The sequence below is a fragment of the Paraburkholderia sp. GV068 genome, assembly GCF_003058125.1.
In the GTDB taxonomy this organism is placed as follows: domain Bacteria; phylum Pseudomonadota; class Gammaproteobacteria; order Burkholderiales; family Burkholderiaceae; genus Paraburkholderia; species Paraburkholderia graminis.
Window position 1 is genome coordinate 113,291 of record NZ_QBUB01000003.1, and the last position, 56,303, is coordinate 169,593.

Genomic DNA, 56,303 nt, shown 5'->3' on the forward strand with positions numbered 1-56,303 from the left:
TCAGACCGAACGAGATGTTCTCGCGCACCGTCATCGACGGATACAGCGCGTACGACTGGAACACCATCGCGATATCGCGATCTTTCGGCGACAGGTTGTTCACCGTCTTGCCGTCGATCTGGATCTCGCCCTTGGTCACCGTTTCGAGGCCGGCGATCATATTGAGCAGCGTCGATTTACCGCAGCCCGAGCCGCCGACCAGAATCAGGAACTGACCGTCTTCGATGTCGATGTTGACACCCTTCAGAACCGGCACCCCGTTCGGGTAGGTCTTGTACACGTCACGGATGGAAAGGCTTGCCATGCTGTGAATCCTCTAGTCTCTGGTACTGCTTGAAAACGTCTTGTTTATGCGCCGGGACACGCCGCCGCGCTCGGATGGTTTGCGAGGCGTTAGCCCTTCACCGCGCCGGCCGTCAGCCCGCGCACGAAATAGCGTCCGGCGATGATGTAGACGAGCAAGGTCGGCAATGCGGCGATGATCGCGCCGGCCATGTCGACGTTGTATTCCTTCACGCCCGTCGACGTATTCACGAGGTTGTTCAGCGCCACCGTGATCGGCATCGAATCGACGCCGGAGAACACGATACCGAACAGGAAGTCATTCCAGATCTGCGTGAATTGCCAAATCAGACACACCATGAAAATCGGCAGCGACACGGGCAGCAAAATCTTCGTGAAGATCGTGAAGAAACCCGCGCCGTCGATACGCGCAGCCTTCACGAGTTCAGCCGGAATGCTCACGTAGAAGTTGCGGAAGAACATCGTCGTGAACGCGATACCGTAGATCACGTGCACCACCACCAGACCGGTCGTGGTGTTCGACAGGCCGAGAAAGCCTTCGAAGCGCGCCATCGGCAGCAGGATCGCCTGGAACGGAATGAAGCAGCCGACCAGCAGCATCGTGAAGATCGGATCGGCGCCGCGAAAACGCCAGTGCGTGAGCACATAGCCGTTGAACGCGCCGATGATCGACGAGATCAGCACCGCCGGAATCACCATCCGCACCGAGTTCATGAAGAACGGCTGCATGCCGTCGCAACGCACACCCGTACACGCGCCGCTCCATGCCTTGATCCAGGGATCGACGGTCCAGTGCGTAGGCGGCGTCAGCAGATTGCCGGTGCGCAACTGGTCGATGTCCTTGAACGACGTGGACAGCATCACGTACAGCGGAAACAGGAAGTACAGGGCAAACAGGACCAAGGCCGCGTAAATGACGGCACGGCTGATCGTCATCTTAGGCTGCATTGCGGGTGCTCCTCGATTCCAGATACATGAGCGGCACGAGCACGGCCACGACGGTTGCGAGCATCATCATCGACGATGCCGCGCCGACGCCGAGCTGCCCGCGATTGAACGAAAACGTGTACATGAAGATAGCCGGCAGCGACGACGACGTACCCGGACCGCCCGCCGTCAACGCGACGACGAGGTCGAAGGTCTTGATCGTGATGTGGCAAAGAATCAGCAGCACCGAGAAGAACACCGGACGCATGCTCGGAATCACGATCTTGCGATAGATGGTGGGCAGATTCGCGCCGTCCATCTGCGCGGCCTTGAAGATTTCGCCGTCCACGCCGCGCAGGCCCGCAAGAAAGAGCGCCATCACGAAGCCGGTGGATTGCCATACCGCCGCGATCACTACGCAGAAAATCGCCTTGTCCGGGTCGCCGAGCCAGCTAAACGAAAAGCTCGTCCAGCCCCAGTCGTGGAAAACTTTTTCGAGGCCGATGCTCGGCGTCATGATCCATTGCCACGCCGTGCCGGTCACGATGAACGACAGCGCCATCGGATACAGAAACACCGCGCGCAATGCGCCTTCGTTGCGGATCTGCTGATCGAGCAGGATCGCGAGAAAGAGACCCAGGCCGATGCAAATGCCGATGAACGGAATGCCGAACCAGCCGAGGTTCGCAGCCGAGGTCCAGAACACGTCGTTATCGAACAGTTCGCGATAACGGTCCAGACCGACGAAATCATAACGAGGCATCAGTCGCGAATTGGACAGCGACAGATAGCCGGTGATGGCGATAAAGCCATAGACGAAGATCAGGCTGATCACGACGCTGGGTGCGAGCACCAGCTTCGGAATCCAGCGATCGGCAAGGGCCGCCATGGGCGACGTGCGGCGGGCGACGCTAGCCGTTTTCCCGTTTCCGCTGATAGAAGCAGTCACTACTCGACTCCTGCTGAAACTGTCAGGTGAAGCCGCGTGCATGCGAGGCGCAGTGCAAACAGCGCACACCGCATTGCGCGAATTCACGCGATCAACGGCGCGAAGGGCGCGCCCGCTTAATACATTCGACGGACGCGCCCTTCGCTACTTCACTTACTTGGTCTTCGCTGCCTTCGCGAGCGCGGTCACTGCGCTCTTCGAATCCTGCTGCGAGTTCATGAACTTCGTGACGACGTCGGAGATCGCGCCGGCTGCCGCATCCGGCTGAGCCATGCCGTGAGCGAGCGACGGCACATAGCCGCCCGACTTGATCGCCGTTTGTTCATCCGCGTACGACTTCTTCGCGCAGTCGTCGAACTTCGCCATCGAGACGCCCAGACGAACCGGAATCGAGCCCTTGTTCAGGCTGAACTGCTCCTGGAACTCCGGCGTCATGATCGTCTTCGCGAGCGCAAGCTGACCCGGCGTTGCCGCCTTCTGGCCTTTCTGCTGGAAGAACACGAACGAGTCGACGTTGAACGTGTACGACTTTTCGGTGCCCGGCACGGCGGCGCAAACGTAGTCCGCGCCCGACTTCTTGCCGGCGTTGGCGAATTCGCCCTTCGCCCAGTCGCCCATGAACTGCATGCCGGCCTTGCCGTTGATGACCATCGCCGTTGCCAGGTTCCAGTCACGGCCCGTGCGGCCCGCGTCGAAGTAACCCTGGATCTTGCGGACCGTGTCGAACACGCCGACCATCTTGTCCGACGTCAGCGTCTTTTCGTCGAGGTCGACCAGCGCCTTCTTGTAGAAGTCCGCGCCTTGCGACAGCACAACGTCTTCCCACAGCGTCAGGTCTTGCCACGGCTGACCGCCCATCGCGATCGGCTGGATGCCCGCGGCCTTCATCTTGTCGGCCACCGCGAAGAATTCAGGCCACGTGGTCGGCACCTTGCCGCCTGCCTTGTCGAGCGCAGCCTTGTTGATGTACAGCCAGTTCACGCGATGCACCGAGAACGGCGCCGCGACATAGTGGCCGTCCGCGTGCATGATCTTGTCGATTTCCGGCGGCAGGTTCTTCTTCCAGTCGCCCGCGACGGAGTCGATCGGCACCAGCACGCCTTGCGAAGCCCAGTCCTGAATCAGCGGACCCTTGATCTGCGCGGCGCTCGGTGCATTGCCCGAGATCACCTGCGTCTTCAGTGCCGTCATGGCAGCCGCGCCCGCGCCACCCGCAACCGCAAAGTCCTTCCACGTGTAACCCTGCTTCGTCATGTCGTCCTTGAGGACGCCGACGGCTTTCGATTCGCCGCCCGAAGTCCACCAGTGCAACACTTCGACCGACTCGGCAGCCTGCACGGCCGAGACGCCACACATCAGACCCGCGGCGCACAGAGCGCCCATGATCGCGCGAAATTTCATTGCTTATCTCCTCCAGACACCTGAACAAAAAACAAATGGCCCCTGATGTCGCCAGGGTGCTGTGGTTGGTTCAAACAGGCAAAACACTGGGCGATCGAGCACGGTCGGGCGCATGCGTTAAGGCATGTGCCGGCGGACCGATGTCCGGCCGCTGGAAGCTCAAGAGATGAGTGATTCGGGATGCAACTGACTGTCTCCTCTTTTGATTTTTGCCCGCCCGCGTCGCGCGGCAGACTCGAGGCTGGCCCATGCCGGCAATGCAATGTCCGTTTGCAATGTCCGTTAACATGCAGGGGACGTTGGCCGATTCGCGAAACGTGCAACTGACATGCAGCGCACGCTTTTTTCATCGAATTAGCGCTACCTCTTGATTTGGATTGTAGTTAAACTACAATTCAGTGTCAAAAAATATTTTATCGGACTACGGTCGCCTGTTCGCGAGGAGCGAGCGGTTGGCGCGGCGGCCCCAGGACATCGACGGAGACTCATGCAAACCGATTCAAGTTTCACCTTCGTTCTCTTCGGCGGAACCGGCGATCTGTCGATGCGCAAGATTCTCCCCGCACTGTTTGAAGCACACCGTGCGGGCGGCATGCTGGCCGACAGCGGCAAGATCGTCGCAGTGGCGCGCCACGCAGCGGATCGCGGCGAATATCTTCAGTGGGTCAACGAGCACGTCAAGCCGCATGTATCGAAGAACGGTGTCGACGAAACGGCATGGGCGAGTTTTCTCGAACGCATCGAGTTCGTGAAGATCGACCTGGGCAATCCCGAAGACTTCACGTTGCTGCGCGATGCGGTGAAGGACTTGCCCGGCATCCGCGTGTTTTACCTGGCCACCGGTCCGTCGCTCTTCGTGCCGATCTGCCGCGCGCTCGCGTCGGTGGGGCTCAATGAAAACGCGCGCATCGTGCTCGAAAAGCCGCTCGGCTACGACCTCAAGTCGTCGAATGCGATCAACGACGCGGTCGGCGAAATCTTCGCGGAAGAACAGATCTACCGTATCGACCACTACCTCGGCAAAGAGCCCGTGCAGAACCTGCTCGCGCTGCGCTTTGGCAATGCTTTGTTCGAGCCGCTGTGGCGCCGCGAGTGGGTCGAGAGCATCCAGATCACGATCGCGGAAGAACTCGGTGTCGAAGCGCGCGGCGATTTCTACGACAATACCGGCGCGCTTCGCGACATGGTGCAGAACCATTTGCTGCAACTGCTTTCGATCGTCGCGATGGAGCCGCCGCATTCGATGGACTCCGACTCGGTGCGCGACGAAAAGCTGCGCGTGCTGCGCGCGCTCAAGCCCATCAATCAGCTCGACATCGGCAAGGTTGCGGTGCGCGGCCAGTATCATTCGGGCGTGATTCGCGGCAACGCCGTGCCCGCCTACGCGACCGAACCCGGCGTGAAGCAGAACAGCACGACCGAAACCTTCGTCGCGCTGAAGGTCGAGATAGAAAACTGGCGCTGGGCGGGCGTGCCGTTTTTCCTGCGCACCGGCAAACGGCTTGCCGATCGCGTCGCGGAAATCGTCGTGAATTTCCGCTCGGTGCCGCATTCGGCATTGGGCGCATCGGCGTTGCGCGCGGGCGCGAATCGTCTGGTGATCCGCTTGCAGCCGAACGAGACCATCCGTCTTTACTGTCTCGCGAAGCAGCCGGGCGAAGGCATGAACCTCGCCAGCGTTCACCTCGATCTCGCGTTCGACCAGTTCTTCCGCGAAGGGCAGATGGAAGCGTATCAACGTCTTCTGCTCGACGTGATCAACGGGCGTCTCGCCCTCTTCGTGCGGCGCGACGAACAGGAAGCCGCGTGGCGCTGGGTCGAACCGATTCTGAACGAATGGAAGGCTTCGAACAAACCGCCGAAGCCGTATGCGTCGGGCACATGGGGTCCTGCCGCGGCGAGCGCGATGCTCGCGCAGCACGGCACCTGCTGGCTCGAAGAAGAGAATTGATTCGCGGCGGCTGGTCGCCGCGCTAACAAAAAAGCAGCACGGAGGAGAAGTGATCGAGCTTCACGCTTTCGACGATCAACGCGCGCAATCCGACGCGTTGGCGAAGGCAGTCGGCGACGCGCTACATGCATCGCTGGCCGCCCAGGCGGCAACGTCGGACGCCGGTATTGCCGGCGCGTCCACGGCCGGTACGTCCACCACGACATCTGCGGCCCGCCCGGCGCTGCTCGCCGTTTCGGGCGGCAGCAGTCCGCGCCCGTTCCTGCAGACGTTATCCACGCAAAGTTTCGACTGGGCGCGCATCGCCGTGACCCTCGTCGACGACCGCTGGGTGCCCGAGACGGACAGCGCGAGCAACGCGCAGCTCGCGCACGCGACGCTGCTGCAAAGCGCCGCGCAGAACGCGACCTTCTGGCCGCTCGCCGACACGTCGCAGGACCTGCATTCGCACGTCGCCGCGCTGAACGCCGACGCGCGTTTTGCCAATGCGCCCGACGTCGCGATTCTCGGCATGGGCGAAGACGGCCACACCGCGTCGATCTTCGCCGACGCACCCGAGTGGGATCACGCGATCACCACGCGCGAGCGCTTCGTCGCCGTGCATCCCGGCAGCGCGCCGCATGCGCGCGTGAGCTGGTCGCTTTCCGCGTTGAAGGAAGTGAAGCACCTGTTTTTGCTGATCGCAGGACCGCGCAAGATGGACGTGCTGAACGCCGCCGCCTCTTCGCTACAAAAAAATGCCATCTCGCAGTTGGCGAACGACAAGGGAGTGAGACTCGATGTCTACTGGTGTGCAAACTAAGGCTGCTCCGGGCGCGGGCCAGCACGCCGATGGACCGAGGCTTCTCGCCGACATCGGCGGCACGAACGCGCGCTTCGCGCTCGAAACCGGGCCGGGCGAAATCGGCTCGGTGCAGGTCTATCCGTGCGCGGAGTATCCCGGTGTTGCCGAGGTCATCAAGAAGTATCTGAAGGACATGAAGATCGGCCGCGTGAATCATGCGGCCATTGCGATTGCGAACCCGGTCGACGGCGATCAGGTCAGCATGACGAATCACGACTGGACCTTCTCGATCGAAGCCACGCGCCGCGCGCTCGGCTTCGACACGCTGCTGGTCGTGAACGACTTCACCGCGCTGGCGATGGCCTTGCCGGGCCTCACCGACGCGCAGCGCGTGCAGGTCGGCGGCGGCACGCGCCGCCCGAATAGCGTGATCGGCCTGCTCGGTCCGGGCACCGGCATGGGCGTGTCCGGCCTGATTCCCGCCGACGACCGCTGGATCGCGCTCGGCAGCGAAGGCGGCCACGCGACCTTCGCGCCCGCCGACGAGCGCGAGGACATCGTGCTGCACTATGCGCGCAAGAAGTGGTCGCATGTGTCGTTCGAGCGCGTGGCCGCGGGCCCCGGCATGGAAGTGATTTATCGTGCGCTCGCGGGCCGCGACAAGAAGCGCGTGGCGGCCAACGTCGACACGCGCGAGATCGTCAAGCGCGCGCTCGAAGGCGAGCCGCTCGCCGCCGAATCCGCCGATGTGTTCTGCGGCATTCTCGGCACCTTCGCGGGCAATATCGCGGTGACGCTGGGCGCGCTCGGCGGCATTTACATCGGCGGCGGCGTGGTGCCGCGGCTCGGCGATTTCTTCGCGCGCTCGTCGTTTCGCAAGCGCTTCGAGGCGAAGGGCCGCTTCGAGGCGTACTTGCAGAACGTGCCGACGTATGTGATCACCGCGGAATATCCGGCCTTTCTCGGCGTGTCCGCGATTCTCGCCGAGCAGTTGTCGAATCGCGCGGGCGGCAGTTCGTCGGCGGTATTCGAGCGGATTCGCCAGATGCGCGACGCGTTGACGCCGGCCGAGCGCCGCGTCGCCGATCTCGCGTTGAACCACCCGCGCTCGATCATCAACGATCCGATCGTCGACATCGCGCGCAAGGCCGACGTGAGTCAGCCGACCGTGATCCGCTTCTGCCGTTCGCTCGGCTGCCAGGGACTGTCGGATTTCAAGCTGAAGCTCGCCACCGGTTTGACCGGCACGATTCCGGTGAGCCATAGCCAGGTGCATCTCGGCGATACCGCGACCGACTTCGGCGCGAAGGTGCTCGACAACACCGTGTCGGCGATTCTGCAATTGCGCGAGCATCTGAACTTCGAGCAGGTGGAACGCGCAATCGATCTGTTGAACGGCGCGCGTCGTATCGAGTTCTATGGCCTCGGCAATTCGAACATCGTCGCGCAGGACGCGCACTACAAGTTCTTCCGCTTCGGCATTCCGACCATTGCTTACGGCGATCTGTACATGCAGGCGGCTTCCGCTGCGTTGCTCGGCAAGGGCGACGTGATCGTCGCGGTGTCGAAGTCGGGCCGCGCGCCCGAGTTGCTGCGCGTGCTCGATGTCGCGATGCAGGCCGGCGCGAAAGTGATCGCGATCACGTCGAGCAACACGCCGTTGGCCAAGCGCGCTACCGTCGCGCTCGAAACCGATCACATCGAGATTCGCGAGTCGCAGCTTTCGATGATCTCGCGCATCCTGCATCTGGTGATGATCGATATTCTCGCGGTCGGCGTGGCGATTCGTCGCGCGGTGCCGAGCGCGGACGTTGCGGAAACGGTGGCGAAAGCGCGTCAAGGCGCGGACGACGACGCAACCGCCGTACTCGACTGGCTCAGTCACGGCGCGGCTTCATCGGCGCGCGATTGACGTTTGCAGATTGAGGCTTGCATGAAGGCCACGCTACGGCGTGGCCTTCATGCTTTCTGCTGAAGCATTGCCCGTGCGAGCCTGCGCTTCAATCGCGCGGCTCGCACAACAAGCGATAATAGAAACTCCATCGCTCATGGCACAGCACACCGATGATCATCCGTCCGCATCTCCATTGGTTCCGCATGCTGCTTGCGTGGCGCGGCTCGGTGCTTCCGCAGTTGCTTCCCCGGCTCTTCCTCATTTTCGCGATCTCGATTGTTGCGGTCGCGGCGCACGATCATCTGCTGCCCATCTCGCTGAACCTCAACACGACTGCGCCGTTCTCGCTCGTCGGCATCGCTCTCGCGGTGTTTCTCGGCTTTCGCAACAACGCCAGTTATGACCGCTGGTGGGAAGCGCGCAAGCTCTGGGGTCAACTGCTGAACGACGCGCGTTCGCTCATTCGTCAGGCGCTGACCTTGCGAACGACGCCGTTGCCCAAAGAAGACGCGGCCGAATTTTGCGCGGCATTGGGCGCGTTGCCGCATGCGCTGCGGCATCAGCTTCGCAAAAGCGATCCGCGCGAAGACCTCGCCGCGCGCCTGCCGCCTGCGCTGTTCGAACGCGTGATGGCGTCGCGCTACCAACCGGCGACATTGATGCTGGTTCTCGGCGAATGGGTGCAGCGCCAGGCGCAAAAAGGCTCAATCGATCCGATGGCCGTACTCGCGTTCGACCGGAATCTGAATGGCTTGTCGGATGTGATCGGCGGATGCGAGCGCATTGCCTCCACGCCGCTGCCGTTTGCCTACTCGGTGATGATTCACCGCACGGTCTACTTCTTCTGCGCGTCGCTGCCGTTCGGACTCGTCGACAGCATCGGCATTTTTACGCCGGTGTTCGCGGTGTTCGTCGCGTACACGTTCATGGCGCACGAAGCGATCGCGTCGCAAATCGAAGAGCCGTTCGGCACCGACGACAACGACCTCGCGCTGCACACCATGTCGCTCACCATTGAAGACGCGCTGCGCGATCTGCGCGGCGAACCCGCGGTCGCGCTGCCCGATCTGCAAGCCGACAGCTACGCGTTGACCTGAAGCTCTCGTCTCGATGAGGCGGCGTCTGCGCGCGCAGAAGCCTAGTCGTTGCCGACCGTTTCCGACAAGCGCTTGAGCGTCGCCACACGCGCACCGATGATGTCGATGCGGCCCCGCTCGTCGACCAAAGGCGTGCTTGCGTTCAGATAAGCGGTCCACGCCTTTTGTGCGCGCGTCAGCGTGGAACGCGAACGCGCCGGCATTTTCGCTTGCAGACGACGGTAGTAGCGGTTCATGTCGAACATCGCGTGTTCGCAGCGCGCGTCGGCGGCACAGGCGCGCACACGGCCGCTCCGCGAACGACCGGCCTTAGGTTGCCCACCTGAGCTCGCATCTGCCGCCGCGCTGCGCAGCACGAGCGCGCGGTCGCGCACCGGCTGCAATTGCATATCGGCGGCGGCAAGCACATACATCGTGCCGCGCGTGGTGGCGAACACCGCCGCGAGCAGTTGCGTGTCGGCATCGCGCCAGGCCTGCCAGCTCGCCTGACTCTTCTGCCACTGCTTGCGGCGCGTCTGCGGCGACTCGCCCTGCAACTGCTGCCATGCGTTATCCAACGCGCTCTTCCAGCCGATGCGCGCCGTCTCCATGCACTGCACCTGCCCGGCCGTCGACGACATATCGCTGCGCGCAAGACAGGTGCGCATGGCCGCGTCAATCGGATCGGCGGCCGCGACTTCGGCGCGCGCCGCGAGCGGCGCGGCGCCAAGCAGCAGCGCACAGATGACAGCCCGCGCGAGCAACGTCGATCGCATCGTCAGACGCGCACGCAATCGACGAAATATTCGATGCGCCCGTTGATCATTTCGCCGACGAGTCCGTGGATGTCCGTGTGGAAACCCGGGAACCGCTCGTTGAATTCGCGCGCGAAGCGCAGATAGTTGACGATGGTCTTATTGAAGCGCTCGCCCGGAATCAGCAGCGGAATGCCCGGCGGATACGGCGTCAACAGAATGGACGTCACGCGCCCTTCGAGTTCGTCGATAGGCACGCGGTCGATCTCGCGATGCGCGAGCTTCGCGAATGCGTCGGACGGCTTCATCGCCGGTTCCATGCTCGACAGGTACATCTCGGTGGTCAGGCGCGCAATGTCGTTCGCACGGTAGACGCTGTGAATCTGCTGACACAAATCGCGCAAACCGACACGCTCATACGTCGGATGCAACGCGACGAAGTCCGGCAGCACGCGCCACAACGGCTGGTTGTTGTCGTAGTCGTCCTTGAACTGCTGAAGCTCGGTCACCATCGAGTTCCAGCGGCCCTTCGTGATGCCGATCGTGAACATGATGAAGAACGAGTACAAGCCGGTCTTCTCGACGATAATGCCGTGCTCGGCCAGATACTTCGTGACGATCGCGGCCGGAATGCCGGTCTCGCCGAAATCGCCGTTCATGTCGAGACCCGGCGTGACGATGGTCGCCTTGATCGGGTCCAGCATGTTGAAGCCTTCGGCGAGCGGGCCGAAGCCGTGCCACGAATCGTCGGGGCGCAGCATCCAGTCCTCGCGCGAGCCGATGCCCTCTTCCGCGAACTGGTCGGGACCCCACACCTTGAAGAACCAGTCGTCGCCGTATTCGGCGTCGACCTTGCTCATCGCGCGGCGGAAGTCGAGCGCCTCGGCAATCGACTCTTCGACCAAAGCGGTGCCGCCTGGCGCTTCCATCATCGCCGCGGCCACGTCGCACGACGCGATGATGGCGTACTGCGGGCTCGTCGACGTATGCATCAGATACGCTTCATTGAAGCGATGCTTGTCGAAGCGGCTGTTCTTCGAATCCTGCACGACGATTTGCGAAGCCTGCGAAATGCCGGCGAGCAGCTTGTGCGTGGAGTGCGTCGCGTAGATCATCGCGCCGATACGCGGACGGCCCGCGCCGATCGCATGCATGTCCTGATAGAACTCGTGGAACTCGGCGTGCGGCAGCCAGGCTTCGTCGAAATGCAGCGTGTCGAGCCATTCGCCCAACATCTCCTTGATCATCTCGACGTTGTAGATCACGCCGTCGTACGTGCTTTGCGTGATGGTGAGAATGCGCGGCTTCAGGTTCGGATTATTCGCAAGCGCTTCGCGCGCGAACGGATTCGCCGCGATCTTCTTGCGGATGTTTTCCGGCTCGAATTCGCTGCGCGGAATCGGACCGATGATGCCGAAGTTGTTGCGCGTCGGCGTGAGGAACACCGGAATCGCGCCGGTCATCGTGATCGCGTGCAGGATCGACTTGTGGCAGTTGCGGTCCACCAGCACGATGTCGCCCGGCGCGACCGTGCCGTGCCAGACGATCTTGTTCGATGTCGACGTGCCGTTGGTCACGAAGAACACGTGATCCGCGCTGAAAATGCGCGCGGCGTTGCGCTCGGAAGCCGCAACGGGGCCCGTGTGATCTAGCAATTGACCGAGTTCGTCGACCGCATTGCAGACGTCGGCGCGCAGCATGTTCTCGCCGAAGAACTGATGGAACATCTGCCCAAGCGGGCTCTTCAGAAACGCGACGCCGCCCGAATGGCCCGGACAGTGCCACGAGTACGAGCCTTCTTCCGCGTAGTGCACCAGTTCCTTGAAGAACGGCGGCGCGAGCGAATCGAGGTACACCTTGGCTTCGCGGATGATGTGGCGCGCGACGAACTCCGGCGTGTCCTCGAACATGTGGATGAAGCCATGCAGTTCGCGCAGGATGTCGTTCGGCAAATGGCGCGACGTGCGCGTCTCGCCGTACAGGAAAATCGGAATGTCCGCGTTGCGGCGGCGCACTTCGGTCACGAACGCGCGCAGTGCGACGATGGCCGCCGCGAGTTCCGGCGTCTCGCCTTCGACCACGACGTTTTCGACGTACGGCAGCAGCTCGTCGTCGTCGATGGAAAGGATGAAGCACGACGCGCGGCTCGACTGCTGCGCGAACGAAGTCAGATCGCCGTAGCTCGTCAACCCGAGCACTTCCGCGCCTTCTTTCTCGATTGCTTCGGCCAAAGCCCGGATGCCGGAACCCGAGATGTTCTCGGAGCGGAAATCTTCGTCGATGATGACGACGGGAAAACGGAACTTCATGGGCGATTCTCCAAAAAGAACGACCGCTGCATTCGATAAATTGCAGCGGTCACCCTGTGTACCTGGTGGGTCGATGCGCTGCCGGCGTCAGGTCTTCGGCAACGTGACGCCGTGCTGACCTTGATATTTGCCGCCGCGATCCGCGTACGACGTTTCACAAATCTCGTCGCTTTCGAAAAACAGCACTTGGGCGACGCCTTCGTTCGCGTAGATTTTCGCAGGCAAAGGTGTCGTATTCGAGAATTCGAGCGTGACGTGGCCTTCCCATTCCGGCTCGAACGGCGTCACGTTCACGATGATCCCGCAGCGCGCGTAAGTGGACTTGCCGAGGCACACGGTCAGCACCGAGCGCGGAATGCGGAAATACTCGACCGTGCGCGCGAGCGCGAACGAATTCGGCGGAATGATGCAGACGTCGCCCTTGAAGTCCACGAACGATTTCTCGTCGAAATTCTTCGGATCGACAATGGTCGAGTTGATGTTCGTGAAGATCTTGAATTCGTCGGCGCAGCGAATGTCGTAGCCGTAGCTCGAGGTGCCGTAGCTGACAATCTTCCGGCCGTCTTCGGAGACGCGAACCTGATCGGGCACGAACGGCTCGATCATTTTGTGCGACTCGGCCATGCGCCGGATCCACTTGTCGGATTTGATGGTCATAGGTGAACGCTGCTCGACGTGAATAACAGAGGTGTGACGGATAACCGCCCGGTGCGCGCCGGGCGCCTCGCGGCCGGTTTCGCGCATTGCCGTGACGGCGGGAAGGCTGCTAGCGCGCCGGACGAAGCCGCCCGCGAGTCCTGTTGACGATAACGCCAGCCGGACGCCGCGACGAAAGGCGCTTATTTTACGCGATCACGAAGATGCTGCCGCGGATGCGGGCCACGAATGCGGACCACGAAGGCGCCGCGAATGGACAAGCGCGCGGCAACTGCCGACAAGCGCGCGGCCCGTCATGCGATCGTTCATTGCCGGATCGCGCCGCACGCGAGCGCCGGACCGGCGCCATGCTGCGGATACGCGTAAGGATCGGTGGGATCGCGATGCAGCAGAACCGCGCGTTGCAGGACCGAACGGATACCGTCGAGCGAAACGTCCGGCGCGACGATGAAGCCGGTTGCCACGCCGTTCGCATCCGCATGAATGTTGCCGAGATCGCCTTCCACGCGCGCGCCTGCTTTCAGACGTTCGGCGGCCGGCGAAAATATCTGGCCGGCGCTCGAGCCGTCGGTCGCATTGCAGTCGCCGCGCTCGTGGACTTGCAGCGCGTGATCGCTATTGGGCGGCAAGCCCGAGAGGTTGTAGGTCACCTGCACGCCGTCCGAGCGCTCGATGAACGTCACGAGGCCGCGCGCCTGATTGCCCACGGTGGGCAGCAACTGCGCGTCGGCGCGCTTTTCCTGTGGTCTCAGGAACGCGCTGCAGCCGCATAACAGCACACTGCAGGCAGTCAGGACGATGAACGCATGCACCGCCTGCCCGTCGATTCGTTTTCCCATGCGATCCTCTTGCCGGCCTGGTGGCCGCCCCTGCGGCCGCCGAGCCGAACTTGTGAAGTCGACATGATACCGCGAGAGAAGGCGCAAATAGAGCGTTGCGCCCGCCGCCGCTCGGGCGCGTCAGGTGTTCTGGACCACGATGTTCGGAAACTTCGAGGTCATGTCGCGCGCCCGTTCCGCGATGTGCACTGCCATCTTCCGCGCAATCGTGCGATAGATGTCCGCGATGCGTCCCTGCGGATCGGCCACGACCGTCGGCCGGCCGGAGTCGGTCTGCTCGCGGATCGCAATGTCGAGCGGCAGGCTGCCGAGCACGTCGACGCCGTATTCCTTGCCCATGCGCTCGCCGCCTCCGGCGCCGAAGATATGTTCTTCGTGGCCGCAATTCGAGCAGATATGCATGGCCATGTTCTCGACGATGCCGAGAATCGGAATGCCCACTTTTTCGAACATTTTCAGGCCCTTGCGCGCGTCGAGCAGCGCGATGTCCTGCGGCGTCGTGACGATCACGGCGCCGGTCACGGGCACGCGTTGCGAGAGCGTCAACTGGATGTCGCCGGTGCCCGGCGGCATGTCGACGATCAGATAGTCGAGATCGCGCCAATTGGTCTGCCGCAGCAACTGTTCGAGCGCGGAGGTGGCCATCGGGCCGCGCCAGACCATCGGATTGTCCTGTTCGATCAGGAAGCCGATGGAGTTGGCCTGCAGACCGTGACCCGTCATCGGATTCATGGTCTTTTCGTCCGGCGATTCCGGGCGCCCCTCGATGCCGAGCATCAACGGCAGCGACGGCCCGTAGATGTCCGCGTCGAGTATGCCCACCGACGCGCCTTCGCTTGCCAGCGCGAGCGCCAGGTTGACCGCGGTCGTGCTCTTGCCGACACCGCCCTTGCCCGACGCCACCGCCACGATGTTTTTAACGTTCGGCAAGAGTTTCACGCCGCGCTGCACCGTATGCGCGGCAATTTCCTGCGATACCTCGACGCGCGTCCCGGCCACGCCCGGCACGGCCTTGAGCGCGTCGTCGAACTGCTTGCGGATCGCGTCGAATTGGCGCATGGCCGGATAGCCGAGTACCACCGCGACGCTAACCGTGTCACCCTCCACGGTTACGTTTTTGATGTTCCTGGCAGCGGCATACGGCCGGCCGGTGTTAGGGTCAGCGACGGCTGCGAGCGCAGCGTCGACCAAAGCCCGATCGATACTCATTGACACTCCGAGGGAACACTCGCGGCGCGGCGGAATCGAAGTCCCGTCCACGCGCCGGAATTTGCAAGAAATTGTTAGGCAGCATTGCGAAAACCGGGCCTGCCGGGCACCCTTCGGGCAGGCGGACGGCCGTGGGGCCGCATCGCTGCGCGCCAGGCTTTATTGTAGTGGCTCGCGTCGTGCGCTGCCGGAAGACCCTTCTTCACTGTCGGACCGGGACTGAAGAGCGGCCCTGGGTTGACGCCCAGGTTCCGTCTCGATGAGCAGTCTGCTTGGCTCCCGCCGCGTTCGCCGTCCAGGCTTGATCCAGACGCAACGCTGCGGAGTGCTTTACCTGCGCGCTTCATGCGCGTCATTCGCTTCACTCAAGAGGACTTAAAAATGAATGCAAGAATCATGACTCGCCTGGCTGTTTTCGCGGTTGCCGGCTCCTTGCTGGCAGGCTGCGCTAGCCAGCAAGGCACCAACACGGCCGTCGGCACGGGCGTGGGCGCCGGCACCGGCGCGGCGCTGGGCGCGATTTTCGGCGGCGGCAAGGGCGCGGCAATCGGCGCCGGCGTCGGCGCTGCGGTGGGCGGCATTACCGGCTACAACTGGCAATCCATTCACAACAAGCTGTCGGGCGCCACCAAGGGCACCGGCACGCAGATCACCGAGCAGCCGGACGGCTCGCTCAAGCTGAACATTCCGAGCTCGGTCACGTTCGACACGAACAGCTACGCGATCAAGCCGTCGTTCGCGCCGGTTCTGGACCAGCTCACGCAAACGCTGCAGCAGAATCCTGAAGTGATCGCGCAAGTGGTCGGCCACACGGACAGCACCGGCCAGCCGGCGTACAACCAGACGCTGTCGGTCAACCGCGCGCAAAGCGTGACGGGCTATCTGGCGCAACGCGGCGTCGCGCCGCAACGCCTGTCGGCAGAAGGCATGGGCCAGAACCAGCCGATCGCCGACAACAACACCGAAGCCGGCCGTGCCGCTAACCGTCGCGTGGAAATCTATCTGCGCGCCACGGCTCAGCACACGACGCAATAAGGACAGCGCGCGAAAGCGCAGGAGAAATGGGCGGGCGAGGGCCGGCCGCAGGGTGGGCCCCGCGCGCCTGGCGTCGACGTGCGCCGCGCCATGATCCAGCCGTAAAAGATGCATCGCGGGAAATCTCGCACGAGGACGAAAAAAATTTCGAACTCTCGCGAAAATCCGCTGTCTGTCTTTACGGTACGTGGCTGGCGAAGCCGCCGCGTCACCATTCTCCTCTTGTCGTTGTTGCTCCGGGGTTAATCGCCCCGGTTTTTTTTGGCGCTCGCTTTTCGCATCGCCCGGTGCAGCGCGGCATGACTCCGGCTTCGCATCCGGCTCCGCGCGAGCCCGCGCCCGGTGGGCGTCCGCCTGCTAGAATCGACCTTTCGTCCCACCGCAGGCTCCCACCATCCTTATGTCAGCACCCGCTACCGATCTCATCGCAGGCGCGCCGTCGGGCCGCCGCCAGATTCTCGTCACGTCGGCCCTTCCTTACGCGAACGGGCAAATCCATATTGGCCATCTGGTCGAATATATCCAGACGGACATCTGGGTCCGCGCGCTGCGAATGCACGGTCACGAGGTCTACTACGTGGGCGCCGACGACACGCACGGCACGCCGGTCATGCTGCGCGCGGAAAAAGAAGGCATAACGCCGAAGCAACTGATCGACCGCGTGTGGCAGGAGCACAAGCGCGACTTCGACAGCTTCGGCATTTCGTTCGACAACTACTATTCGACCGATTCCGAAGAGACCCGCGTCCTGAGCGAGAACATCTACCTCGCGCTGAAGGAGGCGGGCCTGATCGACGCGCGCGACATCGAACAGGCGTACGACCCGGTCAAGGAAATGTTCCTGCCCGACCGCTTCATCAAGGGCGAGTGCCCGAAATGCGGCGCGAAAGACCAGTACGGCGACAGTTGCGAAGTCTGCGGCTCGACTTATCAGCCGACCGAGCTCGTCAATCCGTATTCGGTCGTGTCGGGCGCCACGCCGATCCGCAAGACGTCGACGCACTACTTCTTCCGCCTGTCCGACCCGCGCTGCGAGAATTTTCTGCGCGCGTGGGTGGGCGGCCTTGCGCAACCCGAAGCGACCAACAAGATGCGCGAATGGCTCGGCGACGCCGGCGAAGCCAAGCTCGCCGACTGGGACATCTCGCGCGACGCACCCTATTTCGGCTTCGAAATTCCGGGCGCGCCGGGCAAGTATTTCTACGTGTGGCTCGATGCGCCGGTCGGCTACTACGCGAGCTTCAAGAATCTCGCGCAAAAGCGCGGGCTCGACTTCGACGCGTGGGTCCGCAAGGGTTCGACGGCCGAGCAGTATCACTTCATCGGCAAAGACATTCTGTATTTCCACACGCTGTTCTGGCCGGCCATGCTCGAATTTTCGGGCCATCGCACGCCGACCAACGTGTTCGCGCACGGCTTTCTGACCGTCGACGGCGCGAAGATGTCAAAGTCGCGCGGCACCTTCATCACCGCGCAAAGCGTGATCGACACGGGGCTGAATCCGGAATGGCTGCGCTACTACTTCGCCGCCAAGCTGAACAGCACGATGGAAGACCTCGACCTGAACCTCGACGACTTCCAGGCGCGCGTGAACAGCGATCTGGTCGGCAAGTACGTGAATATCGCGAGCCGCGCCGCGGGCTTCCTGATCAAGCGCTTCGACGGCCGTGTGCAGGACAGCGCGATGCAGCATCCGCTGCTCGCTTCGCTGCGCGCCGCGGTCCCGCAAATTGCCGCGCACTACGAGGCGCGCGAGTACAGCCGCGCGCTGCGTCAGACCATGGAACTGGCCGACGCGGTGAACGCCTACGTCGATACCGCCAAGCCGTGGGACCAGGCGAAAGACCCGGCCAACGCCGTCGCGCTGCACGAAACCTGCAGCGTGAGCATCGAGGCGTTCCGCCTGTTGTCGCTTGCGCTCAAGCCGGTGCTGCCGAAGCTCGCCGAAGCCGTCGAAGGCTTTCTCGGTATCGAGCCGCTGGTGTGGGCCGACGCCAACGTGCCGCTCAGTTCCGCGCGTCCGATCAACGCCTACAAGCATCTGATGACGCGCGTCGATCCGAAGCAGATCGAAGCGCTGATCGCGGCCAATCGCGATTCGCTGCAGGCCACGCCGGAAACGGCTGGGTCCGCCGCCGACGCGAAGGCAAAGTCGAAGGCTGCCAAAGCAGCCGCTGCTGCGTCTGCGGCGAGCGACGAAACGCCAGGCATCATCTCGATCGACGACTTCGCGAAGATCGACCTGCGCGTCGCGAAGATCGTCGACTGCAAGGTGGTGGAAGGCTCGGACAAACTGCTGCAACTCACGCTGGATGTCGGCGAAGAGAAAACGCGCAACGTGTTCTCCGGCATCAAGTCCGCGTATCAGCCGGAGCAGTTGATCGGCAAGCTGACGGTGATGGTCGCGAACCTCGCGCCGCGCAAGATGAAGTTCGGTTTGTCTGAAGGCATGGTGCTGGCGGCATCGGCGGCGGACGAGAAAGCCGAACCGGGCCTCTACGTGCTCGAGCCGCACAGCGGCGCGAAGCCGGGCATGCGGGTGAAGTAAAACCGGCAGCGGGCTTTCCGCACCACGCTTTCGCCCGGCAAACAAAAACGGCACGTCCTCAAAAGACGTGCCGTTTTTTTACGCCTGCGAAAAAGTCACCACTTGATCCGGTCGTAGCGCCGCGTGTAGAGCAACGTGAGTCCGTCGAACGTGCCGCCATAAGCCGCGACCGACCAGTAGCGCGTCAGATTGACCGTCGCCTTGATCGCGTTGCTCGCCGACTGCAAGCCCTGCTCATAGCCGATCACGAGCCATTCGTTGATCGCCTTCGACACCATCACCACCTGCGGATCGGTGAGCCCCACTTCGCTGTGTCCAATCGAAAACTCGTCGAGCCCGAAGGTCTGCGCAATCCGCTTGCCGCTCGCGCTGCCGAGCAACGCGAGCGCCGTCGTCATCGTGCTCTGCTGGCCGAGGTTATTGCCCTGGTCCGTACCGTGGCCGAACAGCAGCCACGAGAGCTTTTCGTTGTCCGGCACGTTCGGCTCGGACACGAGCTTCGCGACCGGGAACTGAACTGTGCCCGTCACCTGCACGCCCGCCTCGACCTGCTGATTGCGGCGCATGGCCAGAATGTTGAGGCCCGGATTCGCCACCGGTCCGTTGAACGTGAAGAAGCCGTTTTCGATGTTGAGCTTGCGGCCGAACGCGGTATAGGTTGAGCCCGGCGTCACGCGGACGTTGCCGACCGCGCGCAGCGGCAGATTCGGCGCGCTCATCGCGGTGATGGTGCCGGTCAAACCAAGATCCGCGCCTTGTCCGCGAAAACGGAAGCTGTTGCCGAGACTGATGTCGATGTTCGCGCGCGGCGCGAACGGCCCGATCGGCTTGTTGCTGCCGGGCACCGGCCGCGGCCGCTCGCCGGCCACGGTGCCGTCCGGGCGCACCACGACCACGTCGTCGCCGAGTTTGGGCGCCGACTGCTCCGGCATGTCGAACAGCGCGTGATCGACGACAAACTTGCCGTTGATCGCCATGCCGCCCTGCGCACCCGCGTTCGCGACGGTCGCGCTGCCCGTCAGCGACAGATTGCGGTCCGGCGCGGCAAACAACTCCAGTTTGTCGGCGACGATGCTCGCCGTCAGATCCGGCTCCGCGCCGTCGAGGCGCACCCGGCCCGTGGCCCGCAGGGTGCCGCTCGCGCCGTGGAACTCGACCTGCTGGAAGTCCACGAGATTGTGCGACAGCGCGATCCGCACAATGCCGTCCTTCAACTGCACACCCTGATCGACGAGCGTGGCCGACAACTCGTCGCCGAGCAGCGAGCCGGTCAGATTGGGCTTGGCCACCGTGCCGCCGAGCGCGAGCTTCAGCGCGAGATGGCCGTCGAGCAGATAACTCGGGCCGAACAGCCCGCCGGTGGTTTTCAGCGACGGCACATTGGCGCTCACATTGCCGCTGAGCGCGCTCTCTTCGTCGACGGTCAAGAAGCCGTCGCGCGCGACGAGCGTGGTGTGCGCATCCGCGTCGATCACGCCGATGCGGCTCGCCTGCGCGTGCAGCGTGGCATTCAGACGATTGCCGCCGCTGAACTCGGCGCGCGCGGCCATATCGGTAATGCCGAGCGATGCCAGCCCGCGGCCGATTTCAACCGTGACGTCGCCGCTGCGGCGCTTCAGTTGGATATGGCCGCTTGCGGTGCTGCCGAGCGCGAAGTCCCAGTCGCCGTCGAAGATCAGATCGGTCCTCACCGCCGGCGGCGCGCCGGTGATCTCGCGCCGCAAGTCCTGCAGACGCGCGAGCGAAATGCCGGTCAGCGTGCCCGCCGATTGCGCGCGGCCGTGATCGAACGCGAACGACTTCAGGCTCAGCACCGCGCCTTCGAGCGTGAGCCGCGTCGCGCCGAGCGTGAGGTGGCGCGGCCCGGCGCTCACGGCAAGCGGCGACTCGAGATTCAACGCGGGCGTGCCGCGGTTTTGCAGACGCGTCACGGTGCCGTCCCAGCGCGTGCCGTCGCGTGCTTCGGTGAGCTTGCCGTTGGCCGCGAGCGTCAGATCGAGCGGCCGATCCTGCAGCTTGCCGGTCGCGGCTGCTTCGAGCGAATGATTGGCGCGCGTGCCGGTCAGGCGCGCGGTGAGCGTGGCGAGATCGACGCCGCCGGCGCTCACGTTGCGCGCATCCGTCGTGAAGACGAGCGCGCCGTTCGCGCCGTCGCGCACTTCGGCGTGGCCTTCCGCGTGGCCGATGCGGTTGCTGCTCAACACGACGCTGTCGGCCTTGTAGTTCAGCACGACGTTCGGATGGTCGAACGAGCCGGTGAGATCGCCGTCGGCGGCAATCATTCCGGCGAGGCCGAAGCCGAGGCGCTCGAGCGCGGGCGCGTCGATATGAAAACGCAAGCGGTCGCCGCGCGCGCCGAAGCTGCCTTGCAAGTCCACCTGATTGCCCGCCACCGACAGGTTCGCGCGGCTCGGCAGGATTCGCGAGCCGGCCAGTTGGATCGTGCCGCCGCCCGTCAGCGGCAGGCCGTCGTAGACGCTCGGGCCCAGTTTGAATTCGGCCTTGGTGGTGAAGCCCGGAGCCAGGACGCCGGTCGCGGACAAGGTGCCGTTGACCTTCGCCTCGATCTTGCGCGCGGGCGGCGCGGCCCGTTTCGGCGCGGACGTCTTGCGCTGCATGACCTCACTTTTGACGACGGCCTTGCCGGTGTTCTTCACGGCGGCAGCCGCCTTGTCGGCCGGAGCCGCGCTTTTTGCGCCAGCCGTGCTGCCGGCTTGTGCGGCAGCTTCGCTGGAAGCTTCAGCGGCCCGCTTGCCTTTGGCTGCGCGCTGCGGTCCAGAGGACGCGGCGACCGGCGTGCGCGACGGCATCTGCGAGGTCAGCGTCAACGGGTCGAAGTCGGTCAGTTGCGCTTTCAGGTTGTAGCTGGAATTGGCGTCGTGCTTGAGCGCGCCGGACAGTTCGATGCGGCCCTTGCCCGACGTGATGCGCACGTCGTTGAAGCTGAGCCGCGCCGGGTCCATCGTGAGCTTGCCTTGCGCCCGCAACGCCGCTTTCGGGTCGGCGAGATCGAGCGTCACGCTCTGAATGTCGTCATTCAGACGGATGGCGATGGGCCCGGAAAGCTGCGTCGGCCGCACGGTCGCCTGGAGTGCGTTGAGGTCGAGGCCGGCGACCTGCAGGTCGAACTGCCCGCGCTTGCCGGTGAGCGCGCCGCCGCCTGTGAGCGTCGCGTTCTTCACGAGCCGGACGGCGAGGTTCGAGATGCGCTGCGCGTCGGCGTCGAGGCGCACGTCGGCGTTGGCGTCGATGAGCGGCAGCAGGTTCTGATCGATCGCGCCGGGACGCGCGTTGACGATCGAGATATGGCCCGCGACGGCGAACGGGCTCGGCGTTTTGCTGGCGCTTGGGCGATGGGGGGAGCCTGGGGCATGCACAGCGCCGTCACGGCCCGCTCCGCTGTTTGCGCTGTTTGCGCTGGTTGCGCTGTTCGCGCTGTCGCCGGCCTTTCCGCTTGTCGCGCCCTTGCCGCTGGTCGCGCCGTTCACACTGCTCGCGCCGTTTGCGCCGCTCGCGCCCGCCTCCGCCCCCACCGGCTGCAACTCCGCCCTCACGGCCAGATCGGCGAGCGGCGCGCCCGGCGCGAACGCCTGCGGATTGACGTGATCGAACGTCAGCGTCGCGCGCTTGAGCGGCACCTCGGCGAACGGCGTGGCTTCGATTTGCGCGTGCCCGGCGAGCTTCATCCCGCTTGCGTCGAGTTCGGCGAGCACATTCTCCAGCGACCCGCTCAGATGCCCGCCCACCTGCACCGCCTCGTCGTTGACCTTGCCCGAGTAACCGACATCGCCCGTCAGCGGAAACGGTTTGACGCCGTCCAGTCTCGCCGACGCCGTCACCCCGCCGAACGGCGTATCCAGGCGCTCGACCGCGGCCTCGTGATGACGTCCGTCGCTGCGGCCATGAAAAGCGAAGTGCGAAAACTCGCTCGTCGACGTGCCCCGGCGCAGCAGCAGGCTGTCCACTTGCACATCGCGGATCTCGAGCTGCATCGGCAAGCGCAGGTCCTGCGGCAGCTTCAGCGGTTCATTGCTGCTCGGCGACGATGCGCCGATGCGCGCGTCGATGGTGCCGACATGCAGATAGTCGATCGTGAAGCGCCACGGTTCGCGCGTCAGCCCCCAGCGGCCCGACACGCGGTCGATCTGAATGTCGGTGCCGCTGCCGTCCAGCGCTCGCCAGCGCACTGCGCGCAGCCGCACGCCGTTGGCCAGCGCGCCGCCTTCGAGCGTGCCGCTCAGCTTGCCGCCCAGCAGCCGGACCGCCGCCTGCCACGCGTACGCGGTGCCGCGCTCGGTGGTGAGCGCGCCGTACACGAGACCCAGCGCCAGAACGAGCAGCAACACCAGCACCGCGACGGTCCAGCCGAGCGTCTTCAGCAGTAGACGGCCAGCGCCGCGGCGCTTCCGAGGCGGCTGCGGCGCGCCGGGTTGTCCGGCGGCGCCGGCCGGCTCGTTGCCGGGCGGCGGCGCGGGAGGTTGGGCGGAAACGTCCGTGGTCATGCGCGGTTCGGGTAAAAGGAGGTTTCCATCAGAAGGCGATCCCAAGCGTCAGATAAGGCCGCACGCTTCGGTTGCGGATGCCGTAGGCCACGTCGACGTTGACGGGGCCGACCGGGCTGCGCCAGCGCGCGCCGACGCCCACGCCCGGATAAAACACTCTTTCGCCCCAGGTGTCGGTGGCGGTGCCGACGTCGAAGAACGCGGCCGCGCCCCAGTCGTGCGTGAACCAGTGCTGATATTCCGCCGACCCCGTCAGCAGATATTTGGTCGGCAGCACGGAACCCTGAACGTTGTTACCGATGCTCTGGTAACTATAGCCACGCACCGAATTCGAGCCGCCCGCGCGAAACAGCAGCGAGGCCGGAATGCCGCTCGAACTGCCGCTCGTGAACACGCCGCCCAGTTCCGCGCGAAATACCACGAGGTCCTGCTTGCCGATCGGCAGGTACTGCTGGCCGCGCGCGTAGCCGCGGATAAACGTCTGGTCGGTCAGCACGCCCTTCACCGCGAAACCGGCCTCGACGTGGATCAGATTGCCTTTGCGCGGAAACAGCGGGTCGTCGGTATTGCGCCGGGTCCACGACCAGGTCGGCACCAGCGCGCGGCTCGTGGTCGGCGGCCCGACGTTCTGATCGAGCCGATCCTGGTAGAACAGGATCGCGTAGTTGTAGTCGATGAATTGCGACGTGCGCGTGCGCTGCACACCGCCGCGGATACTGTAGATGCGCGTGTCGGAAACATCTGTCGTCGTGTAGGAAGCGAGCACGCTATTGGTCCATGCGCGCGGGCCCGGCGGCATCGCAAGCTGGATCTGGCCGTATTGCTGCACTTGATCGACCCGGCCGTCGATGGTGAACGGCCACGCCTTGCCGAACGTATTCAGATACGAGTACGCGCCCTGCACGAGCGCGCCGTTATCGGTCGAATAGCCGACGCCGCCGCGAATACTGTTGTACGGATATTCCGACACCTTCACATGCAGCGGCGTTTCGGCGGGCTTGGCCGGGTCGCTGTCCACGTCGATCGCGACGCTCGCGTAGTACGGCGTGTTCTGCAACTGCCGCTGCAATTCGGTGATGCGCTGGACGTCGTAAATATCGCCGACCGAAATCGGATTGACGTTGTCGACGATCTGCTCCGGATAGCGCCGCGTGCCCGACACGTCGAGCTTGCCCATCGTGAAGGTCGGCCCGCTTTCATAGGCGACGGAGAGCTTGGCCTCGTGCGTGCGCGGATCGACGCGCGCCTCCGAGTGGTAAATCTTCGCGCCGAGATAGCGGCGCGCCTGCAACGCCTTTAGCGATGCGTTCTTCGCGTCGTCCCAGTCGCCCTGCGAAAACGGATCGCCTTCGTGCAGCGAAAACGCGAAGCGCGCGGTGTTTTCCTGCTCCGGGTCCTCGGTCAGCACCGGGCCGCGAAACGACAGCGAGATCGAACTGATGGTGGTTTGCGGGCCTGGATCGACGCTCACGGTGACGCGCTTCGCGTTGTCGACCGTGCGCACGTCGGTGCGCACAATCGGCGTGAAATAGCCCTGCGTCGCGGCCAGATCGCGTACTTGCTGCGGCGTCGCGGTGATCAGAAATTCGAACTGATCCTCGCTGATGTCGGGACGCTTCGCGAAGCGCGCAATATCCAGATGCTCTTCGAGGAGTTTGCGCAGCGAGCGCGGCGAGGCTTCCACGTCGACCTTGTAGCTCGCCGCCGCGCGCGCCGCGTAAGCGGGCCCGCCGGCGAGCGTCAGCAGCAGCACGGCGGCGGCAAGCCACGCGCGCAGCCAGCGCCGCAGCGCCGCGTTGCCGGCTAACGCGCGCCGCTGCGCTGCGCCCCGCGCGCCGCGTTCACCGCGCCGCTCTAGCGGCTTTTCGATCGCACACCCCGCCAAGCAGGACCTCCGGCCATGGTTGATGAATTTTTCGTTCGGGCGCGCAGTGCCGCCGAAGCTCGCTATTTGACCACATCGGCGGAAGCGCGCTATCTCTAAACGCACGCTCGAACACAAGCTCGAACGCGCTGCCGATCCCGCCGCAGACGCATCCAGCGAGGCGGACGCGCCCGCCTTTGACGCGTCATACGGCGCGCGGTTCCAGCCACGCATGCAGCGCGCAACATCGGCCACGATGCGTGCGCCGTCGACGGGGTTTTTCGACCGCGCGCGGCGCATGCGCTAAAATTGCGAAATAGATGCGGCATCCGCACGAAGACCAGCGAAGCCGCCGTTTCCCCAACCACGGACGTCGAGCCATGTATCAGTCGGACATCACCCAGTTCCTCAATCAGCTCAAGGAGCAGAAGCCCACGCTGGAAGCCGAGCAGCGCCGCGGCCGGGCGCTCTTGTGGGACAAGCAGCCGATCGACCTGGAAGAGCGCGCCGAGCAGAAGGCTTCGCGCGTCGAACAGACGCCTTACCAGTACTATCAGAACTTCTAAGCGCCCGGCGCAACCGATGAGTCACGCCGACGAGGCACACGGCGCGCCGCCGGATTCGTCCGACGCCGCGCTTGCCGCGCCCGCCACCGATTCGACGCCGGACACCGTCGACGGCATTGCTTTCGCGCGCCTGTACGGCGAGCCGCTCTTCAAGCTGCCCACCGACCTGTACATCCCGCCGGACGCGCTCGAGGTGTTTCTCGAAACGTTCGAGGGACCGCTGGATCTGTTGCTCTACCTGATCCGCAAGCAGAACTTCAACGTGCTCGACATTCCGATGGCGGATGTCACGGTGCAATACCTCGGCTACGTCGACCAGTTGCGCCAGACCAATCTCGAACTCGCATCCGAATATCTGCTGATGGCGGCCATGCTGATCGAGATCAAGTCGCGCATGCTGCTGCCCGTCAAGAAGGTGGACAGCGGCGAGGAAGCCGAAGACCCGCGCGCCGAACTCGTGCGGCGCCTGCTCGAATACGAGCAGATGAAGCTCGCCGCGCAGCGCATCGACCAGTTGCCGCAACTGGGGCGCGACTTCCTGCGCGCCGAGGTCTATATCGAGCAAAGCATCACGCCGCGCTTTCCCGACGTGAACAGCGAAGACCTGCGCGCCGCGTGGGCCGACGTCATCAAGCGCGCGAAGCTCGTCCAGCATCACAAGATTTCGCGCGAGGAACTGTCCGTGCGCGAGCACATGAGCTCGATCCTGCGGCAATTGCAAAGCGCACGCTTCATGGAGTTCGCCGAGCTGTTCGATACCGGCAAGGGCGTGCCCGTCGTGGTGGTGAACTTCATCGCGGTGCTCGAACTGTGCCGGGAATCGCTCGTCGAAATTACCCAGGCGGAGCCGTTCGCACCGATCTATGTGCGCCTCGCCTATTTGCCGGCCTGAGCGTCGCTTTCGGGCGGAAGCGCGGCCGTTAGGCCGGCCATTCGCCAGGCCGTTAGCGAAGTCATTCGCCGAGCCGCCAGCCAGGTCATTCGCCGCCGGGGCCAGCATGGAAACCGCGGCGCCGCACCTCCCCATTTCGAGTGGCCGATCAGGCCTCATTTCGGTGCGTCGCGCCGGCAAATCCACTACAATCCCGCGCTTCGAACCTGTCATTACCAGTGAGGCCGCGGGCCGCGCAACCGGCCAGGCCGTTGCGTCAACCCAGTCTCGCGCCGCGCGAGGAATCCCTGTCCGATCATGAAAGTCATCAGCTCGATCCATGAATTGCGCGACCAGTTGCGCGGCCAGAATCGCACGGCCTTCGTGCCCACCATGGGCAATCTGCACGAGGGCCATCTGTCGCTGATGCGCCTCGCGCGCCAGCACGGCGATCCGGTGGTGGCGAGCATCTTCGTCAATCGTCTGCAGTTCGGACCGAACGAGGATTTCGACAAATATCCGCGCACGCTCGAAGCCGACATCGAGAAGCTGCAGAAGGAAAACGTCTACGTGCTGTTCGCGCCGACCGAGCGCGATCTGTATCCCGAGCCGCAGGAGTATCGCGTGCATCCGCCGCACGATCTGGGCGACATCCTCGAGGGCGAATTCCGGCCGGGCTTTTTCCAGGGCGTGTGCACCGTCGTGATGAAGCTGATGTCGTGCGTGCAGCCGCGCGTCGCGGTGTTCGGCAAGAAGGACTATCAGCAGTTGATGATCGTGCGCCGCATGTGCCACCAGTTCGCGCTGCCGACCGACATCATCGCCGCCGAAACCGTGCGCGATGCCGACGGCCTCGCGCTCAGCTCGCGCAACCGCTTTCTGCAGGCAGCCGAGCGCGCCGAGGCGCCGATGCTGGCGGCCGAGCTCAATCGCGTGCGCGACGCGGTGCTCGCCGGCGAACACGACTTCGCGGCGCTCGAGCGCGCGGCGATGGCCGCGCTGAGCGCGCGCGGCTGGCAACCGGATTACGTCGCGGTGCGCAAGCGCTCGAATCTGCTGCCGCCGGGTCCGCAAGACGCGAACGCCGAACTGGTCGTGCTGGCGGCCGCCAAGCTTGGGTCGACCCGTCTTATCGACAACCTCGAAATCTGAAATTGCCTTAGGCGATTTCACTGCGCCTACGAGTCACAAGGGATTGACTAGCCATGCAACGCAACATGCTGAAGTCGAAGATTCACCGCGTCGCGGTCACGCATTGCGAGCTGCATTACGAAGGTTCGTGCGCGATCGACGAAGATCTGCTCGAAGCGGCGAATATCGTGGAAAACGAGCGGATCGACATCTGGAACATCAATAACGGCGAGCGTTTCTCGACGTACGCGATCAAGGGCGAGCGCGGCAGCGGCATGATTTCGCTGAACGGCTCGGCGGCGCGGCGCGCGCAACTGGGCGACCTCGTGATCATCGCGGCCTTCGCCGTGGTCGACGAAGCGGAACTGAAGGCGGGCTGGAAGCCGGACCTGGTTTTCGTCGACGAAAACAACAAGGTCAAGGGTAGCCGCGACCACGTGCCTACGCAGAACTGGACCTGAGAAAGCCGCGGGCGGCGTCGGCCGGCCTAAGATTGCCACGCCGCCCAGCCCCGCAATCGCTCAACCCTTCCTCGCGGCGCCGTTCGTCCACTCGATGATCGGCTCCCACTGCTCCAGGTCCTTCTCCACGCGGCTTTTCGCGACGTCCCACAGCGTCAGGCCGTGCGCCGCGAGCTGCACGTAATTCTGCGTGTCGCGCAAATAGCCGAGCACCGGCAGCTTCAATCCCTCGACGAAACGGTGCAATTGCTCCGCCGAGCGCGTGCGCGCGTCCACCCGCATGCCGACCACGCCGATCTCGATCGCGCCTTTCCTGACGGCCTTCTCCTTGGCCAAGCGCTCCAGAAAATCCTGCGTGGCGAGGATGTCGAACATGGATGGCTGCAGCGGCACGATTACCTTGTCCGCCAGTTCCAGCGCGACGTTCATGCGATTGCCGTGCAGGCCGGCGGGCGTGTCGACGATCGCGTGCTCGAGCCCCTTCGGCGGCCTGGCGGGCGTCTCCGGGTTGACTTCCCACGTTTCGATGGCGGGCAACGTGTCGGGCCGCAACGACAGCCACGCGTGCGCCGACTGCTGCTTGTCCAGATCCGCGAGCGCCACCCACTCGCCGTTTGCGGCGAAATAGCCGGCCAGATTCGTCGACAGCGTGCTTTTGCCCACGCCGCCCTTCGGATTCGCCACCACGATTACCGTCATGAATACTCCCGGAAAGAAGGCTGGGCGCTGCCAGCCGGTTTGCCGCTGTGTGTCTTCAACTGTATGCGTCGGATTTTGCCCTGCTGCACTGCTGCCACGCCGATGTGCCAATGCGCCGATTTGCCCAGGCTTCAGTCCGCGCGCCGATCCAGCCGTTGATAATATCGACAAATGCAGCGAGGCCGAAGCCCCCGAATGGCTAATCGGCGTCGTCCGTCAGCGAATCCATCCTTCGAGGAAGCCACCGCCATGAGCAAGCTCCGTCCGGAATACACCGTCGAACGCCTGCACGAACGCCAGCAGGGCAAGCTGCCCGGCTTGCTGGGCGTGCGTGTGCTGTCGCTGGATCAAGGCATGTTGAGCGCGGAGTTGACCGTGCGCCAGGAACTGCTCGCGCCGAACGGCTTTCTGCACGCGGCCACGGTGATCGGACTCGCGGACACCGCCTGCGGCTACGCGTGCCTCGCGCATCTGCCGGAAACGGCGCGCAATTTCACGACGGTCGAGCTAAAAAGCAACTTCCTCGGCACGGCCACAGAGGGCATCATCCGCGCGGTGGCGAAAGGCGCGCACCTCGGCCGCAGCACGCAGGTGTGGGATGCGACGGTCAGCGATGCGAACGGCAAGACGATTGCGTTGTTTCGCTGCACGCAGATCGTGTTGTATTGAGGGGTTGGAGAAGGAGCAGGCACGCGACTGTCGCGCTTGCGATGCAAAAAAGCACGCGACCTGACGGTGCGTGCTTTTTGAAATGCTGCCTGGATGGGTTCAAGGGGCGCCGGCTAAAGGCGGCCCCGCCCACGCCCCGCCGCACCTCAGGCAACCACCGCCCGCGGCGCCTTCACGCCGCCCAGCGCGAACGCGCCACTGCCGAGCAACGACTGCACGACGAGCGTCACCGCCCAGAACGCCGGATATTCCCAGCCGCCGTGCGGCGAGCCGAATCCCCAGCCGTTGTGCCAATGCGCGGAGACTGCGCCGAGCATGAACGGCAGCAGCACGAGCGCGACCCAGCGCACCTGCACGCCCAGCAACAGCGCGATCCCGCCGATCAGTTCGACGAATGTCGTCACGTAAGCCAGCCATCCCGGCAAGCCGAGCGAGACGAAGAACTGCGCGGTGCCGGGCAGGGTGAACACGAAAATCTTTTGCAGGCTGTGCGCGAGGTACAGCACGCCGAGGGTGACGCGCAAGATCAAAGCCGCCAGATCGGCGGAGCGGTTCGGGTTCATGTCGGGATCCTTCGTGAGAGGTGGGAGACGGCCTGGACGAAGCCGGTCGATGTCCGCCACTCTATTCGAACCACCACGCACGAAAAACCGTCGTTTTCGCTTTGATTATTTCCTGCCGCGATGCAATCGGCGGCCGCGTCCTTTCAAGCGCAACTGCCGTCAAGCCATCGCAGCCATCAATTTCCCGAGATCCAGGTGCTCCGCGAGCGTGTCGGCCAGCCGATCCAGCGACGCTTCGCGCAACGCCGGATAATCGATCGCCTCGGCATCGCTCAGTCCGGCCCACGCCAGGAGCGCCGCGCACGCGGCCGGCGTGTCGAACAGGCCGTGCACGTAGGTCGCGAGAATCTGGCCATCCACGGACAGCGCGCCGTCGGGACGCGACTCGCCCGCTTGCCCGAGACGCAGCGCCGGCGAGTCGAGCGCAGGACCGCGCGTCTCGCCCATATGTATCTCATAGCCCGCGACTTCCGGCGAACCAGGCAGCGCCAGGCGGCCGCTAACATTCTTGAGCGTCTTCTCGCGCGTCAGCACCGTCGAGTAATCGAGCCAGCCCAGCCCCGCCGACGTCCCCGGCGCGCCCTCCACGCCATGCGGGTCCGCCACCTCGCGCCCCAGCATCTGCATGCCGCCGCAGATGCCGATCACCCGGCCGCCATAGCGCAAGTGCCGCTCGAGCACCGCGTCCCAGCCTTGCGCGCGCAGGAACGCGAGATCGCCGGGCACGTTCTTCGAACCCGGCAGAATGATCAGATCGGCGGGCGGCGGCGCCATGCCGCTTCGCACGTAATGAAAATCGACCTGCGGATGCGCGCGCAGCGCGTCGAAATCGGTGTGATTGCTGATATGCGGCAGCACCGGCACGACGACCCGCAACGTGCGCGTGGCGTCGCCGCGCTGCGCCGCGCGCAACTCGGGCGGCAGCATGTCCTCGGCGTCGAGCGTGAGGCCGTGCAGATACGGGAGCACGCCGAGCACCGGCTTGCCGGTCTTCGCTTCGAGCCAGTCGAGCCCCGGCTTCAGCAGTCCGATATCGCCGCGAAAGCGGTTGATGATGAAACCGCGCACGCGCGCCTGCTCGCTCGCCGACAGGCACGCGAGCGTCCCCGTGAGATGCGCGAACACCCCGCCCCGGTCGATGTCGGCCACCAGCACGACCGGACAGTCGACCGCTTCCGCAAAACCCATGTTGGCGATGTCGCGATCGCGCAGATTGATCTCGGCCGGACTGCCCGCGCCTTCGACGAAGATCGTGTCGTAGGCCGCTTGCAGCCGCGCATATGACTCGAGCACCGCCTCGAACGCGACCGGCTTGTAGTCGTGATACGCGCGGGCGTCGAGATTCATGCGCGCCTTGCCGTGGATGATCACCTGCGCGCCGCGATCGCTCGTCGGCTTGAGCAGCACGGGGTTCAGATCGGTGTGCGCGGCGATGCCGGCGGCCACCGCCTGCAGCGCCTGCGCGCGCCCGATTTCGCCGCCGTCGACGGTCACCGCGCTGTTCAGCGCCATGTTCTGCGGCTTGAACGGCGCGACGCGCACGCCCGCGCGCCGCGCGAGCCGGCACAGGCCGGCGACGAGCGTGCTCTTGCCCGCATCGGACGTGGTGCCCTGAATCATCAGCGTGCCGCGCGGCATGAAGACGGCGTCATGCGGGATCGAATGAATGCTCACGGGAAGGTTGGATTCGGTGGGGAAACGCATTATCCCATCGCGCCGACCCGCGCTGCACGCCGGTACAATCACGCGATGATTTCCCGCGACCTCACCTTCGTCATCGGCGGCGCGCGCTCCGGCAAGAGCGTGCACGCGGAACAGCTCGCCAGTCAAAGCGCGCTGCCCGTCACCTACATCGCGACGGCGCGCGTCACCGGCGACGCCGAATTCAGCGCGCGCATCGCGCATCATCGCGCGCGGCGTCCCGCGCACTGGCGCCTGCTCGAAGCGGACGTCGACCTCGCGGGCGCGGTGTGGAAGGCGGACGCGCCCGGGCATTGCACGCTGATCGACTGCCTGACGCTGTGGCTCGCCAACCTGCTATGTCCCGCCGACGGCGACGCGCTGCCGCCCGCTCAAACTCAAGCCCGCATCGAAGCGCTCGAGGCCGCGCTCGCCAACGCTCGCGGCAAGATCATCGCGGTCAGCAACGAAATTGGTCTCGGCGTCGTGCCGCTCGGCGCGGCCACGCGTCTATACGTCGATGAACTCGGGCGGCTCAATCAACGTATCGCGGCCCTCTCCACGCAGGCCACGATGATGGTCGCCGGCCTGCCGCTGTCGCTCAAAACCGCGGGCGGCGCGTGATGCTGTCGCTTCCTCTCATCGTGACGCTCGCCACCGCGGGCGTGGCCGTCGACCGTTGGATCGGCGAGCCGAGCGGCGCGCATCCGCTGGTCGGCTTCGGCAAATGGGCGGCGCGCCTCGAAACGCACTACAACCGTGGCCGGCGCTTGCGGCTCAAGGGCTTGCTCGCGTGGTCGCTGGCTGTGTTGCCGCCGGTGCTGGTCGCCTGGTGGCTTGTCGCGGTGCTGCCGTTTTTTGCGGCGTGCGCCGTGCACGTCGCGCTGCTGTGGTTCGCGCTCGGCGCGCGCAGCCTGCACGATCACATCGAACCGATCGCGCGGGCGCTCGCGCAGCGCGACCTCAGCGAGGCGCGCCTGCTGACCGCGCGGATCGTCTCGCGCGAAACCGCCAATGCGGACGAAGCCGCGCTATCGCGCGCCGCCGTCGAATCGGCGCTGGAAAACGGCAACGACGCGATTTTCGGCGCGCTCTTCTGGTTCGCGATCGCGGGCGGCCCTGGCGCGCTCGGCTTTCGCCTCGCCAACACGCTCGACGCCATGTGGGGTTATCGCACGCCGCGCTATTTGCGCTTTGGCTGGGCCGCCGCGCGCCTCGACGACGTGCTCAACTGGATTCCCGCGCGCCTCACCGCCGCGAGCTACGCGCTGCTCGGCGACACGCGCACCGCGTGGCGCTGCTGGCGCGAGCAGGCGCCGCGCTGGGACAGTCCGAACGCCGGCCCGGTGATGGCCTCGGGCGCGGGCAGCCTGAATGTGCTGATCGGCGGTCCCGCGGTTTATAACGGCATGCTCGAACATCGGCCGATGCTCGGCTTCGGTCATCCCGCGAAGGCCGCTCACATCACGGCCGCGCTGATGCTGGTCGAGCGCACGGTGATCCTGTGGCTCGCGGTGCTGATCGTGCTGGCCTTGCTGAGCGTGCCCCTGCATGTCTGAGCGAAGCGCCGAATCCTGCATGCGTCATGACGCGTCGCCCGACACGGCTTCTCATGCGTCGGCTGGCGCGCTCATCGTGCATGGCGGCAATCTGCACGAAGCGGCCGAGCGCTATTGCATTCCGTACGATCAGTGGCTGGATTTGTCGACGGGCATCAATCCGCACGGCTATCCGGTGCCGCCCGTTCCCGCCGACGCATGGCGCCGCCTGCCCGACGATGGCGACGATCTCGCCGCCTGCGCCGCGCGCTACTACGGCGCGCCCGACGCGGCGCACGTGTTGCCGGTGGCGGGAAGCCAGGCGGCGATTCGCACACTGCCGGCCTTGCTGCCGCGCGCGCAAGCCGGCGTCGCGGCGCTCACGTACAGCGAATACGCACCCGCGTTCGAGCGGGCCGGGCATCGCGTCATGTCGCTCGATATTTCCTGCGACGTGCTGCCCGACACGCTCACGCATGCAATCGTTGTGAATCCGAACAATCCGACGGCCGAGCATTTGAGCGCTGCGAGGCTGCTTGCCTGGCATGCTCAACTGAGCGCGCGCGGCGGCACACTACTCGTCGACGAAGCGTTCGCCGATACGATGCCCGCCGCTTCGCTCGCAGCGCACGCGAATCGCGAAGGGTTGATCGTGTTGCGCTCGCCTGGCAAGTTCTTCGGCCTCGCGGGCGTGCGCGCCGGTTTTGTGCTCGCCGCGCCCGCGCTGCTCGACAGCCTGCGCCGCACGCTCGGCGCGTGGACGGTCAGCGGCCCCGCGCGTCATGCCGTGAAAGCGGCGTTCGCGGACCGCGCGTGGCAACAGCAGATGCGCTCACGGCTCGCCGCGGACAGCGCACGTCTCGTCGACATGTTGCAAGCCCACGGCATTCGCACGCGCGCCACGCCGCTCTTCGCATGGACCGACGACGCACGCGCCGCGGCCTTGCATCAGGCATTGGCCACGCGCGGCGTGTGGACGCGGCTCTTTGCATCGTCAGGTAGCGTGCGGTTCGGCTTGCCTGCAACCGAAGCGGAATGGGCGCGGCTGCAAGAGAGCCTGCGCGCGGCGATCGATACGATTGACGCTGCGGGCGCTGCCTGATTCCTGGTGCTTTGCCATGCCGACGCGCCACCGAACCCGATCTCTCAACCGATGACTCAATCAGTGCGCCGTGCCCGCCTCACCCTCACCGCCGCGTTGATCGCCGCGACCTTGCCGGCGCGGGCCAGCATCACCGTGACCGACGACACCGGCGCCGTCGTTACCCTGCCCGCCGCAGCGCAACGCGTGATCAGCGTCGCGCCGCACGTCACCGAACTTTTGTATGCGGCCGGCGGCGGCTCGAAAATCGTGGGCGCGGTGTCGTACAGCGACTATCCGCCCGAGGCAAAGCAACTGCCGCGCGTCGGCGATAACAAGTCGCTCGATCTCGAACGCATCGTCGCGTTGAAGCCCGATCTGATCGTGGTGTGGCGGCACGGCAATGCGCAACGTCAGCTCGACCGTTTGCGCGAATTGCACATACCGTTGTTCTTCAGCGAGCCGCATCGCCTGGACGATATTGCCGTTTCGCTGACGAAGCTCGGCCAGTTGCTCGGCACCTCGTCCACTGCGGATGCAGCCGCGGCCGCATATCGGCGCGACATCGCGAACCTGCGCGCGCAGTACGCGAAACGGCCGGCTGTGAGTGTGTTCTATCAGGTGTGGGATCAACCGTTGATGACGCTCAACGGCGAACACATGGTCAGCGACGTGATCGCGCTATGCGGCGGGCGCAACGTGTTCGCGGCGCTTCAACCGCTCGTGCCCACGGTGTCGACGGAAGCCGTGCTCGCCGCCAATCCCGAAGCGATCGTCACGGCCGCGCCCGGCGCGACGAAACCGGACACCGCGTTGCCGCAATTGAGCGCATGGCGCGCGTGGCCGCGTCTATCGGCGGTGGCGCACGACAACCTGTTCGCCATCGACGGTGATGTGATCAATCGGCCCACGCCGCGCATCGTGCAGGGCGCGACGCGGATGTGCGAGGACCTTGAACTCGCGCGCTCGCGCAGAAAGCAGAACGCGCAGTAACGCTCGATGCGGGAAGCGCGGCAAAGCGTGAACAAAGCATCAGCAAGCAAACATCGCCAAGCGCTCACGCATTCCACTTCACGAGCGACCACGGCTCGCCGTCACCGCCGCGGCGCAGCCAGACGATGGCGCCGGTTTCAAGCGACCATCGCAAGCAGCGTTCGAGCGGCACGTCGAGCGCCAGCGACGCAATCGCGCGCATGACGCCGGCATGCGTGACCACATACGCAGGCGAGAGCTCGCGCGTTTGCGCGTACGCGTCGAACCACGCACGCACTCGAACGACGAATTGCGCGACGCTTTCGCCGCCATGCGCTCGCGCGTGTTCAAAGTTCGAAGCCCAGTCGTCGAGCAATTCGCGATCGATCGAGTCCCAGCGGCGCTCTTCCCACGCGCCAAAATTCATTTCCTTCAGCCGGTCGTCGTGGCTCAGCACGCAGCCGAAATCGTTGGCCATTTCGACGGCGAGCGCCGAGCAGCGCGTCAACGGACTCGACATCACGACGCGCGGCGCGGGCACCTGCAAACCGGCAAGCCTGAGCGCAAGCGCGGCCGACGACACATCAGCCGCCTCGGCGAGCGCCACATCGCTGTGGCCGTAGCACACGCCCGCGTCGAGCGCGACTGCGGGGTGACGGATCAGAACGAGGTCCATGCGAGCCCCACCAGATAGATGCTCAGTTCAAAGATCTGCTGCGCGAAGCCGAGGCAATCGCCGGTATAGCCGCCGATGCGCCGCACGAAGTAGCGGCCCATCGCAAAGCGCAGCACTAGCAGCACGGCAAGCGTCGCGCCGGCAAAGCGCCAATCGGGCATGAGCAGTCCGTGCGGACCATCGGGCCACAGCAGCCACGGCAATCCGAACACCGCCGCGCACAGCAGCGCCATGCCACTCAGGCGTTGCGCGACCGGTTTTGCCTTGCCCTCCGCGCGCACGTAGTCGAGCGTCGCCAGATAGCTGATCGCGCATGCGCGGCTTGCCGCATGGGCCGCGATCATCAGACTGGCGGCGCGCATCGGCGGCAACGCGGCGAGCGTCTGCCACTTGAGCGCGAGCGCGATCACCAGCGCGATTGCGCCAAATGCGCCGATGCGCGAGTCATGCATGATGCGCAAAACATCGTCGCGCGCATAGGCGCCACCGAACGCATCGACGCAATCGGCGAGACCGTCCTCGTGAAATGCGCCGGTAACCAGCAACGTCGACGCCATCGACAGCAACACCGCGACGCCCGCCGGAAACACACGCAGCGCAGCGAGATAGACGAGCGCGCCGACGCCGCCGATCAGCGCGCCGACGAGCGGAAAGTAACGCGCCGCCGCATTCAGATAATGCGGTTCATAGCCGACCCATCGCGGCACGGGCACGCGCGTGAAATAGCCGAGCGCGGTGAAGAAGTAGCGCAATTCCGCCAGCGGGTTCATGGGTGCGTCGTCGCGTGCATGGGTTTGAAAAGCATGCCGAGGATCGCTCAGGCTTCGCGATTCGCGACGCCGGCCGATTCGAAGCTCGCCATCTCGTTGATGAACGCGCAGGCCGCGCGCAGCAGCGGCACGGCGAGCGCGGCACCCGTGCCTTCGCCGAGCCGCATGTCGAGCGCGAGCAAGGGCGTGGCGCCGAAATGATCGAGCATACGCCGGTGCCCCGCTTCGTTCGACGCATGGGCGAACACGCAGTACTCGCGCACGTTCGGCGCAATGGCGTTTGCAACCAGCAGCGCCGAACTCGCAATGAAGCCGTCGACCAGAATCGTCATGCGCGCCTGCGCTGCCGCCAGATAGGCGCCCGCCATCATCGCGATTTCGAAGCCGCCGAAGGTGGCGAGCACATCGAGCGGATTGTGCCGATTGTGCCGATCGTGCGGATCATGCGAGGCACCGTGATGCGCGAGCGCCGCGGCCAGCACGTTGCGCTTTTTCGCGAGCCCCGCGTCGTCGAGACCGGTGCCGCGGCCCACGCACTCGTCGATCGGCACGCCGCACAAACGGCTCATCAGACACGCCGCCGCCGACGTGTTCGCAATGCCCATTTCGCCAAAGCCGATCACATTGCTGCCGAGCGCCGCGTGATGCCGCACGCGCGCGGCGCCGGCCTGCATTGCGGCGAGCGCCTGGTCACGCGTCATCGCCGGTTCGTGCGCGAAGTTGCGCGTGCCCGCTGCAATCGGAATGTCGATGAGGCCGTCTGTGTGCTGCAGCGGTGTTGCAATGCCGGCGTTCACGACTTCGAGTTCGACGGCGGCCACGCGGCTCAACGCATTGACCGCCGCGCCGCCCGCGAGAAAATTCGCGACCATCTGCGCGGTCACCGCTTGCGGATAAGGGCTGACGCCTTCGGCGGCAATGCCATGATCGCCGGCGAAGACGATCAACGCGGGTCGCTGTACGTTGGGACGCGTGCTGCGCTGGATCAAACCCATCTGACGCGCGAGCGTTTCAAGCTGGCCGAGACTGCCGGGCGGCTTCGTCTTCGTATCGATGATGTGCTGAAGCTCGGCGCGCAACGTCTCATCGAGCGGTTCAACTTCGGACAATGCGGACAAGCCTGGCGTGGAAGTCATGAGTTCGTGAAGATAGATGATGTTGTGGTCTGGCTACCGGCTTGCCGATGTGTCATGAACCGAAGACGATTCATGACGTGAACGCGGCGCGGGAATCAGTGCTTCGTGCTCGCCATCGCGGATCAGTATCAGCGGATAGCCGAATACGCGGCTCGTCAACGCGGGCGTCAGTACATCGTGGGCGGGACCCGCATAGGCAGCGCCCGCGCCGTCCAGAAGCAGCGCGTGCGTCGCAAACCGGCGCGCGAGATTCAGGTCGTGACAGGAAAACAGAACCGTGCGTCCCGGCTCGCGTGTCCATTCGCTTAGCGCTTCCAGGCACTCTATCTGATGATGCAAGTCCAGATGCGACAGCGGTTCATCGAGCAGCAACAGCGGCGCTTGCTGGCACAGCACCCCGGCGAGCGAGACACGCTGACGTTCGCCGCCTGAGAGCGACAGCACGTCGCGCGCGGCGAATTCGGTGAGGCCGAGCACATCGAGCGCGGCGTGCGCCGCCTCGCGATCGGCCTCGCGCTCCCAGCCCCAGCCGGTCAGATGCGGAAAGCGGTTGAGCATGACGATGTCGAGCACGCTTGCGCTGAAAGCGTCGGGCGCGCTTTGCGGCATCAACGCGCGACGTTGCGCAAGCTGTTGACCCTGCCAGTGCGCAAGCGGCACGCCGTCGAGTTCGACCTGTCCCGCCGACGGTTGCTTCAAGCCGGCTAACGTCGATAGAAGCGTCGTCTTGCCCGCGCCGTTCGGTCCAGCCACGCACCAGATCTCGCCGGGATAGAACGTATGCGTGAAGGCGTCGAGCAAGGTGCGTGCGCCCGCACGCAACGTCACGCGTTGCGCGCTGAGCGCGGGCTGAGCCTGGTTGGAGGTGTGATGGGAGGCGTGCATCATCGGCGGGCGCGCAGCAGCATCCACAGAAACACCGGCACGCCGATGATCGACGTAATCACGCCGACCGGCAATTGCGCCGGCGCGATCACGAGGCGTGCGATCAGGTCCGCGCCCATCACCGCGACGCCGCCGCCGAGCGCCGCGGCGGGCAGCAGCATGCGCTGGTCGTTGCCGAACGCGAGCCGCAGCACATGCGGCACGACGAGCCCGACGAAGCCGATGGTGCCCGCCGTCGTCACCGCTGCGGCCGCCGCGAGCGAGGCCGCGAGATAGACGCGCAAGCGCAGCGGCATCACCGCCACGCCGAGCGCTTCTGCGACGGCGTCGCCTCGCAAAAGCACGTTCAGACGCGGCGCAACCGGCACGATGACAACTACAACGACCACGAGCGCCGCAAGCGCCGTCCACGGCATCGCATTGCCGTTGAGGTCGCCGGTGAGCCAGAACAGCATGCCGCGCAGACGATTGTCGGGCGCGAGGTTCAGCAGCAACGTGATCAACGCGCCCCAACCCGCCGCGATGACCGCGCCGGTCAACAGCAAACGCGGCGACGTGTCCTGCGGCTCGCCGCGCCACAACTCGCGGCGCGCGAGACCGAGCACGAGCAGAATCGACACGAATGCGCCTGCGAACGCGGACGCATCGACGAGCCACCACGCGCTGCCGGCGATCATCGCGATCAGCGCGAAGCTCGCGGCCCCGCCCGATACGCCCAACACGTAGGGCTCCGCGAGCGGATTGCGCAACAGCACTTGCAAGAGCGCACCGGCCATTGCGAGCAATGCGCCGCACGCGAAACCGGCCAATGCGCGCGGCAAGCGCAGCGTGCGCACGATTTCGCCGGCGAGATCGTCGGAGGCGCTGGCAGAGCCGGACGCGGACGCCGACGCATGCAGCGGCGACAGCGCCTCGATCAAGCGCGCGGGCGCGAGCGAGACGCTGCCCAACGCGAGCGACGCCATCAGCACGACCAGCGCGGCGAGCGCGAGCACGAGCCAGATCGCGGCGGCGCGCTTCGCGGTCATCGCGTGCAATGCGGCGGGCAGGGAACCTGGATGACGGCTCATCGGCGCGCTCTCAACATGGCGCGCGCATCACTGCTGCTGCCAGCCGAGCGTGACATACGCACCGCGCCCCGGCGAGTTATACGAGTAGGCCGTTTCATAGTCCTTGTTCAACAGATTCTGGATTTGCGCGGCCACGTACCAGGCTTTCGTGATGTTGTAGCGCGCGGACAGATTCACGATGCCGTAGCCGCCGAGCTTGCCGCTGCTGTCCTCGCGCGGGCCGCTCACGATCCACTCGCCGCCCACGCGCCACCCCGCGATGCTGCGGTTCACCGTCAAGGACGCGAAGCGCCGCGCGCGCCGCACGAGGTCCACGTCGTTGTCGAGATCGACGGGATTTTGCAGCGTGACCGATGCGCGCACATCGGTCTTGCCCACATGTCCGCTCCACGATCCCTCGAGCCCCTGCACTTTTGCATGCCCCACGTTCTCCGCCAGATAGATGCCCGGCGTGACCTGCTGATAGTCGATCAGATTCGAATAACGCGTCTGGAAAGCACTCAAACGCATCACGCCCAACGCATTCGACGCGTACTGCAGCGCCGCTTCGAGCGAATGGCTGCGCTCGGGCTGAATCGACGGATTGCCGCTTAGCGGATAGTACAGATCGTCGAAGCTCGGCGCGCGAAACGAATCCGAATAGCTTGCGCTCAGCTTCCAATGCGGCGTGATGTCGAACCCATAGCCGAGATAGTAACTGTTCGCTCCGCCGAAATCGGAGTACTGGTCGCGCCGCACGTTGGCCTGGATTTGGTTGCGTCCGAAGCGCGCCGTGTAGCCCGCGAAGACGGAATCGACATGCCGCGTGGGCGCGGCGAACGTATCGGAGTCGAGGCTCTGATCGAGATGCTCGTAGCCCACGCGCAGTTTTTGCTGCGCGGCCAGCGCGAAATCGTTCTGCCACGTGTATTGCCGGTTGTCGGTATCGAAGCGTCCGTTGTAGAGGCCGTTGGTCTTCGATACGCTGCGGTCGTCGCCTTCGGACACGATGAAGTGCGTGGTCCACCAGTCGGTCAGCTTGCCGTTGGCGAACGCGGACACCTGCCGCACTTTCGTGTAGAGGTTGTTCAGATCGGTCGGCGCGCCGTACGCGTTGTCGTAGCTGTTGTTGCCGTTCGACTGCAGATAGCGGACGCCCGCGTCCCATTGGTCGTTGAACTTGTGGCGCAGCGACGCCGAAATGCTCTCGTTCAGATAGCCGTTCGCGTTCGGATTCGCGTTGGGCGCCTCGCTTGGATTCAGCGCTGAAAAGCCGTCGTCTTTCGAGCGCGCGAGCGAAATGCTGAAGGTCGTGCGGCCGTCTTTATCCAATGCGCCGTTCGCGCCCACCTGCTGCGTCTGCGTGTGATAGCTGCCGTAGCCCACAGAGAAATTGAAACGCGGCGGATGCGCGCCGCCGTCTTTCGTGAACACCTGTACCACGCCGCCGATCGCGCCCGAGCCGTATAACGCGGACACGTTGCCGTTCACGACCTCGACGTGATCGATCTGATCGAGCGGAATCTGCGCGATTTGCGCGGTGCCGAGACTCACGGAATCGACGCGCACGCCGTCGATGAGAATCAGCGATTGCGTCGACGACGCGCCGCGCAAATAAAGGCTCGCCGTCGAACCGGGCCCGCCTGTACGCGAGATTTGCGCGCCGGGCGCGAGTTGCAGCAGGCCGGGCAGATCCGTTGCGGTGGTGTCGGCCAGGTCCTGCTGATCGAATAGCGACGTCTGCGGGATCGTATCGGCAAGCGCTTGCGGTCCGCGCTCGGCGGTCACCACGACGGGCGATAAAACAGTGGACGATGCAGTGGACGAAGCGGTGGACGAAGCGTCGGCGTTTGCAGGCGCGGCGGCCTGCGCATGCGCGAGATGGGGCAGCCCGGCAAAAGCGAGCAGCACCGCGCGGGCGATGGGGGACAGCATGAAGTGAGATTTCCCGTGGATGGCGTGCGCGGCCCGCTTCCCCGCAGGCCGTCGCGTAACGAGGCGCGTGCGCTTTTGACAATTCGCGCCGCGCGCCCCTCCCTCTGGCCGGTATCCGGGCTAACGACTTTCGATCCCGCCTTCCCACGCGTGACGCGCAGTGGCACACTCGCGAGTTGAACCGGAACACGCGATGGGGATCGAACTGCAAAAGCGCGAACTGCTGTTCGAAATACGATTCGTACCGCAGCACTGAACTGCGATGAGCAGCGATGAACTGCAGCGAATGCGACGAACTGCAATGCACGCGAAATGCGGTCGCTTACCGTTGCGGGGGCAGCGCAGGTTGGCGCGTTCGGGTAGAACGGCGCGGCCTGCTTCCCGTTTAACTGCGCGCACAATGAAATGCGCGCGGGCACCAGAGTGCGGCCAGTGTATGAGCGCCCTCTGAGTCAGTCAAGAACGCGGGCCGCGAGAGCGATTCATTCGGACAGGGTCGAGCTATTGTCCGACGCGATCTCCGGCACGCGCGTAGTTTCTCTTCTTCAGTCGAAAAAAGGCTGCAAAAAGCGGGGTTGTTACGTCTCGAAACGAGACAAATGTCGGAACGTGCGACATTCCGCGCTAAAATGCGATGTCTTTAGAGGACGCAGCACATGCTCACCGAACTCGAAACACTTTCACAGAATATCGGCAAGCTGATCGCGATCAGCCAGCGCCACAATGAAGCGCGCCTCGCGCTCGAAGAGCAACTCGCGCAGTCGCGCGCCGAAGCCGAAGCTACGCGCACGGAACTTGCGCTGCTGCGCGAGGAACGCGACGCACTGCAAGCGGAGCGCGACGCGCTGTCGGCCAAGATCGACGACGCGCAGGTGCGTCTGAACGCGATCCTCGAAAAATTGCCGCGTGCGCGTGCGCACAACGAGCCGGACAACCAGCTCGATCTGCTCGAGCCCGCTCCGCACGAGGTCGAAACAGAGAGCGACGCCACTCGCCACGGAGAAAATGCATGACGACCAAGCAGATCGAAGTATCGATTCTCGGCGTGCCCTATCGCCTCGCCTGCTCGCCGGAAACGGAAGGCGCGCTGCTTGAAGCAGTCGCGCGAGTCGACGCCGAAATGTCGAAGATCCGCAATAACAGCAACGTGCGCGGCACGGATCGCATTGCAGTCATGGCTGCGCTGTCGCTGGCATCCGAACTGCTTAAGCTGCAAACAAGCGTGCGTCACGGAGAAGCATTTCCCGCTGAAGAAATCCGGCGTACAATGCATCAAATGAACGAGCAACTGGGTACTGTCATCGAGCAGTACAGCGTGCAGTAAGTTGCAAGTAGCATGTTGAGAGCAGTGCGGCCGGTGCTGATACCGGCTGCGGATTCAAACGGAAAGTAAGCAGGCAAGGTTCGTGAAGCATGCACGAACTGCGCGAGGCGAACAGGTCCCCAACGTTTGAGTCAATCGTTTCAGTGTCATCGGTTTTGCTTCATCGGTTTAGCTTCCCTGCCTGGTTCGCCAAGGTCATATATTCCTTGAACCAATGCCATGTGCACGGTTGCGGAAATTTGTAGCACGGGCGTGCGCGTCACTCTGTCTGATGTACCCGAAGTGCTGCTAACTGCGACCAATTCTGAACCCCCGGTTCAGGATGCCGGCCTAGCGGCTAAGGCGGGGACCTTATTTGGAACGGCATCGGACTTGCGTCCGGTGCCGTTTTTGTTTGGGCGCCGTGCTTCTTCAAACCCCTAACGTTCAATTCGATTCATGCGCTACTGGCTAATGAAGTCCGAACCGGACGAAGCAAGCATCGACCATCTCGCCAACGCCGCGCACCGCACGCTGCCGTGGACGGGCGTGCGCAACTATCAGGCTCGCAACTTCATGCGCGATGGCATGCAGATCGGCGACGGCGTGCTGTTCTATCACTCGAGCTGCCCCGAGCCGGGCATCGCGGGGCTTGCTGAAGTTGCGTCCACGGCCTATCCGGACCCCACGCAGTTCGATAGCAAGAGCCCGTATTACGACCCGAAGTCGTCGCAGGAAACGCCGCGCTGGCTGCTCGTCGACGTCGTGTTCAAGAAGAAGATTCCGTTGATTCCGCTCGCGGCCTTGCGCGAGCATGAAGAACTGAAGGACATGCGCGTGCTCGCGAGAGGCAACCGTCTGTCGATCACGCCAGTGACCGAAGCGGAGTGGCGCTTCATCACGACGCGGCTCGTTTGACGTCGCGCGGCCCACGTTGCCGCAACGCTGCAGCAACGTTGAAGCAAAGTTAAATTAGGGAACCAAGCTCAGGTTACGAGCGCCTAACGGACTCGCAAACGGCTTCGGCAAGCGTCGTGCCGTTGCGTCGCGCTCGCCTCGTCGCGCGCAACCCTGTTCAAGCATGGAGTCCAATAATGACGAAACACACCGCACGTGCACTCGCTTTCGCGCTGGTCTGCGCGGCGCCCGCTGCACTCGCGCTCACGCCCGCCGTTGCGCGCGCGCAGAGCGTCGTGCCCTATCAACCGGCCGGCGTGCTGTCGCTGAATGCACAAGCGAGCGCGGACGTACCGCAAGACGTGGTCGACATCACGCTCTTTTACGAGCAGGAAGCGAGCGATCCGTCGGCGCTCACGTCAACGCTGAATCAGCGTGCCGATTCCGCGTTGCAAAAAGCAAAGGGTGTGAGCGGCGTGACCGCGCGCACCGGTTCGTTCTCGATTTATCCGTCGACCGATCGTGACGGGCGCATCTCCGCATGGCGCGGCCGCACGGAGATCGTGCTCGAGTCGCACGACTTCACCGCGGCGTCGAAGCTCGCGGGGCAAATGGCTTCCATCATGCAGGTCGGCAACGTGCAGTTCTCGCTGTCGCCCGCGGCGCAGCGCGTGGCCGAACAGAAGCTCACCGGCGAGGCGATCAAGTCGTTCCGCGAGCAGGCGGCATCGTCCGCGCAGGCGTTCGGCTACAGCGGCTATTCGATCCGCGAGGTCAACGTCGGGCACAACGGCTCGATGCCGCGGCCGGTCATGATGATGAGCGCGCGCGCGATGGGCGCGGACGCGAAAATGGCTGCGCCGGTGCCGATAGAAGGCGGCACGTCGACGGTGACGGTGAATGTGTCAGGCTCGGTGCAGATGAAGTAATACGCTGGCACTTCGCTGGATATTCGGCCAAACAAAAACGCCACGGGCATGCATTGCATCCCGTGGCGTTTTGCTGTCCATCGCGCGCCGAAAAAAACGCGCGCCGCGCGTTACGGCAACGCGTGAGCCGCTTCGCTGCGGCCGCGCCGATACGACCATACCAGCATCGCGATGCCCGCGAGAATCATCGGCAGCGAAAGCCATTGGCCCATCGAGAGACCCATCGCGAGAAGACCGAGGAAGTCGTCGGGCTCGCGTGCGAATTCCACCGTGAAGCGCGCGAGGCCATAGCCGATCAGGAACACGGCGGAAATCGCGCCCATCGGCTTCGGCTTGCGCGAGAAGAAGAACATGACGAAGAACAGCGCGATGCCTTCGAGCGCGATCTCGTACAGCTCCGACGGATGACGCGGCAGCATGTGATATTGCGCGAACACTTCGTTCAGATGCCATTGCGCGGCGAGTTGCGGATGCGCGGCGAGCCACGCGGCGTCGTCGGGCGCGGCGCCGGGAAAGAGCATCGCCCACGGCGCGGACGGGTCGGTCACGCGCCCCCACAACTCGCCGTTGATGAAGTTGCCGAGCCGCCCCGCGGCGAGCCCGGTCGGCACCATCGGCGCGACGAAGTCGGTGACCTGCAGCCACGAGCGTTTGCGCTGATACGCGAACAGCACCATCGCGAACGTCACGCCGAGAAAGCCGCCGTGAAACGACATGCCGCCTTCCCACACCTTGAAGATGTCGAGCGGATGCGCGAGGTAAAAGCTCGCCTTGTAGAACAGCACGTAGCCGAGCCGGCCGCCGAGAATCGTGCCGAGCACGCCGTAAAACAGCATGTCGTCGATGTCTTTCGGCGTCCAGCCTTGCGCGGCGACGTACGGCAAGCGCAGCCGCAGCCGGCCGACGACGATCGCCGCGATGAACGCGACGAGGTACATCAGTCCATACCAGCGCACGGCGAGCGGCCCCAGGTGAATGGCGACGGGGTCGAAGTTCGGGTGAATGAGCATCGTGTTGTTATGGGCAGTTCGGGTTCAGAAGCGGGTTGGTAGGGATGACGGACGGCTCACGCCGCCCGCATTGGACGGCTTTGCGCGCAATGCGTTCGCCGCCGTGGCGCTAGATGCGTGACGTGGCCGGCTGCGTGTCAGCAGCGGCGGCATGCGCCCGCGCGATGTCGATAAAGCCCGCGAGCACCGGACTCACCTCGGCGCTGCGCCAGACGAGGCCTGTCTCGATGGCGGGCACGGACTCGCGCAACGGCCGGTACACGACGCCGGTGCGGCGCAGGTTACGCAGCGATTGCGGCACCAGTGCGACACCCATGCCGGCCGACACGAGGCTCACGATGGTCTGCATCTGTATCGCCTCCTGGCCGATGCGCGGCGCGAGCCCCGCGACGCCGTAGCAATCCATAATGATGTCATAAAAGCCCGGCGCCAAACGTCTTGGGAAGATGACGAGCGGCGCGTCGGCGACCTCGCGCAGACTGACCGGCGCGTCGAGCCATTCGGCGTGCGGCTCGCCGGCGCTGTCCGTGGCCGCCGCGGCATGCGCCCCATGCGCCCCACCATGCGCGACCCGCGCCGCCATCTCCGTCGACATCGCGATGACAAGCGGCTCGCGCTCGATCGGCAGCCACGAAAGCTGCATCGCATGACGCGACGGCAGCGGCGCGATCACGAGGCCGGCGTCGATGCGGCCGGCCACGAGTTCATCCACCTGCACGTCGCTCGTGGCTTCGGTCAGTTCGAGCCGCACGCGCGGATAACGCGCGCCGAACTCGCGCAAGAGCCGCGGCAGCAAACCGTAATCCGCCGTCGATACGAACGCCAGCGAGAGCACGCCCGCCTCCCCGCGCCCGAGGCTTTGCGCAAGCGGCCGCAATCCTTCGGCGCCCGCCAGCAGACGCTGAACTTCGGGCAACAGATCGGCGCCGACGCGCGTCAGCTCCACCGAGCGCTTGGTGCGCGCGAACAGCTCGACGCCGAGCGTCTCCTCGAGCGCGCGAATTGCCTGCGACAACGGCGGCTGCGTCATCGACAGGCGCGCGGCGGCGCGGCCGAAGTGCATTTCTTCGGCCACGGTCACGAAATAGCGCAATTGACGCAGGTCGGGAACGGCTGGCAGCATGATTAAGACATTTTACGACCTAATAAGCCGTCAATAATATATTGGACACGCATCTCGCAAAATTGCATTCTTGCCCGACGCGTCCGAACTACACTGGACCGACCAGCAAAACAAACAGACTGGAGCTCCCCATGCCATACAACCGTCGTTCGAAGAACATCACGCAAGGCGTGGCCCGTTCGCCGAACCGCTCGATGTACTACGCACTCGGCTATCAGAAGGAAGACTTCGACAAGCCGATGATCGGCATCGCGAACGGCCATTCGACGATCACGCCATGCAACGCCGGCCTGCAGCGTCTTGCCGACGCCGCCGTCGCCGCGGTCAAGGGCGCGGACGCGAATCCGCAGATCTTCGGCACGCCGACCATCTCGGACGGCATGTCGATGGGCACCGAAGGCATGAAGTACTCGCTCGTCTCACGCGAAGTGATCGCCGACTGCATCGAGACCTGCGTACAAGGTCAGTGGATGGACGGCGTGGTCGTGATCGGCGGCTGCGACAAGAACATGCCGGGCGGCATGATCGGCCTCGCGCGCATGAACGTGCCGGGCATCTACGTGTATGGCGGCACGATCCGTCCGGGCAACTGGAAGGGCACCGATCTGACCATCGTGTCGTCGTTCGAGGCGGTCGGCGAATTCACGGCGGGCCGCATGTCGGAAGAGGACTTCGAAGGCATCGAGAAGAACGCGTGCCCGTCGACGGGTTCGTGCGGCGGCATGTACACGGCCAACACGATGAGCTCGTCATTCGAAGCGCTCGGCATGTCGCTGCTGTATTCGTCGACGATGGCGAACCCCGACGAGGAAAAGGTCGACTCGGCCGCTGAGTCGGCGCGCGTGCTCGTGGAAGCGGTCAAGAAAGACCTGAAGCCGCGCGACATCATCACGAAGAAGTCGATTGAAAACGCCGTCGCGCTGATCATGGCGACGGGCGGCTCGACCAACGCGGTGCTGCACTATCTGGCGATCGCGCACGCGGCCGAAGTGGAGTGGACGATCGAGGACTTCGAGCGCATCCGCAAAAAAGTGCCGGTGATCTGCAATCTGAAGCCGTCGGGCCAGTACGTCGCGACCGACCTGCACAAGGCCGGCGGCATTCCACAGGTCATGAAGATTCTGCTCGACGCGGGTCTGTTGCATGGCGACTGCATCACCATCACGGGCAAGACGCTCGCCGAAGAACTGAAGGACGTGCCGGGCAAGCCGCGCGCCGATCAGCAGGTGATCTTCCCGATCGAGAAGGCGCTGTACAAGGAAGGCCATCTCGCGATCCTGAAGGGCAATCTCGCCGAAGACGGCGCGGTGGCGAAGATCACGGGCCTGAAGAACCCGGTGATCACCGGGCCGGCTCGCGTGTTCGACGACGAGCAAAGCGCGCTCGAAGCGATTCTGGCGGACAGGATCGTTGCCGGCGATGTCGTCGTGCTGCGCTATCTCGGCCCGAAGGGCGGTCCGGGCATGCCGGAAATGCTCGCGCCGACGTCGGCGATTATCGGCAAAGGGCTCGGCGAAAGCGTCGGCCTCATCACCGACGGACGCTTTTCGGGCGGCACATGGGGCATGGTGGTCGGCCACGTCGCGCCGGAAGCGTTCGTCGGCGGCACGATCGGGCTCGTGCAGGAGGGCGATTCGATCACCATCGACGCACACAGGTTGCTCTTGCAACTGAACGTCGACGACGCCGAATTGCAGCGCCGCCGCGCCGCCTGGCAGCAGCCGAAGCCGCGCTACACGCGCGGCGTGCTGGCGAAGTACTCGGCGCTCGCGTTGCCGGCCAACAAGGGGGCGGTCACGGGTTGATGGCGATGCGGTTTGGAAGCGACGCGGGAAGGTTTGTAACGATGCAGGCGGGCAAAACGTCGCTGCATTAGCCCTACGTAAAAGCGAAAGGGGCGCACGAAAAACCGTGTGCCCCTTTCCTTTTATAATGCCTGCACCACAAGCCGGGCATCCGCACCGGCGGAGACCAGAATGAAATCAATGTCGTATGCGGTGCTTGCAGCGGCTGCCGTGTTCGCCGCGTTGTCGATGGGCGTCAGCGCGACCGCGCATGCGGAAGCGGCGGCGGGACTCGCGCTTGCACAACAGCAAAACTGCATGAGCTGCCACTCGGTAGCACGGCCGTTCATGGGCCCGGCGCTGCACGACGTGGCCGCGAAATATTCGGGCCGCGAAGACGCGACCACCTATCTCAAGCACAAGATTCTGGATGGCAGCACCGGCGTGTGGGGCCAGGTGCCGATGCCCGCGAATACGCAGCTAACGCCCGACCAGGCGGCCACGCTCGCGAGCTGGGTGTTGACGTTGAAGTAGCGCGGCTTGCTTTGATCGGCGTTGGTCGACCTTGGTCGGGTACGAGCGGGCCGCGCCTGAACTATCAGCGCCACGGCGCGAGCCGCGCTCGATACGCGACCCTCTCTTCGATCACGCTTTCGGTGTTCGCCGCGCGATCTCCGCTTCCACCGCTTCGCGTACCCAGCCCGTCATTTCGTTCGCGAGCGTGGACACCACTTCGCGTGTGATCTGATCGACGAGCCGCGTGGTGTGCTCCTGCACGGCGCTGCGGCAGCGCGCTTCGACGATGCCGCGCCCATCGCCCGCGAGAAAATCCGCGAATCGTTCCTGTAGACGCCCGGCGATGACCTCTGCATCGACGGCGGACGATGCCTGCTCGCCCACTTCGTGCGCGAAGTCCGGCGGGACGGTGGCGCCCGCCTCGAGCGGCGTCGGCGGCTCGGTGCGATCGAACACGCCCGCCGATGCAGCCAGCACCTCGTCATGCGCGTGCTCGGCTTCGGCTGCGCGATGGGCATCGTCGGGATAGGTGGTTGGCTGTGCGTGCTGTGCGGAATGCGCCGGCGTCGCTGCGCCAGGCTCCGGTGCAAGCACGGGCTCGGGGGTCAACGTTTGTTCGGGCGAGAGAACCGGCTGCGGCGCGAGTTCGGGCTCTGGTGTCAGGCTGGGCTCACGCAGGTCCTCGGGTTCGCGAAGAGGTGTATCGGAGCGAGCCGCGGGCTGAGCTGCACTCTGAGGGGCACTCGGAGCCGTAGGCTGAATAGCGGCCTCAGCGGGCTGAGCGGCAGTTGGAGTACCGGCCTGAGCCGTGCCCTGAGTATCGGTCCGGGTAGTAGCCGGCGCCGCCGCAGTACCAGCCGCCGCAGTACCAGCCGCCGCAGCACCAGCCGATTCACCACCGCCCGGCACAGCCCCCGGCACACCAGCCGCACCCGCACCCCCACCGCCGCTCTGCGGCTCGCGCCGTTGCGCCGCATGGCCCGGCACGAGCACCTCTTGCAGAATAGGAATCGAATTATCGTTGGAATCGGACACGTGCGCCCTCCGTGTTTGAGTCGTAGCGGAAGCAGGCCGCGTATGCGCCGGCGCGCCTTGACAGGACACAACGCAACACATGACGCGAGGCGGGACGAAGCTCTAGCCGCCCTGCTTATAGTTGTTCAAAGCATAGCCGCGATCGCGATAGAAGCGATAGCGCTCGCGCCCGGCAATGAGTTCGTCATGTGCGTTACCGACCACTTCGAGCAACCTTTCGAAGCGCGCGAACTGCGAGGGCACCGTCGCACCGAGATTGAGAAGCACCTGATGATGCGGCACGTCGTCGAGGTTCGCGGCCAGCACGATCGGCGTTTGCGCGGCGAGCGGCGTGCCCGCCATGCAGTGCGGCACGAAGTCGAGCGCCGAGAAAGTCCACAGCTGCTCGTCGAACGCGCGCAGCCGCTCGGGCTCAGCCACGACGATGGTGGGCTGCCCCGCCTGATACGCCTTGCGCACCAGGCGGCACGCATAAAGCAGCGAGTCGCCGACGTTCGAATGGAAGTCGATTCGAGTCATCGGCGGCCCCGCTTTACGCTTTCGGCGCGCTCTGCGACACGTGGGACACCTGCGACGCGCGCAACGTTACTGCGATGCGTCATTGCGCCGCGCGGCCGTCCACGGCCCGACCGTCCGCGGCGCGATCGATCAAGAACTGCGCGAGCAACGGCACCGGACGTCCGGTGGCGCCCTTCGCCGCGCCGCTCTTCCACGCCGTGCCGGCAATGTCCAGATGCGCCCACGGATACGCGTCGGTGAAGCGCGACAGGAAGCACGCCGCCGTCACGCTGCCCGCCGGCCGGCCGCCGATATTCGCGAGGTCCGCGAAATTCGACTTGAGCTGTTCCTGATACTCGTCGTCGAGCGGCAGCCGCCACGCCGGGTCCGATGCCTCGCGCGATGCGTCGAGCAGCTCGCCCGCCAGCGCGTCGTTTTTGGAGAAGAGGCCGCTGTTGTGATGACCGAGCGCGATGATGCAAGCGCCCGTCAGCGTGGCAATGTCGATCACCGCGGCGGGCTTGAAGCGCTCCGCATAAGTGAGCGCGTCGCACAAGATCAGACGGCCTTCGGCGTCCGTGTTGAGCACTTCGATTGTCAGGCCCTTCATGCTCGTGACGATGTCGCCCGGCTTCGTGGCCGTGCCCGAAGGCATGTTCTCGACAGCCGGAATGATGCCGACCACATTGATCTTCAGGCCCATTTCGGCGACCCCGCGCAATGTGCCCAGCACCGAACCGGCGCCGCACATGTCGTACTTCATTTCGTCCATGCCTTCGCCGGGCTTGAGCGAAATGCCGCCCGTGTCGAACGTCACGCCCTTGCCGACCAGCACGACCGGCGCGGCCTTCGCGGCGCCGCCCTGGTACTGCAGCACGATGAACTGCGCGGGTTCGGTGGAGCCCGCCGTCACCGACAGGAACGAGCCCATCTTCAGCGCTTCGCACTGTTTTTCGCCGAGCACTTCGACCTTCAGCTTCCAGTCTTTCGCGAGCTTCTTCGCGGTGTTCGCGAGATAAGTCGGCGTGCAGACGTTGCTCGGCAGATTGCCGAGGTCGCGCGTCAGGTCCATGCCGTTGGCGAGCGCGGCGCCCTGCTTCGCGGCGAGCTTGGCGGCCTTCTCGTCGCCGGTATTCACGCTGAACACGATGCGTTTCAGCGCGCGCGCCGAGTTGTCCGGCTTGCTCTTCATCTGCGTGAACTTGTAGGTCAGTTCGCGCAGCGCGAGAATCGCGGCGCGCACAGCCCAGTCGGCCGAACGCTCGAGGATGGGCAGTTGCGCCAGCGTGAACGTGACCTGCACGACCTTGGTGGCGAGCAACGCGCGCCATGCCGCGCGCACCGCTTCGCCATAGGCTTTCTGACTGAAAGCGTCCTGTTTGCCGAGCCCGACGAGCAGCACGCGCGATGCGCCGATACCCGAGACTTCATGCAGGAACAGCGTGCTGCCCGCTTTGCCTTCCATGTCGCCCGCCTTGATGATGCGGGTCAGGAGGCCCTTGGTGGCTACGTCGATTTCGAGTGCCGCGCCCGAGAGCGTCTGCGACTCGAACACGCCGATTACGATGCAATCCGATTTCCCGGTGAGGAAACCGTTTGACGAGCCTTTGGTCCAATCACAGGCTTTTATGCTAAAGTCCATCGCGCTTGTCCTCGGATAAAATCTGGGCTTAGGATGAAAGCCGCAATTATCCGCTATTTTTCCTGCGGCGGCTGCACCGGAGGCGTGGCGGAAAGCAATCCGCGCGTCGCTGAGAGCGCCCCCTCTCGTCATCAATAATGATCTTCGAACGCTCCCTCCAGCGCGAACTCGCGTATACGGCTGGTGCCGTGTTCATGGTTCTGCTTACGCTCGTGCTGACCACGATGATGATCCGCATCGTCGGCTTCGCGGCGCAAGGCGAGATCGACCCGCGCGACGTGCTGGTCCTGATCGGCCTGACCGTGATCGGCTATCTCGCCATCATGCTCGTCGCCACTTTGTTCGTGTCGATCCTGTTCGTGCTGACGCGCTGGTACAAAGACTCCGAGATGGTCGTGTGGCTTTCGTCGGGCGTGAGTCTCACCCGGTTTATCAAGCCCATCGGCATGTTCGCCACGCCGATCATTATTCTTATCTGTTTCTTCGTATTCGTCGGCTGGCCGTGGTCGAATCAGCAAAGCAAAATGATCCGCGCGCGCTTTCAGCAGCGCGACGAAGTTTCACTGCTCGCGCCAGGCCAGTTCCGCGAATCGGCTAGCAGTCATCGTGTGTTCTTCATCGAGAAGATGTCGCCGGATCAGGGCCACGTCGAGAACGTATTCGTGACGAGCACCGAGAACGGCAAGGTCAACGTGGTGGTGTCGAAGAACGGCCATACCGAAACGCACAAGAACGGCGACCGCTTCGTCGTGCTCGAAAACGGCCGGCGCTATGAAGGCGAGCCGGGGCATCCGGATTTCCGCATCATGGAGTTCGAGCGTTACGGCGTCAAAATCGAGAGTCAGCCGGTGGTCAACACGCCCACCACGACGGGCACGCCCACGCTCACGCTGCTGCGCAATCCGACCCAGGTGAATCTCGCCGAATTCGCGTGGCGCGCGGGGCTGCCGCTCATCGCAATCAATCTGATGCTGCTCGCCATTCCGCTCGCGCATCAGAACCCGCGGCGCAGCCGCACGATCAACCTCGTGATGGCCGTGCTGATCTATCTGACGTATTCGAATCTGCTGAACGTCGTGCAGTCGTGGATCGAGCAAGGCAAGATGTCGTTCGCGCTCGGGCTCGTGATTCTGCATGTCATCGTGGCAGCGATTGTCGCGTTTATCTTCTGGCTGCGCGTGCGCAACCGGCCGCTCTTCACGAGGGCCATGTTCAGCCGTTCGCAGGGAGCCTGATCAATGCGCATCTATGAAAGGTACTTCGCGCGTCAGGTCTACCTCACGTTCATTTTCATTCTGTTCGCGTTTTCGGGCCTGTTCTTTTTCTTCGACCTGATCAACGAACTGAACTCGGTCGGTCACGGCAACTATAAATTCCAGTACGCGGTGCTGCGCGTCGCGCTGCAAACGCCGTCGCGTTTCTACGAGATCATTCCGGTCGCCGCGCTGATCAGCGCGATCTACGTGTTCGCGCAAATGGCGGCGAATTCCGAGTACACGATCTTTCGCGTGTCCGGGCTCGCCACTAATCAGGCGCTGCGCTCGCTGCTGAAAATCGGCATTCCGCTGGTGTTTTTGACGTACCTGATCGGCGAAGTGGTCGGCCCGTACACGGATCAGTTGTCCGAGCGCGTGCGGCTCGAGGCGCTCGGGTCGTCGGTGTCGAGCAACTTCCAGTCGGGCGTCTGGGTGAAGGACACGCTGACCGCGCGCGCCGACGGCGAGCAGGTCACGCGCTTTGTCAACGTCGGCGAACTGAAGCCGGACGCGACCATCAGCAATGTCCGCATTTACGAGTTCGATTCGAAGTTCCGGCTTTCGAATGTGCGCATTGCGAAGAGCGGCGTGTATCAGCCGCCCGGTCATTGGCAATTGACCGGCGTGACGGATACGCAGTTGATCGACGTGCCCCCGCCTTCCGGCACGCCGGCCGATGCGCTGAATCCGGTGTATCGCGCGAGGCAGGTTGCGCTGCCCGAATATTCGTTGCGCTCGGAATTGACGCCGCAGATTCTGTCGGTGCTGCTGGTGTCGCCGGATCGCATGTCGATGTTCAACCTCTTCCGCTACATTCAGCATTTGACCGAGAATCATCAGGACACGCAGCGCTATGAAATCGCGCTGTGGCGCAAGGTGCTGTATCCGTTTGCGGTGTTCGTGATGCTGGTGCTGTCGCTACCCTTTGCGTATCTGCATACGCGCGCCGGCGTGGTCGGTATGAAGGTGTTCGGCGGGATCATGCTCGGCATGAGCTTCCAGTTGTTCAACACGCTGTTCTCGCATATCGGCACGCTAAACACGTGGCCAGCGCCGTTGACGGCGGCCACGCCTGGACTGGTTTATCTGGTGCTCGGCCTCGTCGGGCTAAAGTGGGTTGATCGCCATTAGGAGCCTTCGCGATGGCTACGCATGGGTTGATCCTGTTTGGGCATGGCGCACGCGATGTGCGCTGGCGTGAGCCCTTTGAGCGGCTCGCGCAGAAGCTGCGCGCAGCGCGCGCTTCGGGCGCGAACGGCGACGATGGCCGTGTGCGTCTCGCTTTTCTCGAGTTGATGGAGCCGGACTTACCCACCGCGGTCGGCGAACTCGTTGCCGACGGCTGCGATGCGATTACCGTCGTGCCCGTGTTCTTCGGGCAAGGCGGGCATATCAGGAAAGATCTGCCCGAGTTGATTCAGCGTTGCCGCGACGCGCAGCCTTCGGTGGAGATTACGTGCGCGGTTGCCGTGGGTGAGGATGAGGCTGTGCTCGATGCTGTCGTGGGGTATTGCTTGCGGCAGGGGTGATTCTTTTGTTCCAGGATCGCTAGTTGCAGCCGGCGTTTAAGCCGCCACCAGAATCCCACCCGCCACAGAGCGCGCCGCGTCCTTCGCCTTCACACCTCCGCGCGCCGCAAACGCCTCGCCGATCATCAACAGACTCGGTTGCGAAGCGTCCAGCCATCTTTGCGCTTCCCCCGCAGCCAGCTCTTCGAGCGTCAACGTCAGCATGCGCTCACGCTCGGTGCTGCAGGCCTCGACAATCGCCACGGGCGTCGAAACCGGCTTGCCCGCGTCGATCAACTGCTGCGCAATCTCGACGCCGCTGTCACGCCCCATATAGAACACGAGCGAATCGGCGTTCACCTGCTCGCGAATTTCATCGGAGCCCGGCGCGCGGCTGAACGTCGCGAGTGCGACGCTGCGCGACACGCCGCGCAACGTCAATGAACGCTTCAGGGAGGCCGCGCTGGCGAGCGCAGCCGTGATGCCAGGCACCACTTCATACTCGATGCCCGCGGCCTCGAGCGCACGCATTTCCTCGTCCGCGCGACCGAACAGCATCGGATCGCCGCCCTTCAGGCGCACGACGACTTCGTGTTCGAGCGCCGCATCGACGATCTGCTTGTTGATGAACTGCTGCGCCGTCGATAGCTGTCCGCAGCGCTTGCCGACAGCAATCCGCTTTGCGTGGGACGGCGCGTAGTCGAGCATCGCCGGCTCCACCAGCGCGTCGTGCAGCACGACGTCGGCGCTCGCGAGAAGCCGCGCACCGCGCACCGTGATCAGGTCGGCGGCGCCTGGTCCCGCGCCGATCAGATAAACCTTACCCATGTGTGTCAGCCTGTTCGTCAGTGCGCTCGCTGCCAATCAATCGCCGTTACGCCGAGAACGCGCGGATCATGCCGGCCGCGACTGTGTGATGCGTCGCTTCGTCGATCAGCACGAACGCGCCCGTGCCCTGATGCGAGTCGTACACGTCGCACACCAGCGGCTTTTGCAACGTGAGCGCCACGCGGCCGATGTCGTTCATCGCGAGCTCGCGGCGATCCGTCGACTGCGACAGCGTATGCACGTCGAGCACTTCCTTGATGGAGCCGATGCGCGCGAACACAGTGTTGGT

The 56,303-nt window shown here is 64.4% G+C and carries 51 protein-coding genes, 1 other RNA gene and 1 riboswitch (2 of these 53 running past the window's edge); of the genes, 25 read left to right on the forward strand and 27 right to left on the reverse strand.

Features of this window, described 5'->3' with window-relative positions; all coding sequences use genetic code 11:
- The 4 genes from C8K18_RS08160 to C8K18_RS08175 all read right to left on the reverse strand — a co-directional run.
- A protein-coding gene (locus tag C8K18_RS08160) for an ABC transporter ATP-binding protein (RefSeq protein WP_006048507.1) crosses the window boundary here: on the reverse strand, positions 1–304 show its 5' end (the start). It extends 812 nt beyond the left edge of the window; the window shows 304 of its 1,116 coding nt (coding positions 1–304); it begins with the start codon at positions 302–304; its stop codon lies off the left edge, out of view.
- Between the two features lie 89 nt (positions 305–393).
- Complete coding sequence (locus C8K18_RS08165; RefSeq protein WP_006048508.1) at positions 394–1,251, reverse strand: carbohydrate ABC transporter permease; 858 nt, start codon at positions 1,249–1,251, stop codon at positions 394–396.
- Entirely contained in the window at positions 1,241–2,179 is a 939-nt protein-coding gene (locus tag C8K18_RS08170) for a carbohydrate ABC transporter permease (RefSeq protein ID WP_006048509.1), read from the reverse strand. Before C8K18_RS08170 ends, C8K18_RS08165 begins: the two co-directional genes overlap by 11 nt.
- Before the next feature lie 153 nt (positions 2,180–2,332).
- Positions 2,333–3,580 carry an ABC transporter substrate-binding protein gene (locus C8K18_RS08175; protein ID WP_006048510.1) on the reverse strand — a complete coding sequence of 416 codons (1,248 nt, stop codon included), beginning with the start codon at positions 3,578–3,580 and terminating at the stop codon, positions 2,333–2,335.
- A 487-nt stretch (positions 3,581–4,067) separates the two neighbouring features.
- Between C8K18_RS08175 and zwf the strand changes: the two genes are divergently transcribed.
- The 4 genes from zwf to C8K18_RS08195 all read left to right on the forward strand — a co-directional run bounded on the left by zwf (position 4,068) and on the right by C8K18_RS08195 (position 9,306).
- Positions 4,068–5,531 (forward strand): glucose-6-phosphate dehydrogenase, encoded by a 1,464-nt coding sequence (zwf, locus tag C8K18_RS08180; protein ID WP_006048511.1) that lies wholly within the window; start codon positions 4,068–4,070, stop codon positions 5,529–5,531.
- Between the two features lie 49 nt (positions 5,532–5,580).
- Positions 5,581–6,333, forward strand: coding sequence for a 6-phosphogluconolactonase (gene pgl / locus C8K18_RS08185; RefSeq protein ID WP_006048512.1), 753 nt, complete (start codon positions 5,581–5,583; stop codon positions 6,331–6,333).
- On the forward strand, positions 6,311–8,227 hold the full coding sequence (locus C8K18_RS08190; RefSeq protein WP_006048513.1) for a bifunctional transcriptional regulator/glucokinase: 1,917 nt from the start codon (positions 6,311–6,313) through the stop codon (positions 8,225–8,227). The genes pgl and C8K18_RS08190 overlap by 23 nt, the downstream gene beginning before the upstream one ends.
- 152 nt (positions 8,228–8,379) lie before the next feature.
- Positions 8,380–9,306, forward strand: coding sequence for a bestrophin family protein (locus C8K18_RS08195; protein WP_029971138.1), 927 nt, complete (start codon positions 8,380–8,382; stop codon positions 9,304–9,306).
- Between the two features lie 41 nt (positions 9,307–9,347).
- On the opposite strand, the gene C8K18_RS08200 is transcribed toward C8K18_RS08195, so the two are convergent.
- From C8K18_RS08200 to apbC, 5 genes are all read right to left on the reverse strand, one after another.
- The gene (locus C8K18_RS08200) at positions 9,348–10,061 is read right to left on the reverse strand and encodes a lysozyme inhibitor LprI family protein (protein WP_107707358.1); all 714 of its coding nucleotides are present in this window, start codon (positions 10,059–10,061) and stop codon (positions 9,348–9,350) included.
- A gap of 2 nt (positions 10,062–10,063) precedes the next feature.
- A complete protein-coding gene (locus tag C8K18_RS08205) occupies positions 10,064–12,349 on the reverse strand; it encodes an arginine/lysine/ornithine decarboxylase (RefSeq protein ID WP_006048516.1) in 2,286 nt (761 codons plus the stop codon).
- 87 nt (positions 12,350–12,436) lie between these two features.
- Positions 12,437–13,006: a dCTP deaminase gene (gene dcd, locus C8K18_RS08210; protein ID WP_006048517.1), complete on the reverse strand. Its 570-nt coding sequence runs from the start codon at positions 13,004–13,006 to the stop codon at positions 12,437–12,439.
- Between the two features lie 305 nt (positions 13,007–13,311).
- Positions 13,312–13,845 (reverse strand): superoxide dismutase family protein, encoded by a 534-nt coding sequence (locus C8K18_RS08215; RefSeq protein WP_006048518.1) that lies wholly within the window; start codon positions 13,843–13,845, stop codon positions 13,312–13,314.
- Positions 13,846–13,965: 120 nt separating this feature from the next.
- Positions 13,966–15,054 (reverse strand): iron-sulfur cluster carrier protein ApbC, encoded by a 1,089-nt coding sequence (apbC, locus tag C8K18_RS08220; protein ID WP_053857684.1) that lies wholly within the window; start codon positions 15,052–15,054, stop codon positions 13,966–13,968.
- 381 nt (positions 15,055–15,435) lie between these two features.
- On the opposite strand from apbC, the gene C8K18_RS08225 reads away from it, so the two are divergent.
- Both C8K18_RS08225 and metG read left to right on the forward strand, forming a co-directional pair.
- Positions 15,436–16,089, forward strand: coding sequence for an OmpA family protein (locus C8K18_RS08225; protein ID WP_029971135.1), 654 nt, complete (start codon positions 15,436–15,438; stop codon positions 16,087–16,089).
- Positions 16,090–16,489: 400 nt separating this feature from the next.
- The gene (gene metG, locus C8K18_RS08230; RefSeq protein WP_107707196.1) at positions 16,490–18,637 is read left to right on the forward strand and encodes a methionine--tRNA ligase; all 2,148 of its coding nucleotides are present in this window, start codon (positions 16,490–16,492) and stop codon (positions 18,635–18,637) included.
- A 95-nt stretch (positions 18,638–18,732) separates the two neighbouring features.
- On the opposite strand, the gene C8K18_RS08235 is transcribed toward metG, so the two are convergent.
- Positions 18,733–23,139, reverse strand: a complete 4,407-nt coding sequence (locus C8K18_RS08235) for a translocation/assembly module TamB domain-containing protein (protein WP_107707197.1) — start codon at positions 23,137–23,139, stop codon at positions 18,733–18,735.
- A 28-nt stretch (positions 23,140–23,167) separates the two neighbouring features.
- Positions 23,168–25,024, reverse strand: coding sequence for an autotransporter assembly complex family protein (locus C8K18_RS08240; protein ID WP_029971132.1), 1,857 nt, complete (start codon positions 25,022–25,024; stop codon positions 23,168–23,170).
- Between the two features lie 359 nt (positions 25,025–25,383).
- Between C8K18_RS08240 and C8K18_RS08245 the strand changes: the two genes are divergently transcribed.
- The 4 genes from C8K18_RS08245 to panD all read left to right on the forward strand — a co-directional run bounded on the left by C8K18_RS08245 (position 25,384) and on the right by panD (position 28,032).
- Complete coding sequence (locus C8K18_RS08245; RefSeq protein WP_029971131.1) at positions 25,384–25,569, forward strand: DUF3460 family protein; 186 nt, start codon at positions 25,384–25,386, stop codon at positions 25,567–25,569.
- A 16-nt stretch (positions 25,570–25,585) separates the two neighbouring features.
- Positions 25,586–26,461 carry a ScpA family protein gene (locus C8K18_RS08250; protein ID WP_029971130.1) on the forward strand — a complete coding sequence of 292 codons (876 nt, stop codon included), beginning with the start codon at positions 25,586–25,588 and terminating at the stop codon, positions 26,459–26,461.
- 297 nt (positions 26,462–26,758) lie between these two features.
- A complete protein-coding gene (gene panC / locus C8K18_RS08255) occupies positions 26,759–27,592 on the forward strand; it encodes a pantoate--beta-alanine ligase (RefSeq protein ID WP_006048526.1) in 834 nt (277 codons plus the stop codon).
- A 53-nt stretch (positions 27,593–27,645) separates the two neighbouring features.
- A complete protein-coding gene (gene panD, locus C8K18_RS08260; protein ID WP_053857680.1) occupies positions 27,646–28,032 on the forward strand; it encodes an aspartate 1-decarboxylase in 387 nt (128 codons plus the stop codon).
- Positions 28,033–28,092: 60 nt separating this feature from the next.
- Here panD and C8K18_RS08265 read toward each other — a convergent pair whose 3' ends face one another.
- Positions 28,093–28,731 (reverse strand): ParA family protein, encoded by a 639-nt coding sequence (locus C8K18_RS08265; protein WP_107707198.1) that lies wholly within the window; start codon positions 28,729–28,731, stop codon positions 28,093–28,095.
- Positions 28,732–28,980: 249 nt separating this feature from the next.
- Here C8K18_RS08265 and C8K18_RS08270 point away from each other — a divergent pair, with 249 nt between their 5' ends.
- Positions 28,981–29,400, forward strand: a complete 420-nt coding sequence (locus tag C8K18_RS08270) for a PaaI family thioesterase (protein ID WP_107707199.1) — start codon at positions 28,981–28,983, stop codon at positions 29,398–29,400.
- Positions 29,401–29,546: 146 nt separating this feature from the next.
- Here C8K18_RS08270 and C8K18_RS08275 read toward each other — a convergent pair whose 3' ends face one another.
- Together C8K18_RS08275 and C8K18_RS08280 are read right to left on the reverse strand one after the other, a co-directional pair.
- Entirely contained in the window at positions 29,547–29,963 is a 417-nt protein-coding gene (locus C8K18_RS08275) for a DoxX family protein (protein ID WP_107707200.1), read from the reverse strand.
- A 159-nt stretch (positions 29,964–30,122) separates the two neighbouring features.
- Positions 30,123–31,667, reverse strand: coding sequence for a cobyric acid synthase (locus tag C8K18_RS08280; protein WP_374710222.1), 1,545 nt, complete (start codon positions 31,665–31,667; stop codon positions 30,123–30,125).
- Positions 31,668–31,712: 45 nt separating this feature from the next.
- Between C8K18_RS08280 and cobU the strand changes: the two genes are divergently transcribed.
- From cobU to C8K18_RS08300, 4 genes are read left to right on the forward strand one after another with little or no spacing between them, the layout of a single operon-like run.
- Positions 31,713–32,267: a bifunctional adenosylcobinamide kinase/adenosylcobinamide-phosphate guanylyltransferase gene (cobU, locus tag C8K18_RS08285; RefSeq protein ID WP_029971126.1), complete on the forward strand. Its 555-nt coding sequence runs from the start codon at positions 31,713–31,715 to the stop codon at positions 32,265–32,267.
- Entirely contained in the window at positions 32,267–33,202 is a 936-nt protein-coding gene (cbiB, locus tag C8K18_RS08290) for an adenosylcobinamide-phosphate synthase CbiB (RefSeq protein ID WP_107707201.1), read from the forward strand. The genes cobU and cbiB overlap by 1 nt, the downstream gene beginning before the upstream one ends.
- A gap of 19 nt (positions 33,203–33,221) precedes the next feature.
- On the forward strand, positions 33,222–34,283 hold the full coding sequence (gene cobD / locus C8K18_RS08295) for a threonine-phosphate decarboxylase CobD (protein WP_107707202.1): 1,062 nt from the start codon (positions 33,222–33,224) through the stop codon (positions 34,281–34,283).
- 51 nt (positions 34,284–34,334) lie between these two features.
- Positions 34,335–35,255: a cobalamin-binding protein gene (locus C8K18_RS08300; protein WP_029971123.1), complete on the forward strand. Its 921-nt coding sequence runs from the start codon at positions 34,335–34,337 to the stop codon at positions 35,253–35,255.
- A gap of 64 nt (positions 35,256–35,319) precedes the next feature.
- Here the strand turns inward: C8K18_RS08300 and cobC are convergent, their stop codons facing one another.
- Genes cobC through C8K18_RS08330 form a run of 6 tightly spaced genes read right to left on the reverse strand, consistent with a single transcriptional unit; the run spans position 35,320 to position 41,685 of the window.
- Complete coding sequence (cobC, locus tag C8K18_RS08305) at positions 35,320–35,910, reverse strand: alpha-ribazole phosphatase (protein WP_107707203.1); 591 nt, start codon at positions 35,908–35,910, stop codon at positions 35,320–35,322.
- On the reverse strand, positions 35,895–36,680 hold the full coding sequence (locus C8K18_RS08310) for an adenosylcobinamide-GDP ribazoletransferase (RefSeq protein WP_107707204.1): 786 nt from the start codon (positions 36,678–36,680) through the stop codon (positions 35,895–35,897). Before C8K18_RS08310 ends, cobC begins: the two co-directional genes overlap by 16 nt.
- Positions 36,681–36,727: 47 nt before the next feature.
- On the reverse strand, positions 36,728–37,816 hold the full coding sequence (gene cobT / locus C8K18_RS08315) for a nicotinate-nucleotide--dimethylbenzimidazole phosphoribosyltransferase (protein ID WP_107707205.1): 1,089 nt from the start codon (positions 37,814–37,816) through the stop codon (positions 36,728–36,730).
- A gap of 33 nt (positions 37,817–37,849) precedes the next feature.
- Positions 37,850–38,704, reverse strand: coding sequence for an ABC transporter ATP-binding protein (locus C8K18_RS08320; protein WP_107707360.1), 855 nt, complete (start codon positions 38,702–38,704; stop codon positions 37,850–37,852).
- Positions 38,701–39,771 (reverse strand): iron ABC transporter permease, encoded by a 1,071-nt coding sequence (locus tag C8K18_RS08325; protein ID WP_107707206.1) that lies wholly within the window; start codon positions 39,769–39,771, stop codon positions 38,701–38,703. The genes C8K18_RS08320 and C8K18_RS08325 overlap by 4 nt, the downstream gene beginning before the upstream one ends.
- A 27-nt stretch (positions 39,772–39,798) precedes the next feature.
- Positions 39,799–41,685 (reverse strand): TonB-dependent receptor domain-containing protein, encoded by a 1,887-nt coding sequence (locus tag C8K18_RS08330; protein ID WP_107707207.1) that lies wholly within the window; start codon positions 41,683–41,685, stop codon positions 39,799–39,801.
- An 88-nt stretch (positions 41,686–41,773) separates the two neighbouring features.
- Positions 41,774–42,123, reverse strand: a riboswitch (cobalamin riboswitch).
- Positions 42,124–42,341: 218 nt separating this feature from the next.
- Between C8K18_RS08330 and C8K18_RS08335 the strand changes: the two genes are divergently transcribed.
- The 5 genes from C8K18_RS08335 to C8K18_RS08355 all read left to right on the forward strand — a co-directional run bounded on the left by C8K18_RS08335 (position 42,342) and on the right by C8K18_RS08355 (position 44,814).
- Entirely contained in the window at positions 42,342–42,698 is a 357-nt protein-coding gene (locus tag C8K18_RS08335) for a hypothetical protein (RefSeq protein ID WP_006048544.1), read from the forward strand.
- The gene (locus C8K18_RS08340; protein ID WP_006048545.1) at positions 42,695–43,009 is read left to right on the forward strand and encodes a cell division protein ZapA; all 315 of its coding nucleotides are present in this window, start codon (positions 42,695–42,697) and stop codon (positions 43,007–43,009) included. The genes C8K18_RS08335 and C8K18_RS08340 overlap by 4 nt, the downstream gene beginning before the upstream one ends.
- A gap of 171 nt (positions 43,010–43,180) precedes the next feature.
- A non-coding RNA gene (ssrS, locus tag C8K18_RS08345) (6S RNA) lies at positions 43,181–43,362 on the forward strand.
- 85 nt (positions 43,363–43,447) lie between these two features.
- Positions 43,448–43,906, forward strand: a complete 459-nt coding sequence (locus tag C8K18_RS08350) for an EVE domain-containing protein (protein WP_006048546.1) — start codon at positions 43,448–43,450, stop codon at positions 43,904–43,906.
- Positions 43,907–44,082: 176 nt separating this feature from the next.
- A complete protein-coding gene (locus C8K18_RS08355; protein ID WP_006048547.1) occupies positions 44,083–44,814 on the forward strand; it encodes an SIMPL domain-containing protein in 732 nt (243 codons plus the stop codon).
- A 110-nt stretch (positions 44,815–44,924) separates the two neighbouring features.
- Here C8K18_RS08355 and lgt read toward each other — a convergent pair whose 3' ends face one another.
- Complete coding sequence (gene lgt / locus C8K18_RS08360; RefSeq protein ID WP_029971117.1) at positions 44,925–45,824, reverse strand: prolipoprotein diacylglyceryl transferase; 900 nt, start codon at positions 45,822–45,824, stop codon at positions 44,925–44,927.
- Between the two features lie 109 nt (positions 45,825–45,933).
- Positions 45,934–46,947 carry a LysR family transcriptional regulator gene (locus C8K18_RS08365; RefSeq protein ID WP_107707208.1) on the reverse strand — a complete coding sequence of 338 codons (1,014 nt, stop codon included), beginning with the start codon at positions 46,945–46,947 and terminating at the stop codon, positions 45,934–45,936.
- Positions 46,948–47,078: 131 nt separating this feature from the next.
- Here C8K18_RS08365 and ilvD point away from each other — a divergent pair, with 131 nt between their 5' ends.
- Positions 47,079–48,752, forward strand: a complete 1,674-nt coding sequence (gene ilvD, locus C8K18_RS08370; protein ID WP_029971115.1) for a dihydroxy-acid dehydratase — start codon at positions 47,079–47,081, stop codon at positions 48,750–48,752.
- Positions 48,753–48,923: 171 nt separating this feature from the next.
- Entirely contained in the window at positions 48,924–49,265 is a 342-nt protein-coding gene (locus C8K18_RS08375) for a c-type cytochrome (RefSeq protein ID WP_006048551.1), read from the forward strand.
- Between the two features lie 111 nt (positions 49,266–49,376).
- Here C8K18_RS08375 and C8K18_RS08380 read toward each other — a convergent pair whose 3' ends face one another.
- The 3 genes from C8K18_RS08380 to C8K18_RS08390 form a co-directional block, all read right to left on the reverse strand.
- Positions 49,377–50,282 carry a DUF2486 family protein gene (locus tag C8K18_RS08380; RefSeq protein WP_107707209.1) on the reverse strand — a complete coding sequence of 302 codons (906 nt, stop codon included), beginning with the start codon at positions 50,280–50,282 and terminating at the stop codon, positions 49,377–49,379.
- A 102-nt stretch (positions 50,283–50,384) separates the two neighbouring features.
- On the reverse strand, positions 50,385–50,801 hold the full coding sequence (locus C8K18_RS08385; RefSeq protein ID WP_107707210.1) for a DNA polymerase III subunit chi: 417 nt from the start codon (positions 50,799–50,801) through the stop codon (positions 50,385–50,387).
- A gap of 79 nt (positions 50,802–50,880) precedes the next feature.
- Positions 50,881–52,422, reverse strand: a complete 1,542-nt coding sequence (locus C8K18_RS08390; RefSeq protein WP_107707211.1) for a leucyl aminopeptidase — start codon at positions 52,420–52,422, stop codon at positions 50,881–50,883.
- Positions 52,423–52,559: 137 nt separating this feature from the next.
- Between C8K18_RS08390 and lptF the strand changes: the two genes are divergently transcribed.
- The 3 genes from lptF to C8K18_RS08405 are packed head-to-tail and all read left to right on the forward strand — an operon-like array spanning position 52,560 to position 55,207.
- Positions 52,560–53,657: an LPS export ABC transporter permease LptF gene (gene lptF, locus C8K18_RS08395; RefSeq protein WP_006048555.1), complete on the forward strand. Its 1,098-nt coding sequence runs from the start codon at positions 52,560–52,562 to the stop codon at positions 53,655–53,657.
- A 3-nt stretch (positions 53,658–53,660) separates the two neighbouring features.
- Positions 53,661–54,809, forward strand: a complete 1,149-nt coding sequence (gene lptG, locus C8K18_RS08400; protein ID WP_006048556.1) for an LPS export ABC transporter permease LptG — start codon at positions 53,661–53,663, stop codon at positions 54,807–54,809.
- A gap of 11 nt (positions 54,810–54,820) precedes the next feature.
- A complete protein-coding gene (locus C8K18_RS08405) occupies positions 54,821–55,207 on the forward strand; it encodes a sirohydrochlorin chelatase (protein WP_107707212.1) in 387 nt (128 codons plus the stop codon).
- A gap of 36 nt (positions 55,208–55,243) precedes the next feature.
- Here C8K18_RS08405 and cobA read toward each other — a convergent pair whose 3' ends face one another.
- Together cobA and C8K18_RS08415 are read right to left on the reverse strand one after the other, a co-directional pair.
- Positions 55,244–56,014 carry a uroporphyrinogen-III C-methyltransferase gene (gene cobA / locus C8K18_RS08410; protein WP_107707213.1) on the reverse strand — a complete coding sequence of 257 codons (771 nt, stop codon included), beginning with the start codon at positions 56,012–56,014 and terminating at the stop codon, positions 55,244–55,246.
- Between the two features lie 46 nt (positions 56,015–56,060).
- A protein-coding gene (locus tag C8K18_RS08415; RefSeq protein ID WP_053857662.1) for a sulfate adenylyltransferase subunit 1 crosses the window boundary here: on the reverse strand, positions 56,061–56,303 show its 3' end. It continues 1,074 nt past the right edge of the window; only the last 243 of its 1,317 coding nucleotides appear in the window; the start codon falls outside the window, past its right edge; its stop codon occupies positions 56,061–56,063.

Excerpts from the sequence above, each read along its gene's own strand:
- C8K18_RS08375 (WP_006048551.1), top strand. The coding sequence starts at position 48,924 with ATGAAATCAATGTCGTATGCGGTGCTTGCAGCGGCTGCCGTGTTCGCC.
- C8K18_RS08250 (WP_029971130.1), top strand. The coding sequence starts at position 25,586 with ATGAGTCACGCCGACGAGGCACACGGCGCGCCGCCGGATTCGTCCGAC.
- C8K18_RS08270 (WP_107707199.1), top strand. The coding sequence starts at position 28,981 with ATGAGCAAGCTCCGTCCGGAATACACCGTCGAACGCCTGCACGAACGC.
- C8K18_RS08165 (WP_006048508.1), bottom strand. The coding sequence starts at position 1,251 with ATGCAGCCTAAGATGACGATCAGCCGTGCCGTCATTTACGCGGCCTTG.
- panD (WP_053857680.1), top strand. The coding sequence starts at position 27,646 with ATGCAACGCAACATGCTGAAGTCGAAGATTCACCGCGTCGCGGTCACG.
- panC (WP_006048526.1), top strand. The coding sequence starts at position 26,759 with ATGAAAGTCATCAGCTCGATCCATGAATTGCGCGACCAGTTGCGCGGC.
- ilvD (WP_029971115.1), top strand. The coding sequence starts at position 47,079 with ATGCCATACAACCGTCGTTCGAAGAACATCACGCAAGGCGTGGCCCGT.
- lgt (WP_029971117.1), bottom strand. The coding sequence starts at position 45,824 with ATGCTCATTCACCCGAACTTCGACCCCGTCGCCATTCACCTGGGGCCG.
- C8K18_RS08200 (WP_107707358.1), bottom strand. The coding sequence starts at position 10,061 with ATGCGATCGACGTTGCTCGCGCGGGCTGTCATCTGTGCGCTGCTGCTT.
- C8K18_RS08215 (WP_006048518.1), bottom strand. The coding sequence starts at position 13,845 with ATGGGAAAACGAATCGACGGGCAGGCGGTGCATGCGTTCATCGTCCTG.
- C8K18_RS08325 (WP_107707206.1), bottom strand. The coding sequence starts at position 39,771 with ATGAGCCGTCATCCAGGTTCCCTGCCCGCCGCATTGCACGCGATGACC.
- C8K18_RS08310 (WP_107707204.1), bottom strand. The coding sequence starts at position 36,680 with ATGAACCCGCTGGCGGAATTGCGCTACTTCTTCACCGCGCTCGGCTAT.
- C8K18_RS08245 (WP_029971131.1), top strand. The coding sequence starts at position 25,384 with ATGTATCAGTCGGACATCACCCAGTTCCTCAATCAGCTCAAGGAGCAG.
- C8K18_RS08320 (WP_107707360.1), bottom strand. The coding sequence starts at position 38,704 with ATGATGCACGCCTCCCATCACACCTCCAACCAGGCTCAGCCCGCGCTC.
- apbC (WP_053857684.1), bottom strand. The coding sequence starts at position 15,054 with ATGAGTATCGATCGGGCTTTGGTCGACGCTGCGCTCGCAGCCGTCGCT.
- C8K18_RS08340 (WP_006048545.1), top strand. The coding sequence starts at position 42,695 with ATGACGACCAAGCAGATCGAAGTATCGATTCTCGGCGTGCCCTATCGC.
- C8K18_RS08265 (WP_107707198.1), bottom strand. The coding sequence starts at position 28,731 with ATGACGGTAATCGTGGTGGCGAATCCGAAGGGCGGCGTGGGCAAAAGC.
- C8K18_RS08190 (WP_006048513.1), top strand. The coding sequence starts at position 6,311 with ATGTCTACTGGTGTGCAAACTAAGGCTGCTCCGGGCGCGGGCCAGCAC.
- cobC (WP_107707203.1), bottom strand. The coding sequence starts at position 35,910 with ATGGACCTCGTTCTGATCCGTCACCCCGCAGTCGCGCTCGACGCGGGC.
- C8K18_RS08365 (WP_107707208.1), bottom strand. The coding sequence starts at position 46,947 with ATGCTGCCAGCCGTTCCCGACCTGCGTCAATTGCGCTATTTCGTGACC.
- C8K18_RS08235 (WP_107707197.1), bottom strand. The coding sequence starts at position 23,139 with ATGACCACGGACGTTTCCGCCCAACCTCCCGCGCCGCCGCCCGGCAAC.
- C8K18_RS08280 (WP_374710222.1), bottom strand. The coding sequence starts at position 31,667 with ATGCGTTTCCCCACCGAATCCAACCTTCCCGTGAGCATTCATTCGATC.
- C8K18_RS08175 (WP_006048510.1), bottom strand. The coding sequence starts at position 3,580 with ATGAAATTTCGCGCGATCATGGGCGCTCTGTGCGCCGCGGGTCTGATG.
- C8K18_RS08300 (WP_029971123.1), top strand. The coding sequence starts at position 34,335 with ATGACTCAATCAGTGCGCCGTGCCCGCCTCACCCTCACCGCCGCGTTG.
- C8K18_RS08330 (WP_107707207.1), bottom strand. The coding sequence starts at position 41,685 with ATGCTGTCCCCCATCGCCCGCGCGGTGCTGCTCGCTTTTGCCGGGCTG.
- dcd (WP_006048517.1), bottom strand. The coding sequence starts at position 13,006 with ATGACCATCAAATCCGACAAGTGGATCCGGCGCATGGCCGAGTCGCAC.
- zwf (WP_006048511.1), top strand. The coding sequence starts at position 4,068 with ATGCAAACCGATTCAAGTTTCACCTTCGTTCTCTTCGGCGGAACCGGC.
- lptF (WP_006048555.1), top strand. The coding sequence starts at position 52,560 with ATGATCTTCGAACGCTCCCTCCAGCGCGAACTCGCGTATACGGCTGGT.
- cobA (WP_107707213.1), bottom strand. The coding sequence starts at position 56,014 with ATGGGTAAGGTTTATCTGATCGGCGCGGGACCAGGCGCCGCCGACCTG.
- C8K18_RS08195 (WP_029971138.1), top strand. The coding sequence starts at position 8,380 with ATGATCATCCGTCCGCATCTCCATTGGTTCCGCATGCTGCTTGCGTGG.
- C8K18_RS08275 (WP_107707200.1), bottom strand. The coding sequence starts at position 29,963 with ATGAACCCGAACCGCTCCGCCGATCTGGCGGCTTTGATCTTGCGCGTC.
- cobD (WP_107707202.1), top strand. The coding sequence starts at position 33,222 with ATGCGTCATGACGCGTCGCCCGACACGGCTTCTCATGCGTCGGCTGGC.
- C8K18_RS08385 (WP_107707210.1), bottom strand. The coding sequence starts at position 50,801 with ATGACTCGAATCGACTTCCATTCGAACGTCGGCGACTCGCTGCTTTAT.
- C8K18_RS08225 (WP_029971135.1), top strand. The coding sequence starts at position 15,436 with ATGAATGCAAGAATCATGACTCGCCTGGCTGTTTTCGCGGTTGCCGGC.
- C8K18_RS08205 (WP_006048516.1), bottom strand. The coding sequence starts at position 12,349 with ATGAAGTTCCGTTTTCCCGTCGTCATCATCGACGAAGATTTCCGCTCC.
- C8K18_RS08335 (WP_006048544.1), top strand. The coding sequence starts at position 42,342 with ATGCTCACCGAACTCGAAACACTTTCACAGAATATCGGCAAGCTGATC.
- cobU (WP_029971126.1), top strand. The coding sequence starts at position 31,713 with ATGATTTCCCGCGACCTCACCTTCGTCATCGGCGGCGCGCGCTCCGGC.
- C8K18_RS08390 (WP_107707211.1), bottom strand. The coding sequence starts at position 52,422 with ATGGACTTTAGCATAAAAGCCTGTGATTGGACCAAAGGCTCGTCAAAC.
- lptG (WP_006048556.1), top strand. The coding sequence starts at position 53,661 with ATGCGCATCTATGAAAGGTACTTCGCGCGTCAGGTCTACCTCACGTTC.
- C8K18_RS08355 (WP_006048547.1), top strand. The coding sequence starts at position 44,083 with ATGACGAAACACACCGCACGTGCACTCGCTTTCGCGCTGGTCTGCGCG.
- cbiB (WP_107707201.1), top strand. The coding sequence starts at position 32,267 with ATGCTGTCGCTTCCTCTCATCGTGACGCTCGCCACCGCGGGCGTGGCC.
- cobT (WP_107707205.1), bottom strand. The coding sequence starts at position 37,816 with ATGACTTCCACGCCAGGCTTGTCCGCATTGTCCGAAGTTGAACCGCTC.
- metG (WP_107707196.1), top strand. The coding sequence starts at position 16,490 with ATGTCAGCACCCGCTACCGATCTCATCGCAGGCGCGCCGTCGGGCCGC.
- C8K18_RS08350 (WP_006048546.1), top strand. The coding sequence starts at position 43,448 with ATGCGCTACTGGCTAATGAAGTCCGAACCGGACGAAGCAAGCATCGAC.
- C8K18_RS08405 (WP_107707212.1), top strand. The coding sequence starts at position 54,821 with ATGGCTACGCATGGGTTGATCCTGTTTGGGCATGGCGCACGCGATGTG.